This window comes from Cedecea davisae (genome assembly GCF_044095835.1).
GTDB classification, from domain to species: domain Bacteria; phylum Pseudomonadota; class Gammaproteobacteria; order Enterobacterales; family Enterobacteriaceae; genus Cedecea; species Cedecea davisae.
Genome location: NZ_CP172054.1, coordinates 4,628,967 through 4,686,637 on the forward strand (window position 1 = coordinate 4,628,967; position 57,671 = coordinate 4,686,637).

Consider the following 57,671-nt stretch of genomic DNA (forward strand, 5'->3'; position numbering starts at 1 on the left):
CTCGGGCTTGCCGCCTATCAAAAAGACCGGCGTACCTTCCCGCCCGGCACGCTGCATCAGCGCTTCCCACAGGTCGGCCCCTGCGACACGGTTTACCCGCGCTTCAGGATACTTTTTGCGGATTGAACGCACGACGCTGATACCATCGGCATATTTATATTCCGCTGCGGCAATCAGGCCGCGAACTTGCTCATCATCTTCTGCGGTAAGCACTTTTTCAGCATTAATCGCAACCAGCGTGCCCTGCCGCAGGTGGCCGTCGGCATAGAGATAGTCCAGCGCGTGCTGCATATCTCGCCACCCCAGCAGATTGAGGCCTCGAATCGAGTAAAAAGGGGCATCAATAGGGTTATTCATGAATATCCTTGTCATGCATTTTGCGTATTCGTCACGGAGCGGGGCACGCGGCGCAGGCGCTGATGAATCAGCCCCGCGCTTTCAAATAGCCAGTAAAGAAGTTTGGCCGCCACCAGGCAGGCGCCAAAAATTACCAGGAAAAACACCACTCGCGAAACAAATGAGTCCAGCCCTTCACGGGCCAGCACAATCATATTGAAAATGGCCCCGAAGCAGAATGCGTAGATTATCGCGGCTTTGTAGCGATTCACCTCCCGGTTTGCCAGCTCATAAAGCCAGTCAAACCACTTGATGATTAGCCCCACCACAACCGCGCCAAGCGGAATAAACCAGACGCCGCCCATGACCACCAGCGAACCAATAAGCGTCGGTGAAATGGCCAGCCCGGAGTGATTATTCAGCACCTGCCAGGTAAAGTAGTTCGCGGTATTCAACACCGTACCAGGCCGGTCCGGCCACAGCCAGCCGGGAATAAATACGTAGAAGTCGCGGATAATTGGAGCCAGCCCCTGAAACTCGATTTTATCGTAGTTTTGCAGCAGCAGCCCCAGGTTCTCCCACGGCGAAAAGGTATCGCGCGTCAGGTAGAGGAAGGTATAAAACGCTTCGTCTCCGCTGACGTTCAGTCCGTAACGCTTTAGCGCCAGCCAGAACATACCGACAATACCCAGCACGCCCGCCGCCGCCAGCATCCACAGCGAGATCCAGCCGCGGATAATGCCGATAAACAGGAAGATGGCAAAGGCGATGATGATATTGGCGCGCGTGCCGCCCACAATCATGTAAGTCAGCAGACCAAAGGCCACGGTGCTCACCAGGAAGAAAATCCAGGCGCGGCTATCCTGACGCAGGAAATACACCACCAGCATCGCAGGGATAAAGAAGTAGAAGAAACGTTTGAGCGCTACCCCGGAAACTTCGCTGGAGAAAATTTGACTGTAAGAGTGCAGCTTAAACAGCAGGAACCCGTTGTGGGCGAAGAAAATCCCCACGCTGATAAGCGCCACCAGCACCAGCATGAGCCAGGTAAGATGCGTCTCGACGCGGTTCATCCGGAATAATGGGCGGCGTTCTCTGCCCTCACTTTTGGCCCGCAGCCGGGTTTTATAGCTGACGTAATAAATCCCGTAGAAGCATGCTGCCGCAAGCTGCGCCTGGAGCAGGACGTCCGCAGGCACCACCGCAACGCCGAACCGGAACACCAGGGTACAGGTGAACGGAAAACCAAAGAAAAAGGTCAGCAGGTAGAGCAGCGAGAAGAATACGTTGAAGTTAAATCGTACGCGACGGAACTCCTGGTAAGTCAGCAGCCCGATGAACATGACCGACAGGAACCAGACGACAAATAAACCGCCAAATTGCGTGAGGCTCATGCATTATCTCCCGCGGCCACGTTAAGGGCCTGGTGCCAACCGTCGATAAAGCCCGGGTTAAAGAAGGCGATATTCTGCTTATCCAGCAGGCGAAGCTGACGCTGCGCTTCACGCACGGTCGCTTCATCCAGCGCATCTTCGGTGAACAGCACCGGAACATGCTGCTCAACCATATCCTGCCAGAAAGGATTTTTGCGATTCAGTACGCAAGGGATCCCGGCCTGAATAAGCAGGCATAGCGTACCAATGCCCTGCTGGCGTTCAAAAACGAAATAACCCAGGTCGCACTGCCGGAGCAGAGCCAGGTAGGCGTTGAATTCGATTTTTTCCGTCAGCACTTGCAGATTTTCCGGGCTGAATAAGGCTTTCCCGGCCTGCTGTACTTCCGAGATATACGGCTGGTTATTATCAGGATAGCCCATCGGCACCACCACGCGAACCGCATCGCCAAACTGCTGGTGAATGGCCTTAAGCGCGGCAATGTGCTGGTTACTGCGGTCGCCGGAATTGCCCACCAGCAGCGTCAACTGCTTACCGGGTTCTTTGTCCGTAGCCATTGCGTTAAGGCTCGGGTCCATGCGCGTAGGGAAATAAAGTAGTTCACCCGGCACCTGCGGATGCCGCTGATGGAAATAGTTTAAATCGCCGCGAGTCGCAAAGATCTGCCCAACGCGTCCCTGAGCAAACCGGCGCAGCTGGTAAAACAGGCGGAATTTAAAGCTACGGGAAACCTCGTAAAGGTCGGCTCCCCAGATATGCCAGTTCACCTGTTCCGGTTTCAGACCGCCGGTTAATAAAGCAATCCACAGACTGCTGTTAAACTGCCCGTGGAAGAAAAAACGCTGCTGGCGGTTGGCTCGTGCTTTTGCCAGCACTTCAGCAGCGATAGCCTGCTTAGAGGCGTAAAGCGAGACGGAAAGAGACGGAAAAGCGGACGGCAGAGAGCTATCCCCGGAGACCACCATAAATTCCTGAGCATGGGGAGTCGTGGCGGCTAAAACGTCATTGAAAAAACGCAGTACCGTCTGATTATGATGCGGGATATCAGATCCCAAAACGTGAATCAGTGTTGTCATGCTCGTCTACGATAAATAAAGAAAACGCCACAGCAGAGCGCAAAATAGACAATGTAAGTTGCCATGTAGGCCTGAGCCGCACCCAGCGCGCCATGAGCCGGTATTAACCAGCGTGAGAAGCCGGTCAATAAAGCAAACTGACTAATTTCAGTCAAAATATAAAAACGCAGCGATGCCTTCGCAATGACCAGATAGCCAAATACATAAGCCCCCACTTTTAATACATCGCCAACCAGCTGCCAGGCAAACAGATCGCGCATCGCAATAAATTTAGGCGAAAACAGCAGCCAGATGGCAAAGTCGCGCAGCAGCCACACGGTCAGGCTCGCAGCGGCCACCGCAGGCAGCACAAACTTCAGCGAGCGTGTAATCTCACGCGTGATGGCGCTTTTTTCCTTCAGCCGCGACAACGTCGGCAATAAATAAACGCTAAAGGACGCGGTGATAAATTGCAGGTAGGCATCTGAAATACTGCTTACCCCTTGCCAGATACCAACCTCGTCCCAGCTATAGTGCGCGGCCAGCAGATTTCGCATCATCACGTAAGCCACCGGCAGCGTGACGGAAGTAATCAGCGCCATAATGGTGAACTTACCCAGATGGCTTGCCAGCAGCTTATCCCAGCCGGGCTTCAGGTAATGCAGAGGAATATGCCCGCGCCTTAGCAGCATAAGCGACGCCGGGATAACGACCAGAGCAGGCACAAGGGCCAGGCCCAGCAGTGCGCCCGGATAGCCGCCCAGGCGGTAACAAAGATAATAAGCGATAACCCCGATTATACTGCCGGCGATCAGCGCAAAGGCGTTGCCTGCCGCATCCCGAAAACCTTTGATTATAGCCAGCGACAGGTTCGCCCAGGCTATGCCCATTTGCACCAGCGCCACCAGGCGTACCAGGTTCTGATAGTCAGCGTGGCCAAATAATCCAATGCTGATTGGGCGGGCGGCCAGAACAAAAATAACCGCCAGTACGGATGAGAAGCCGAGCACCATTGTCGACGACGTGCCTATGACTCGTTTAAGTTGAGCCGGATCGTCATGATGTTCAGCAACATACTTGGTTACGCCATTAAAAATGCCTGCACCCGCCAGCACGCCAAGCACGGTAACCATCTGACGAAAGTTACCGGCAAGCCCTACGCCGGAAGGCCCAAAAGCCACCGCCAGCATTTTGACCACCAGCAGGCCCGCGCCGATTTTGACTAGCGTGGACCCCGCGGTCCACACCGAAGCTTTGGCAAGAGACATATCAGGCGAAGTAGCTTTGCAACGTATTGATAACGGTACGCTGGTTCACGGCAGAAAGGTTGTAGAACAGAGGCAGGCGCAGCAGGCGCTCGCTTTCACGGGTAGTGAAACTATCTTCGCCGTGGAAGCGGCCAAACCGCTCACCGGCCGGGCAAGCGTGAAGCGGAATGTAATGGAACACCGCCATGATTTCCGCTTCTTTAAGGTAGGCAATCAGCGCGCTGCGGTCTTCAATATCACGCAGCTTGATATAAAACATATGGGCATTCTGCACGCAGTCTTTCGGTATCGACGGCAGCTCAATACGCCCGGATGTTGCCAGCGGAGCAAGCGCATCATGGTAGGTTTGCCATAGCTTCAGGCGCTGCTGATTAATTTTCTCGGCGGCCTCAAGCTGCGCCCACAGATAAGCGGCCTGCAAGTCTGCCATCAGGTAGCTTGAACCGATATCGCGCCAGGTGTATTTGTCCACCTGCCCGCGGAAGAACTGGCTGCGGTTAGTGCCCTTTTCACGAATAATTTCCGCACGCTCGATAAGCGACGGGTCATTAATCAGCGTCGCTCCGCCTTCGCCGCCCGCGGTGTAGTTTTTAGTTTCATGAAAGCTAAAGCAGCCGATATGGCCAATTGAGCCCAGCGCCCGCCCTTTATAGGTCGACATCACGCCCTGGGCGGCATCTTCCACCACAAACAGGCCGTGTTTATTGGCGATAGCCATGATGGTGTCCATTTCACAGGCAACGCCCGCGTAATGCACCGGCACGATGGCGCGGGTTTTCTCGGTGATAGCCGCTTCAATTTTAGTTTCATCAATATTCATGGTGTCAGGACGAACATCCACGAATATGATAACGGCTCCACGCAGCACAAAGGCATTTGCCGTCGAGACGAAGGTGTAGCTCGGCATAATCACTTCATCGCCTGGCTTGATATCAAGCAGGATGGCGGCCATTTCCAGCGAAGCGGTGCAGGACGGAGTCAGCAGGACTTTCTTGCTGCCAAAACGTTGCTCCATCCACTGCTGGCAGCGACGGGTAAAGCCGCCATCGCCGCAAAGCTTGCCGCTGCCCATTGCAGCCTGCATATATTCGAGTTCTGTACCAACAACCGGCGGAGCGTTAAATGGGATCATTTTTTCACCTGTATAACCAGAAAGCCGTGCTTTCTATCGTGGCGCCGCTTTTAATATAGCGGCGCAGGGCGGCGATATTGCTCACCTGGGTGGCCACCCGTAGCGTCCGGATACCGCGCTGCTGGCACCAATATTTTGCGGCGGCCATCAGCTCACCGCCTGCGCCCTGCCCGGCGAGCAGGCCAATTCTCGCTTCGTCGCCGTTAAGCTGGCGCAGCGTCACAAAGCCCCGCATCGCGCCGTTATCTTTCAGCAACAGGCATTGGTTATCAAAGGTGCCGAGTACCGCGTTTTCAATCCACTGAGCATAGAAACGCCCGCTGTCTGCCTCCTGAAACCAGGGGGCGCGAAAGCGGCTTTGCTTAAAAGCCTGAGCCGCCGCGTTACGCAGGGCTGGGATCTCATCTGGCTGAGCAATATCGACGTGAATATCTGCATTTTGCGTGCCAACACAAAGCGCTAAATCCACTTCGCCTTCAACCAGTTGAAAACCGAGCTGCTGCAAACCATCCAGCCAGTCAGTTCGATGCGTTGGGATTTTTGCCTGAACTCTGCCCCAGGCGTTTAACCGCTCTGGCGTCAGCGCCGGGGCATCCTCAGCAATTCGCACCACGCTGCTGTTGATCCCGAAGAAATGGTTTTCCCACTCCAGAGCGTTCAGGGTTGCGTGAATCAGGCTCATCGGGCTTATCGCCACACGCCTTTGGCATCGACAATCCACGGCTGCCGTACGCTTGTGGCCGGAATAGCTTTAAATTCTTTGTGATCGACCAGCATCACCAGGACATCGGCCTGTTCCAGAGCCACGTCGGCAGACACCAGCTCGCAGTGACCCGTCAATTTTGCCGGAAGCTCATGAATATTGGGTTCGACCACAAGCGTTGTTCCGCTATGCCATTCGGCCAGCAGCTCAGCAATTTCCATCGCCGGGCTTTCGCGCAGGTCATCAATATTCGGTTTGAACGCCAGCCCAAAGCAGGCGATTTTCAGTTCACTGGCACGGCGGCCGGTTTCACTCCGGCAGTCGGCAATTGCTGCTTTTACCTGATTGATAACCCAGAATGGCTTACCGTCATTCACTTCACGCGCGGTACGAATCAGACGAGCCTGTTCAGGATTTTGCGACACGATAAACCACGGGTCGACCGCAATGCAGTGCCCGCCTACGCCTGGCCCCGGCTGCAAAATATTGACCCGAGGGTGACGATTCGCCAGGCGAATCAACTCCCAGACGTTAATTCCCTGGTCGGCACAGATAAGCGACAGTTCGTTAGCGAAGGCAATGTTCACATCGCGGAAACTGTTTTCGGTCAACTTGCACAACTCGGCGGTGCGGGAATTAGTGATAACACACTCGCCTTCGAGGAAGATTTTGTACAGTTCGCTGGCGCGAGCCGAGCAAGCCGGAGTCATCCCGCCAACCACACGATCGTTTTTAATGAGTTCAACCATCACCTGCCCCGGCAAGACGCGCTCCGGGCAATAGGCTATGTTGATATCCGCCTCTTCTCCGACCTGCTGTGGGAAGCTTAAATCCGGGCGCAGAGCAGCCAGCCATTCGGCCATTTGCTCCGTAGCGCCGACCGGTGAGGTAGACTCCAGCACCACCAGAGCGCCTTTTTTCAGCACGGGTGCAATGGAGTCCGCTGCGGATTTGACATACACCATATCCGGCTGGTGCTCGCCTTTAAAAGGCGTTGGAACTGCAATCAGATAAGCATCTGCTTCAACCGGCTGGGTGGTGGCCCGCAAGAACCCCTGTTCCACCGCAGATTTCACCACCTTGTCTAAATCAGGCTCGACGATATGAATCGCCCCACGATTAATGGTGTCTACCGCGCGCTGATTAATATCAACGCCAATGACTTTGCGCTTACGGGAAGCAAACGCCGCTGCGGTAGGCAAACCGATATAACCCAGGCCAATGACGGAGATGGTGGTAAAACTCATGATGTCACCTGATTTTGTTTCAAAGCATTCAGAATTCGGCTGCAGGCTTCGCCATCCCCGTAAGGGTTGTGAGCGCGGCTCATCGCATGATATTCCTGCTCATCACGAAGCAGCCGGGTCACTTCGGCTATGATCGTCTCTTCATTGGTTCCGACCAGGCGCACAGTACCTGCGGCCACGGCTTCAGGGCGTTCGGTAGTTTCACGCATCACCAGTACAGGCTTGCCGAGAGACGGAGCCTCTTCCTGGATGCCGCCGGAGTCGGTGAGGATAAGCCAGGCGTGATTCATCAGGTAAACAAACGGCAGATACTCCTGAGGCTCAATCAGGACGACGTTGTCCACATGTCCCAGAATGCGCCGTACCGGCTCGCTGACGTTTGGATTCAGGTGAACCGGGTAAACTATCTGCACATCACTGTTTTGTTGGGCTATTTTCGCCAGCGCGTGGCAAATACGCTCAAAACCATCGCCAAAGCTTTCGCGGCGGTGCCCGGTGACCAGGATCATTTTTTTGCTGGCATCGAGGAAGGTATGCTTCGCCTCAATTTCCTTGCGCACGTCATCCTGAGTTAAGACACGGTCACGTACGGAAATAAGCGCATCGATAACCGTATTACCGGTGACCGAAATTTTCTGTTCAGCAATGTTTTCCCGCAGCAGATTCTGCCGGGAAGTTTCCGTTGGCGCAAAATGCCAGGTGGCGAGATGCCCCGTCAGAGTGCGGTTCGCCTCTTCCGGCCACGGAGAATAAATATCACCGGTGCGCAGGCCCGCCTCAACGTGCCCCACGGGAATACGCTGGTAAAACGCCGCCAGGCTGGCCGCAACGGTTGTGGTCGTATCGCCATGCACCAAAACGACGTCCGGCTTGAAAGACTCCAGAATAGGCTTCAGGCCTTCCAGAATCCGACAGGTAATTTCCGTTAAACCCTGCCCCGGCTTCATAATGTTTAAATCGTAATCAGGTTTAATCGAAAACAGATGTAATACCTGATCCAGCATCTCGCGATGCTGCGCCGTTACACATACTTTCGCGTCAAAAAACGCGTCTTTCGCCAGCGCATCCACCAGAGGAGCCATTTTTATAGCTTCAGGACGCGTGCCAAAAACAGTTAACACTTTCACGGTGATTCTCTTCTTTTGAATAAAGTGGAGGCATTCCATCGCTCCTCCATCAATAAAGGGCTTAAGCGATTTTTGGGCGGCGAGCCAATGCCACGCCAGCACCGATAAGCGCCCCGACCGCGCCCCACATGATGAGCAAGAACGCACGACGTGGACTGTCGCGTTTAACCGGCTCTTCAGGAGTGCGTAAATAACGATAGGTCTGGAAACGAGCATCGACAGTAGGGCCGACGTTCAGGGTGTTTAGCATCGCCCGATTCTGATCGTAGTCGATATCAAAATCAGGCCCTACGGCCTGCAGGCTTTCCAGCCTCGCCTGCAGCATCGGACGGCCGAGCATAAACATCTCTGAATCTGGAAGTTCGTCTGCCGGTACGTTGGTTTCGCTGCGGGTGATATTTTGCTGTTGAGCAATTTTCAGCGCTTGCTCAATGCTTTTCATTTTACGGTCGTAGATTGCCTGGGCCACCGCTTCCTGACGTTTGACCTGCGCCTTCATCTGAGTGGTTCGCGCCGCCCATGCTCCGGTCAGCTCTTCGTTGAGATGGCTGGCAGCACGTTGGCTGGCGAAGGCAACATATTGACGAAGCAGGTTGTTGGCATCCGCCGCGGTTTCGGCCGTCAGCTTCACGCTATCACTGATATTGCGGGCGGCATCCCCGGAGGTAAACTGAATATTGTCGGTAATTTCATCCAACAGCGCGGCATCCGCTTTGCTGTTGCCGACCTGACGCTGCTTGTAGTAATCGGTCTGCAGCCAGAAATCCCTTCGGGTATCGTAGGCGGAGAGCTGAACGATGAACTCTTTATACGCCTCATCCATAGCCGATGGCCTGTCCGTCGACGCCATATCAGATTTGATATCGAGGTTGCGCAAGAACTGCTGCTGGGAGTAGTACCCCCCCAGCATATTGACCGTTGGACGATCGGTTATCGCCGTCGCGCTCCACTCTTGTTTGGCTAAAAAGGTGTAGGTCAGTGCGATAATGGCAAAAATAAACGCAATTCCAACAATCCAGAATTTGCCCTGCCACAGCGTACGAAACAAGCCGCGGATATCCAGCTCATTATCCACCGCAGGGTTGCTGCCCGGCACGTTCTCTTTCATCGCTTCCCCAATTCAAGTCAGACTAAATGTTTACGTTGTTGTTTCTGCGAATGCGACGCTTATGACGTCTGATAAAGCGGGCCACTTTCCAGGCTCGTTTAATACAAAAATCGTATAGTACAAATGCAAGCAAGAACAATGCCAACATTACCCACTCAGGGATGAAATGGGCATATTCAGCGACAACACCGACTGCTGCCAGCAGCGCTGCTGCCAGAGTAATCAGGACAAAAGCCTGCCGCGAAGTGAAACCAGCGCGCATGATCAGATGGTGTATATGCTGGCGGTCGGCAGAGAACGGACTCATCCCTTTACGCAAGCGGCGATACATTATCGCTATCATGTCCATCAGCGGGATGGCAATAATCCACAGAGCGGTCACCGGGCTTATCGGATGATTTTGACCCTGAGTTGTTTCCAGCAGGATCCAGATAACCGTAAAGCCGATTAGCGTGCTACCCGCATCGCCCATAAAGACTTTATAGCGACGCCCCAGCACCCCAAGGTTCAGAAGGATATAAGGAAGGATGGCTACGATTACGGCAAAGCACCACATCGCCAGGCTGTATTGGCCGTCCAGAAGGAGGATGACGCCCATTGCCGCAAAGGAAACGGAAGAAAGCCCCCCCAGCAGGCCATCAATGCCGTCAACCATATTAAAGGCGTTGATCGCCGCCCAGACGGCAAACAGCGTCAGGAAGTAGCCGAACGGACCAAGCACCAACTCCCACGAGCCAAAGATATAGCCCAAACTGCTAAGATGAAGGTTGCCGTATGCCATCATAATGATGCCAACAATCGCCTGAATGGCTGCGCGGATTTTGACACTAATGTCAAAGCGATCGTCAAGCGCGCCCACCAACACCAGCACCCCGGCACAGGATAAATACAACCAACCGTGGGGAATGTAATATTTGGCGATCAGGAAAGAGAAGCAGATACCTGCATAAACCGAGATGCCACCAACGAGGGGAATCAACCCCTGATGGCGCTTACGGAAATTCGGCTTATCAACAAGACCAATTACCTTTGCTACCTTACGTGCAAAAAAAAGAAATACGGTAGTAAAGATTAGAATAAAGATTAGCTCAGTTCCGGTAGCGACTAAATTCACAGTGCAAGCTCTCTGCAAGATGTGTGGGCAAAGTCAGCATAGTCAAAATATGCCTTAGCCCCGAAGAGATTAAACATGATTCCTCCCTGAACAATGTGTTTGACTATGAGTCAAGCCTGTTGCAAAAGGAATTTTGTAAATAAAACTGTTCCAGATATCGGTTAACAGCAATATTAACCGTGTGCATATCGTATAGAGCAGAAAAGAAAAACGCCACGACTAAGCGTGGCGTTCCCCGAGTTTTTGTTACTTAAGAGCGCTTCATCATATCAAAGAAGTCGTCGTTGGTTTTAGTCATCGCCAACTTATTGATGAGGAACTCCATTGCATCGATCTCACCCATAGGGTGGATGATTTTGCGCAGGATCCACATTTTCTGCAGCTCTTCCTGAGTCGTCAGCAGCTCTTCTTTACGGGTACCGGAACGGTTGTAATCGATAGCCGGGAAGACGCGTTTTTCTGCGATCTTACGGGAGAGATGCAGTTCCATGTTACCGGTACCTTTAAACTCTTCGTAGATAACTTCATCCATTTTAGAGCCGGTATCGATAAGCGCGGTCGCGATGATGGTCAGGCTGCCGCCCTCTTCCACGTTACGCGCGGCGCCGAAGAAGCGTTTTGGACGGTGCAGGGCGTTAGCGTCCACACCACCGGTCAGCACTTTGCCTGAGGCCGGAACCACGGTGTTGTACGCACGAGCCAGACGGGTGATGGAGTCCAGCAGGATAATAACGTCTTTCTTATGCTCAACCAGACGCTTCGCCTTCTCGATAACCATTTCGGCTACCTGAACGTGGCGGGAAGCCGGTTCGTCAAAGGTGGAAGCAACAACTTCACCTTTTACCAGACGCTGCATCTCGGTCACTTCTTCCGGACGTTCATCGATCAGCAGAACCATCAGCACACAGTCCGGATGGTTGTAAGCAATGCTCTGAGCGATGTTTTGCAGCAGCATAGTTTTACCGGCTTTTGGCGGTGCAACGATCAGGCCGCGCTGGCCACGACCGATAGGCGATGCCAGGTCCAGTACGCGAGCAGTCAAGTCTTCGGTTGAACCGTTACCACGTTCCATGCGCAGACGAGAATTGGCATGCAGCGGGGTTAAGTTTTCAAACAGGATCTTGCTACGGGCGTTTTCCGGCTTATCGTAGTTAACTTCGTTAACTTTCAACAGCGCAAAGTAACGTTCGCCTTCTTTCGGCGGACGAATCTTACCGGAGATGGTATCCCCTGTGCGGAGGTTGAAACGGCGGATTTGGCTGGGAGAAACGTAGATGTCATCGGGACCGGCAAGGTAGGAGCTGTCTGCGGAGCGGAGGAAACCAAATCCATCCTGCAGTATCTCCAGCACGCCATCACCAAAGATATCTTCGCCACTCTTAGCGTGTTGCTTCAGGATGGAGAAAATGATGTCCTGCTTGCGCATGCGGGCTTGGTTTTCCAGCCCCATATTTTCGCCGAGAGTAATCAGCTCAGAAACCGGCGTATTCTTTAATTCGGTAAGATTCATAATGGTGGGTTCTTAAACTCGGGGTAAATCTCGAACTTAGTTTCGTGAATGGTATGGCAGGGTCATCCATGCCTGTTTAATGGCTACCACACATGTCTAATCGCTGCCTGGTCATAGGAAAAACGCAGAACTGAAACGATATAACGGAATGAGTGATAAGCCCGAAATCGGTTATGCATCCGTTGTGATTGCTGTAAAAGAGAGTTGATTTGACAGCGAACGGGAAGCATTAGGTAATACAAAGATTCAAACTAAAAGGCAAGTTCAAAGCGAAGTCAAAGTTAACTTAGCATGACTGACGCCGGGCGTCCAGCAGCTCACAAAAAAATGCAAGCCCGGCACGCACCGGCTGAGATTCCATTATGCCAGATTAGCGTCGAGGAACTCTTTTAACTGGCCTTTAGACAGCGCACCCACTTTGGTGGCGGCCACTTCACCGTTCTTGAACAGCAGCAGGGTTGGGATACCGCGAATGCCGTATTTTGGCGCTGTACCCGGGTTCTGGTCGATGTTCAGCTTAGCCACGGTGAGTTTGCCCTGATATTCATCAGCGATCTCGTCAAGAATCGGGGCAATCATTTTGCAAGGACCACACCACTCTGCCCAGAAATCAACCAGAATCAACCCGTCAGATTTAAGCACGTCCGTGTCGAAACTGCCGTCAGTCAGGTGAATAATTTTATCGCTCATGTTCTACTCCACAGGATTGTGTCTACCTTGTTGGTGTAGCATTAACCAACTTGGGGTGACTTTATTTCACCCGGTTTATTTCAACGGATGTGCTTTCGTAAAGCAATAGTAAACTGATATTCTACCACACTATGAGCAAAACACATTTGACCGAAAAGAAGTTTTCCGACTTCGCCCTGCACCCTAAGGTGATTGAAGCCCTTGAAAGTAAAGGATTTCATAACTGCACCCCAATTCAGGCACTGGCACTTCCGCTGACACTGGCGAATCGTGACGTTGCAGGGCAGGCGCAAACCGGTACAGGCAAAACGATGGCGTTTCTGACGTCTACGTTCCACTATTTACTCTCACACCCGGTTCCTGAGAACCGTCAGGTGAATCAGCCGCGCGCCTTGATTATGGCGCCAACCCGCGAGTTAGCGGTACAGATTCACTCGGATGCCGAACCTCTCGCTCAGGCCACCGGCCTGAAACTTGGCCTCGCCTACGGCGGCGACGGCTATGACAAACAGCTGAAAGTGCTGGAAAGCGGTGTAGACATTTTGATTGGCACCACCGGTCGTTTAATCGACTATGCCAAACAGAACCACATTAATTTAGGCGCCATTCAGGTTGTGGTGCTGGATGAAGCGGATCGCATGTACGATCTCGGCTTTATTAAAGATATTCGCTGGTTGTTCCGCCGCATGCCGCCGGTTACTCAGCGCCTGAACATGCTGTTCTCCGCCACCCTCTCTTACCGCGTACGTGAACTTGCCTTTGAGCAGATGAACAATGCGGAATATGTAGAAGTTGAACCGGAACAGAAAACCGGCCATCGCATCAAAGAAGAGCTGTTCTACCCTTCTAACGATGAAAAAATGCGCCTGCTGCAAACGCTTATTGAAGAAGAATGGCCGGACCGCGCTATCATCTTCGCTAACACCAAGCATCGCTGCGAAGATATCTGGGGTCATCTGGCCGCAGACGGCCACCGCGTTGGGCTGTTAACCGGCGACGTCGCCCAGAAGAAGCGCCTGCGTATTCTCGAAGAGTTTACCCGTGGCGATCTCGATATTCTGGTAGCGACCGACGTGGCTGCTCGTGGCTTACACATTCCTGCCGTCACGCACGTCTTCAACTACGATTTGCCTGACGATTGCGAAGATTACGTGCACCGCATTGGCCGTACCGGTCGTGCCGGGGCAAGCGGTCACTCGATAAGCCTCGCATGTGAAGATTACGCCCTGAATCTGTCGGCGATCGAAACCTATATCGGCCACTCGATTCCGGTCAGTAAATACAATGCCGAAGCGCTGTTAAACGAGCTTCCTCCGCCAAAACGTCTGACCCGCGCCCGCCCGGGCAACGGCCCACGTCGCGGTGGTGCTCCCCGTGGTAATCGTCGTCGCGCAGGTTAAAAAAATCTATGCTTAGCTCCACCTCACTGTATGCAGCAATTGATCTGGGTTCTAACAGTTTTCATATGTTGGTTGTGCGTGAGGTGGCGGGAAGCATACAAACTTTAACCCGCATCAAACGAAAAGTTCGCCTCGCTGCCGGTCTGAACAGCGAGTGCGTTCTCTCCCCGGAAGCGATGGAGCGCGGCTGGCAATGCCTGCGCTTATTCGCCGAACGTCTTCAGGATATTCCTCAGAGTCAAATTCGCGTGGTCGCCACCGCGACGCTTCGCCTTGCGGTCAACGCCGACGTTTTTTTGCAAAAAGCTCAGCAGATCCTCGGCTGCCCGGTGCAGGTTATACGCGGTGAAGAAGAAGCTCGCCTGATTTATCAAGGCGTGGCCCACACGACCGGCGGCGCTGACCAGCGCCTGGTAGTGGATATCGGCGGCGCGAGCACCGAACTGGTGACGGGCACAGGGGCGCAAACTACCTCGCTGTTCAGCCTTTCCATGGGCTGTGTAACCTGGCTGGAACGATTCTTTAGTGACCGCAATCTCGCCCAGGAAAACTTTGCGGCTGCCGAAGCAGCGGCCAGCGAAGTACTCAAGCCGGTCATTGACGAGCTCAAAAGCCATGGCTGGAAAATCTGCGTGGGTGCCTCAGGCACCGTTCAGGCTTTGCAGGAAATCATGATGGCGCAGGGGATGGATGAACGCATCACCCTGGCAAAACTGCAACAGTTAAAACAGCGAGCGATTCAATGTGGTCGCCTTGAAGAGCTTGAAATCGAAGGCTTAACCCTGGAACGCGCTTTGGTTTTCCCAAGCGGTTTAGCCATACTCATCGCCATTTTCGAGCAACTCGGCATCGAATGCATGACGCTCGCAGGCGGCGCGCTGCGTGAAGGTTTGGTGTACGGCATGCTGCATCTCGCGGTCGACCAGGAAATTCGCCAGAGAACGCTGCGTAACGTGCAGCGGCGTTTCATGGTAGATACCGGCCAGGCAGCCCGCGTGGAACAGCTGGCGCAAAACTTTGCTTCCCAGGTCGCAGGGCCGTGGGAACTCGATCCTCTCAGTCAGCAAATGCTCGCAAGCAGCGCCCTGCTACATGAAATTGGCTTAAGCATTGATTTCAGACATGCGCCACAGCATGCTGCCTATCTGGTGAAAAATCTGGATCTGCCGGGCTACACGCCTGCCCAGAAAAAACTGCTGGCAACGTTGTTGCTCAACCAGACCAATCCCGTCGATCTTTCATCTTTGCACCAGCAGAACGCGGTGCCGCCGCGCGTGGCCGAACGCCTTTGTCGCCTGTTACGCCTGGCTATTATTTTCGCCAGCCGCCGTCGCGACGACATTTTGCCGGTTATCGACCTGCGGGCAGAGGGTGAAATGCTGCATCTCGGGCTACCTGAACACTGGCTGGCCTGCCACCCGCTCGGCGCCGAATTGCTCGAGCAGGAAAAACTCTGGCAGAGCTACGTTCACTGGCCACTTAACGTTAACTAACTCAGCTTTTACGCGCTTTTGCCAACATTTCGCGGATATTGGCGACATTACTCTGTCCCTTCTGCATCCGCTCCTCAGCAGAAACGACTTTACGCTCGGTTTCCCAGCTTAAATCATCCTGCGGCAGCTCCAGCAGGAAGCGGCTCGGCTCGGGGCGCACCAGTTCACCGTACTGACGGCGTTCCCTGCAAAGCGTGAAGGTCAGCTCTTTTTGAGCGCGCGTAATGCCCACGTAAGCCAGCCGCCGCTCTTCATCCACATTATCTTCATCAATGCTGCTCTGATGCGGCAGGATCCCTTCTTCCATACCAACCAGATAGACATACGGGAATTCCAGTCCCTTGGAGGCATGCAGCGTCATCAGTTGGACCTGATCGGCCTCATCTTCGCTTTCACCGCGCTCCATCATGTCGCGCAGGGTAAAACGAGTCACCACCTGGACCAGAGTCATCGGCTCGTCCAGATCGCTTCCTTCCAGCATTTCCGTCATCCAGCTGAACAGCTGATTAACGTTTTTCATGCGCATTTCGGCGGCCTTCGGGCTGGGCGATGTTTCATACAGCCAGCTTTCGTAGTCAATACCGTGGATAAGGTCACGTACCGCGGCAACCGGCTCCCGTTCGGCAAGCGTAGCCACTTCGCGCAGCCAGTGGGTAAAGCGCTGTAAAGACTCCAGCCCGCGCCCGCTGAGGGTTTGGCTCAGCCCCATATCAAAACTGGCGGTCAGCAGGCTCTTATTACGCTGCGTCGCCCACTCGCCAAGCTTTTGCAGCGTTGCCGGGCCAATTTCGCGTTTCGGCGTGTTAACGATGCGCAAGAAGGCGCTATCGTCATCCGGGTTGGTGAGCACGCGCAGGTAGGCCAGCAGATCTTTAATCTCAGGACGAGAGAAAAATGAGGTTCCGCCGGAAATACGATACGGAATGCGGTTTTGCATCAACATCTTTTCAAACACCCGCGACTGGTGGTTACCGCGGTACAAAATGGCGTAATCTTTGTAGTCAGTTTTATTGATAAAGTGATGAGCGATAAGCTCCCCCGTTACCCGCTCAGCCTCATGCTCTTCATGATTCGCCGTCACTACTTTTAACTCTGCGCCGTGTTCAAGCTCTGAGAAAAGCCGCTTTTCGAAAACGTGCGGATTATTGGCTATCAGGATATTTGCCGCATTCAGAATGCGGCGAGAGGAGCGGTAGTTTTGCTCAAGCTTAATCACCTGCAGCGTCGGGAAATCCTTACTCAGTAAAACCAGGTTTTGTGGGTTCGCACCACGCCACGAGTAAATCGACTGATCGTCATCGCCTACCACAGTAAATCGCGCCCGGGCGCCTACCAGCAGCTTCACCAGCTCGTACTGGCTGGTGTTGGTATCCTGATATTCATCCACCAGCAGATAACGGATGCGATTTTGCCAGCGCTCCCGAACCTCTTCATTACGTTGCAGAAGCAGGGTTGGCAGCAGAATCAAATCATCAAAGTCCAGCACGTTGCAGGACTTCAGGTGCGTGTCATAAAGCCCGTAGCAGTGGGCAAAAATACGATCCCGCTCGCCTTTAGCCTGGGCTGCGGCCTGAGCCGGGGTCAGCAGGCTGTTTTTCCAGTTAGAGATAGTCGAAATCAGCTGCTGGAGCAGAACTTTGTCATTCTCCAGCAGCCCCTCGGTTAACTCTTTTAGCAGTGCCGTCTGGTCTGTATCGTCAAACAGCGAGAAATTAGACTTCATTCCCAATGCCGCGTACTCGCGCTTGATAATTTCCAGCCCCAGAGTGTGGAAGGTGGAGATCATCAGCCCTCTGGCTTCTTTACGCCCAAGCGTTTGAGAAACACGCTCCTTCATTTCGCGGGCGGCCTTATTGGTAAAAGTCACCGCCGCAATATGGCGAGCCTGGTAGCCGCTCTCGCGGATCAGGTGGGCTATTTTATTGGTGATAACGCGAGTCTTACCCGAGCCAGCGCCGGCCAATACCAGGCAGGGTCCGGTGACAAATTCGACGGCTTGTTGTTGGCCAGGGTTTAAACGCATAAGGTCACTCAATGAAAGTCGGGAGGGGAGAAAAACAGCGTGGTAGTATAGCGAGCGTAATCAACATGACTCAAGGCACTATCATGGCAAAAACCGCAGCAGCACTGCATATCCTTGTAAAGGAAGAAAAACTGGCTTTAGACCTTCTCGAACAGCTGAAAAACGGCGGCGACTTCGAAAAACTGGCCAAGAAACACTCCACCTGCCCATCGGGTAAAAAAGGCGGCCACCTGGGTGAATTCCGCCAGGGCCAGATGGTTCCTGCTTTCGATAAAGTGGTTTTCTCCTGCCCGCTGCTGGAGCCTTACGGCCCGCTGCACACTCAGTTCGGCTACCACATCATCAAAGTGCTGTACCGCAACTAAGTTAAAGGCCGGGTTTCCCGGCCTTTGCATTATTTTGTCGGGTGTAACGTCTGCTGAGCCTCATGCTTCAACAAATGAGTACCGACCGCCATCTGGAACACTTTAAAGATAATCCCGTTCACAAAAGTGGTCAGCGTGAGGGTAATAAACGCCGTCATGATCCAGTCAATTACCGGCATCCCGCTGTGCAGCAGATACGGGCGATAAACAAGCATACCTGCAAATACAACCCAGTGGCTAAGGCAGTAGAAACACTGGAAGAGATGGCCCAGCATGGCATTCTTTTTTGCCGTCCAGCCGCGTAAACCGGCAAACAGCTCTGTTTGCGTAATCGTCATCGAAATACTGGCGGCGGCCAGCGCTATCATCAGGCAAACCGGCAGGTCAGTGGTTAAAGTAGAAATCATTCATCGTGCCCCTTTTCATTGAAATAGCTGATAAATTCGCTGCCTATATCCCGTAACGTCAGGCTTTTAAAGCGCGCCAGCACCAGCTCTTCGGCCGCGGCGAAGGTATCGGACATCACCCGATTAACCCCCTGCTCAACCAGACATTCCGGGTTTTCATTACGGTTGCCCAGGGCAAAGAGCCCCGGCGAACCCAGCGCCAGATAAATATCCAGCAGCGTGACTTCACTTGCCGGGCGGCAGAGCTTCCAGCCGCCGTGATGCCCTTTGGTCGAGCAGACGATTTTTCTCTCGCGCAGGCCAGCCAGAACTTTACGAATAAATGCCGGGTTGCCGTCGATAAAAGCGGCCATCTGCTCCGATGTTAACGGTTTTTCCATCTGCTCGAGGTGGAGCAGGATGTGCAGCGTTGCTGAGAAGGAGTTATTTGTTTTCATGTAACTTACAATATTACATAAAAAGAGAGGCGGCAAGATGACGGGCACAAAAAAAGCGCCTGAGCGCCTTTTCCTTTTCACTGAGCTATTAGCCCGCAACAGCAATGCGTTTCATATCAGTCATATAACCACGCAGTTTCTTGCCCACTTTTTCGATTTCGTGGTTACGAATCGCTTCGTTTACATCGCGCAGTTGGGCGTTATCTACCGCAGCAGCCGGGATCTCTTTACCCAGATCGCCCGCCTGTAGAGTCGTCATAAACTCTTTCAGCAGCGGAACGGCGGCATAGGAGAACAGGTAGTTGCCGTATTCAGCGGTATCAGAGATAACCACGTTCATTTCGTACAGGCGCTTACGAGCGATGGTGTTGGCGATCAGCGGCAGTTCGTGCAGTGATTCGTAGTAAGCGGACTCTTCGATGATGCCCGCGTCTACCATGGTTTCGAAGGCCAGCTCAACGCCCGCTTTCACCATGGCGATCATCAGAACGCCTTTATCGAAGTATTCCTGCTCGGAGATTTTACCTTCAAACTGCGGAGCGGTTTCGAACGCGGTTTTGCCGGTCTCTTCGCGCCAGGTCAGCAGATTTTTATCGTCGTTTGCCCAGTCAGCCATCATGCCGGAGGAGAATTCACCGGAGATGATGTCATCCATATGTTTCTGGAACAGCGGCGCCATGATGGTTTTCAGCTGCTCAGACAGCGCGTAAGCGCGGATTTTAGCCGGGTTGGACAGACGGTCCATCATCAGCGTAATACCGCCCTGTTTCAGCGCTTCGGTAATGGTTTCCCAGCCAAACTGAATCAGTTTTTCGGCATAGGCCGCATCGGTCCCTTCAGCCACCAGCTTGTCGAAGCACAGCAGAGAACCGGCCTGCAGCATACCGCACAGGATAGTCTGCTCGCCCATCAGGTCAGATTTAACTTCAGCCACGAAGGAAGACTCCAGCACGCCAGCACGGTGGCCGCCGGTTGCAGCAGCCCAGGCTTTAGCGATAGCCATGCCTTCGCCTTTCGGGTCGTTTTCCGGGTGAACGGCGATAAGCGTCGGCACGCCGAAACCACGTTTATATTCTTCACGAACTTCAGTACCCGGGCACTTCGGCGCCACCATAACAACGGTGATGTCTTTACGGATGGTTTCGCCCACTTCAACCACGTTGAAGCCGTGGGAATAGCCCAGCGCAGCGCCATCTTTCATCATCGGCTGCACGGCCTGAACGACGGAGGAGTGCTGCTTGTCAGGCGTCAGGTTAACAACCAGGTCGGCCTGCGGGATCAGCTCTTCGTAAGTTCCTACTTTAAAGCCGTTTTCGGTCGCTTTACGCCATGAAGCACGTTTTTCCGCAATCGCTTCTGCACGCAGAGCATAGGAAACATCCAGCCCGGAGTCACGCATGTTCAGGCCCTGGTTAAGACCCTGAGCGCCACAGCCGACGATGACCACTTTTTTACCTTTGAGGTAGCTTGCTTCATCGGCGAATTCATCGCGCCCCATGAAGCGACATTTACCCAACTGCGCTAACTGCTGACGCAGGTTCAAAGTGTTGAAATAATTAGCCATCGTAGAACTCCGTATGTGTCGTGTTGTGCTTATTGTAAGGGCTCTGCAGCCGTGTCGTGCTGCATAGAATGAACCCACTATATGACAGGAAATGCGTTGCTTAAATTGATATATTAACAACGTCGCGTTGCAATTATTGCAATGCCAAACCGAGGGCAAGCAACCATGGATTTACGCGATCTGAAAACCTTTCTGCATCTGGCCGAAAGCCGTCATTTCGGGCGTAGCGCCCGCGCGATGCACGTCAGCCCCTCTACACTTTCGCGCCAAATCCAGCGCCTGGAAGACGACCTTGGTCAGCCGCTATTTTTACGTGATAACCGCACCGTTACGCTGACCGAGGCCGGGGAGCAGCTGCGCCAGTTTGCCCAGCATACGCTGCTTCAATATCAGCAGATGCGGCATACGCTAGGCCAGCAGGGGCCTTCCCTGAGCGGCGAGCTGCATCTGTTTTGCTCGGTTACCGCCGCCTACAGCCACTTACCGCCGATCCTTGACCGCTTCCGCGCCGAACATCCTTCCGTTGAAATCAAGCTCACCACTGGCGATGCTGCCGATGCGGTAGAAAAAGTCGACTCCAACGAAGCCGACCTCGCTATTGCCGGAAAGCCGGAATCTCTGCCGCCGGGCGTCGCGTTTTCGATGCTGGAAAATTTATCCGTCGCGCTCATTGCCCCCGCGCTTCCCTGCCCGGTTCGCGCTCAGGTTAGCCAGCCGGAACCCGACTGGGCAAAAATTCCTTTTATCCTGCCCGAACAGGGGCCGGTTCGCCGCCGTATTGAGCTGTGGTTCCGTCGCCAGAAAGTCAGCAATCCGCTGATTTACGCCACGGTTGCCGGGCACGAAGCGATGGTTTCGATGGTGGCACTGGGCTGCGGTGTCGCGCTAATCCCCGAGATAGTGCTGGAAAACAGCCCCGAGCCGGTTCGCAACCGCGTGCTGATTCTGGAGCGTAGCGATGAGAACACGCCGTTCGAGCTTGGCGTTTGTGTACAAAAAAAGCGGCTCAATGAGCCGCTTGTTAGTGCGTTCTGGAAGCTACTGCCCGGCAGCCATTAACCGGCCAGGAAGAAACGGAACGCCGGGTTATTGGTTTCGTCGTGGCATTCGTAGCCCAGCTCGTTAAGACGGGTTTCGAAATCCAGCTCGTTCTCACCCAGTTCGAACGCCGCCAGCACCCGACCATAGTCGGTGCCGTGGCTACGGTAATGGAACAGGGAAATGTTCCAGTGCGTACCCAACGTGCTGAGGAACTTCAGCAGCGCGCCCGGAGATTCCGGGAACTCAAAGCTGTAGAGCCTTTCGCGCAGCGGCTTGGAAGGCCGCCCTCCGACCATGTAGCGAACATGAAGCTTCGCCATCTCATCGTCAGAGAGATCGACCACCCCATAGCCGCCTTCGCTCAGCTGGCCGATAATTTCCTTACGCTCGTCCACACCCCGGGTCAGGCGTACGCCGACAAAAATGCAGGCATTGTCGGAGCTGGCATAGCGATAGTTAAACTCGGTTACCGAACGTCCGCCCAGCAGCTGGCAGAATTTCAGGAAGCTGCCCTTCTGCTCGGGAATGGTTACCGCCAGCAGCGCTTCACGCTGTTCACCCAGCTCACAGCGTTCGGAAACATAACGCAATCCGTGGAAGTTAACGTTAGCCCCGGACAACACATGCGCCAGGCGTTCCCCGCGGATGTTGTGCTGCTGGATGTACTTTTTCATTCCGGCCAGCGCCAGCGCCCCGGAAGGCTCAGCAACGGCACGCACATCCTCAAACAGGTCCTTCATCGCCGCACAGATGGCATCGCTATCCACGGTGATGATATCGTCCAGATATTCCTGGCAAACGCGGAATGTTTCATCCCCGATGCGTTTAACCGCGACGCCTTCCGCAAACAGCCCAACCCGAGCCAGATCGACAGGTTGACCGGCATCGAGCGCCGCCTTCAGGCAGGCTGAGTCTTCCGCTTCCACCGCGATCACTTTGATCTGCGGCATCAGTTGCTTGATCAGAACCGCCACGCCCGCCGCCAGCCCACCGCCGCCAACCGGCACAAATACTCGATCGATGTGGGCATCCTGTTGCAACAGCTCCAGCGCCAGCGTCCCCTGCCCGGCAATGACGGCCGGGTGGTCAAACGGCGGAACATAGGTCAGCCCCTGCAATTGCGAGAGCTCGATGGCCTTAGCTTTTGCTTCGTCAAAATTCGCGCCGTGCAGCAACACTTCTCCGCCGAACGCCCGCACGGCGTCCACTTTGATATCCGCCGTTGCCACCGGCATAACGATCAGCGACTTGATGCCAAGCCGCGTGGAAGAAAGCGCCACGCCCTGAGCGTGATTCCCTGCGGAAGCGGTGATCACACCGCAGGCTTTCTGCTCGCTGTTCAGCCCGGCAATCATCGAATATGCCCCGCGCAGCTTGAAGCTGTGCACAGGCTGGCGGTCTTCGCGCTTCACCAGGATAACGTTATCCAGGCGCGAAGAAAGCTTGTCCATTTTCTGCAGCGGTGTGACCTGTGCGACTTCATAAACCGGCGCGCGCAGCACCGCTCGCAGATACTCCGCCCCGCAGGGGGCGTCGGGTAGCGGTTGTGACTCAGCCATGGTTAGCCTCCAAGCTTACTTTTATCGCGTACTGCGCCTTTGTCCGCGCTGGTAGCCAGGCTTGCGTAAGCGCGCAGTGCGAAGGAAACCTGACGTTCACGGTTGCGCGGCGTCCAGGCTTCGCTGCCGCGAGCTTCCTGCGCTTCACGGCGAGCCGCCAGCTCCTGCTCGCTAAGCTGCAAATCAATGCCACGGTTTGGAATATCGATGGCAATCATGTCGCCGTCTTCAATCAGGGCAATGTTGCCGCCGCTGGCCGCTTCCGGTGAAACGTGACCAATCGACAGGCCGGAGGTGCCGCCGGAGAAACGGCCGTCGGTGACCAGGGCGCAGGCTTTACCGAGGCCCATAGATTTCAGGAAGGTGGTTGGGTAGAGCATTTCCTGCATACCCGGCCCGCCTTTCGGCCCTTCGTAGCGAATAACGACCACATCGCCTGCGATCACTTTTCCGCCGAGGATAGCTTCTACCGCGTCATCCTGGCTCTCGTAGACTTTCGCCGGGCCACGGAATACCAGGCTGCCTTCATCAACGCCGGCCGTTTTAACAATACAGCCGTTTTCAGCGAAGTTGCCGTACAGAACGGCCAGACCACCATCTTTGCTGTAGGCATTTTCCAGCGAGCGGATACAGCCTTCAGCGCGATCGTCATCCAACGTGTCCCAGCGGCAGCTCTGGGAGAAGGCCTGGGTGGTGCGAATACCCGCAGGGCCCGCACGGAACATGGTTTTCACCGCCTCGTCTTTGGTCAACATCACATCGTATTGATCGAGGGTCTGCGGCAGGGAAAGGCCCAGCACGTTTTTCACCTCACGGTTCAGCAACCCGGCGCGATCCAGCTCGCCGAGGATGCCGAGAACGCCACCCGCACGGTGCACGTCTTCCATATGGTATTTCTGGGTACTTGGCGCCACTTTACACAGCTGAGGGACTTTGCGGGACAGCTGGTCAATATCGGTCATGGTGAAGTCAATTTCGGCTTCCTGAGCAGCGGCCAGCAGGTGCAGCACGGTATTGGTTGAGCCGCCCATTGCGATATCAAGCGTCATGGCGTTTTCGAACGCTTCTTTGCTGGCGATGTTACGCGGCAGCGCGCTGGCATCGTCCTGTTCGTAATAGCGTTTGGTCAGTTCGACAATACGCTTCCCGGCATTGAGGAACAGTTCTTTGCGGTCGGCATGGGTCGCCAGCAGCGAGCCGTTGCCTGGCTGCGACAGGCCCAGCGCTTCGGTCAGGCAGTTCATCGAGTTGGCGGTGAACATCCCGGAACAGGAGCCGCAGGTCGGGCAGGCGGAGCGCTCAATTTGCTCACTTTGCTCGTCGCTAACGTTCGGGTTCGCGCCCTGAATCATCGCATCAACCAGATCCAGTTTGATTATCTGGTCCGAGAGCTTGGTTTTCCCGGCTTCCATCGGGCCACCGGAAACGAAGATAACCGGAATATTCAGGCGCAGAGACGCCATTAACATCCCCGGGGTGATTTTGTCGCAGTTCGAAATACACACCATGGCATCGGCGCAGTGGGCGTTGACCATGTACTCAACCGAGTCGGCAATCAGCTCGCGAGACGGCAGTGAATAAAGCATGCCGCCATGTCCCATCGCAATGCCATCATCTACCGCAATGGTGTTGAACTCTTTGGCTACGCCGCCGGACGCTTCGATTTGTTCAGCAACCAGCTTACCCAGGTCGCGCAGGTGAACGTGGCCCGGAACGAATTGGGTAAAGGAGTTCACTACCGCGATAATAGGTTTGCCGAAATCGGCGTCGGTCATCCCCGTTGCGCGCCACAGAGCGCGGGCACCCGCCATATTACGGCCATGGGTTGTGGTGGCAGAACGATACTTAGGCATGCTTTATTTACTCCAGTCTGTCGGGTCGCAGGCGGTCTTTCGCCGCCCGCCTGATTATATTTTTTGTGTAAAGCTTATTGGTTTACCGGGTCCAGCCAGCCCCATTTATCTTCGGTTTCGCCGGTGAACAGGCCAAAGAATGCCTGCTGAATACGTTTGGTGACCGGGCCACAACGGCCTTCGCCAACCTGAATACGGTCTACGCTGCGCACCGGGGTGATTTCCGCCGCGGTGCCGGACATAAATACTTCATCCGCCAGGTACAACGATTCACGGGACAATACCTGCTCGCGAACTTCGATCCCCAAATCTTTTGCCAGTTTGATAATGGCATCGCGGGTGATGCCCGGCAGTGCGGAAGAGGTGAACGGCGGTGTATAGATAACGCCATCTTTCACTTCAAACAGGTTTTCACCTGCGCCTTCTGACAGGAAGCCGTTCACATCGAGCGCGATCCCTTCCTGATAGCCGTGGCGGCGGGCTTCGCTCCCAACCAGCAGGGAAGACAGGTAATTACCACCCGCTTTAGCCGCGGTTGGGATCGTGTTAGGCGCTGCACGGTTCCAGGAAGAAACCATCGCGTCAATGCCCTGGTCCAGCGCTTCTGCACCCAGGTAAGCGCCCCACGGGAAGGCCGCGATAATGACGTCGGTGGTGTAGCCGTCAGGCGGGTTAACGCCCATGCCCACGTCACCCACAAAGACCAACGGGCGAATGTAAGCGCTGGTGAGGTTGTTTTTACGGATAACCGCGCGGCAGGCTTCCATCAGTTCATCGACGCTCTGCGATACCGGGAAGCGATAGATTTTTGCTGAGTCACGCAAGCGCTGCATGTGTTCACGATGGCGGAACACCACTGGTCCTTTGTGCGAGTCATAGCAGCGGATGCCTTCAAATACCGAAGTCCCGTAGTGCAGCGCGTGGGACATGACGTGTACTTTTGCTTCGCCCCACGGAGTCATCTCGCCGTTGAACCAGATGTAATCAGCTTTCTTGGTCGTCATTGTTCTCTTCCTTTACGCTCAGGCGCGAATTTGTTGTGATGTTGGTTGCTGGATTTCAACGCAGGCAACGTCAACCAGCTTGCTTAATTGAGTAAACAGTAATTCGACAGGTCGCAGGCTCGCAACGGTCAATTCAATATTAATATTGTCGGTATTTCCCGCCGCGGCCATATTCATGGCGCAGATCTGGAAGCCACGGTGGCGCACTACGCGTAAAACGCGCTCTAAAGTTTCCGGGCGAAAGCGTGCCTGTACTGCGAGCTGATGTTGCATCATGATAATTTCTCCAGCATTTGCGAGTTACTGGCACCGGGCGGCACCAACGGCCAGACATTTTCGTACTCATCAATTGAGACGTGAAGCATGTACGGGCCGTCGCTGTTCAGCATGGTGTCTAACGCGGCTTCTACCTGGTCTTTACGGGTGATGTGCTGTCCAGGAATGCCAAAGGCGCTGGCCAGCGTGAGGAAATCAGGGTTGTCGGTAAGGGTTGTTTCGCTGTAACGCTCGTCGAAAAACAGCTGCTGCCACTGTCTTACCATCCCCAGACGCTGGTTATCCAGCAGCAGGATTTTTACCGGCAGTCGCTTGCGCTTAATCGTACCCAGCTCCTGGACATTCATCATGAATGAACCGTCGCCAGAGACGCAGATAACCGTATCTTCCGGTCTGGCAACCTGCGCACCTACAGCGGCAGGCAGGCCAAATCCCATGGTGCCCAGACCGCTTGAGGTAATGAAATTTTCCGGACGAGTGAAGGTCATATGCTGCGCGGTCCACATCTGATGCTGGCCCACGTCGGTGGTCACAATGGATTCTTTCGGCTTGCGTTCGGAAAGCTGCTTCAGCAGAAGAGGGGCATAAATTGCCTCACCCGGATGGTCATAGCGCCACTGATGTTCTTCATTCAGCGCGGCGATATGCTGCTGCCATTCAGCAATATGCACAGGCTGCTGTAAAGCGGGAAGCAGCTGGTTCAACGGCCCCTGCAAAGCAACGTGCGCCTGGCGCAGTTTGCTCAGCTCGGCAGGGTCGATATCCATATGAATAACTTTGGCATGTGGGGCAAAGGTATTCAGCTTGCCGGTTACGCGGTCATCAAAGCGAGCGCCCACGGCAATCAGTAAATCACACTCCTGAACCGCCAGGTTCGCTGCTTTTGTCCCGTGCATGCCGAGCATGCCGGTGTAAAAAGGATGCCCGGCAGGCACCGCGCCCAGCCCTTTTAAAGTGGCGGTGGAGGGAATATTTGTGACGGCGATAAACTCACGTAATGCAGGCACAGCCTGAGCCATCCCAACGCCACCACCGACGTAAAGCATCGGCTTTTTGGCGTGCGAAATCATCTCGCGGGCCTGTTGCAGTGCAGCAAAAGGCAAATCAGGCTCATCATCAACGGTAGACAAACACGGTTCAGGCTCGCCGGAGGCCAGTTGGATATCCTTAGGAATATCAACCAACACCGGGCCAGGACGGCCAGAATTTGCTATCTCAAACGCCTCGGCAAGCACACGCGGCAGCTCATCGAGAGATTCAACCAGGAAGCTGTGCTTGGTACAGGCCAGAGACAGGCCCAGAACGTCAACTTCCTGAAAAGCATCGGTGCCCATCAGCGGAGCGGCTACCTGCCCGGTAATGGCCACAACCGGAACGGAATCTAACAGAGCATCGGCCAGGCCGGTTATCAGGTTGGTGGCGCCGGGGCCGGAGGTCGCAATACAGACTCCGGTTTTGCCGGTTGCACGCGCATAACCAATGGCCGCCATCGCAGCACCTTGCTCATGGCGACACAGTAGATGTTCCACACCGCCGTCGTACAATGCATCGTACACCGGCATAATTGCGCCGCCCGGATAACCGAAAACTGTCTCAACACCCTGCGCTCGCAACGCATGTACTACCCACTGTGCACCATTCATAGTTAGTTCCCCGTCTCATTACCGGAGAAACAGCATTTTATTCTGCAACACATGCTCTGTTCCTCGCTTCACATTCTTCAGTCAACAAAAAACCCCCGGACCTTTCGGTGCGGGGGTTCTTTTCGATTCAGGCTTGATTTTTAAGCCTTTCTTTCTCCAAGTGCAGCCCCGCACGGTGGGATAATAATCACCACCACGCTAATCACGACCAGGCTAATCACTCGTAGAAGGGCTGTCATTTTCTGTATGTTCTAACGTCTAGTTCGAAGTAATGCCTACAGAGTTATCACAGAGTTGACGCAAAGCACAATATTTTTTTATGACGAAAAGAATCAAGCTAAAAATAATTAGCATAAAAACTATTTAATTTCAGTTAATAAGGGCAAAGTGAAAATAATTCATAAAACAGGTTCACTCAGCCATTTCCCCGATGAAACCCAGAAAAAAGTTATCGTTCTGGGATCTGCCTCGCAGCGAAGTTTGCAAAAAAGAGTGCGGATGAAAAAGTCCACGAAGCGTTTCCTGGAAAAAGAAAAGGGCAATATTTAATCACCATATCCTCCCGCAACATGGAGTTTTACGCGGAGGAATAATGTCACTGTCTGTTGTCTTCACCAGAGCAGCACTGGGCATTCATGCGCCACAGGTCACTGTTGAAGTACATATCAGTGCCGGGCTTCCCGGGCTAACGCTTGTTGGTCTGCCGGAAACCACTGTCAGAGAGGCAAGGGATCGGGTCAGGAGCGCGCTGATTAACAGCGGTTATACCTTTCCCGCACGTAAGATAACCATAAACCTCGCGCCAGCAGACCTTCCCAAGGAGGGTGGGCGCTACGATCTCCCCATAGCATTAGCGCTGCTGGCCGCTTCTGAGCAGCTCAGCGGCGAAAGACTGCCACAGCTTGAGTTTATCGGCGAACTTGCGCTCACGGGTGAATTACGCGCGGTTTCAGGGGCAATATCTTCTGCAACGGAGGCATTAAAAGCCGGAAGGAGAATTGTTGTTGCCGCAGAAAATGAGGATGAGGTGGGCCTGATAAGCCAGCCAGGCTGTTTCGTTGCCAGCCATCTAAGCGAGGTTTGCGCCTGGCTTGAAGGAAAAGGAGAGCTTCGTAAGCCTGCAAGCCCTTCGTCCTGGCAGGCAGACTACGCCGAGGATATGAATGAAATTATCGGGCAGAGCCTGGGGAAACGGGCGCTCGAGATTACAGCCTCCGGCGGGCACAACCTCCTGCTTATTGGCCCTCCGGGTACCGGCAAAACGATGCTGGCAAGCAGGCTAAACACCCTTCTTCCCCCGTTAAACGACGCTGAGGCGCTTCAGAGTGCGGCTATTCTCAGCCTGGTGCAGTCCTCGCTTCTTAAGCGACACTGGCGACAACGTCCGTTCAGGGCTCCGCACCACAGCGCCTCCCTTACCTCCGTCGTCGGAGGTGGATCTCTTCCACAGCCCGGGGAGATCTCCCTTGCGCATAACGGCGTGCTATTTTTGGATGAGCTTCCCGAATTTGAACGCCGGGTGCTGGACTCGCTCAGGGAACCTATTGAGTCGGGTGAAATTCATATTTCACGCACCCGGGCAAAAATTACCTACCCGGCAAGATTCCAGCTCATTGCCGCCATGAATCCTGGCCCCACCGGGCATTTTGAAGGTAAGCATAATCGCTCTAGCCCACAGCAGACATTACGCTACATGAACCGTCTCTCGGGCCCTTTCCTGGATCGTTTTGATTTATCCGTAGATATTCCCCTCCTTCCTGCAGGAATGCTAAGCCAGTCTGGGCATAACGGCGAAGGCAGCGCTGTAATAAGGAAGAGAGTCGCCGGGGTAAGAGAGTGCCAGGTTGCCCGCCAGAATAAGCTCAATGCGCTGCTAAGCAATCATGAAATACGCGAATACTGCAGGCTTCAGCCGGATGATTCCGTTTGGCTGGAGGATACGCTGGTGAAGTTGGGTTTGTCGGTAAGAGCCTGGCAGCGGCTGCTGAAAGTCGCGCGTACGATTGCCGATATGCAGCATGCTGAGGAGATAGAGCGGGAGCATCTTCGGGAAGCACTCAGCTATCGGGCTATAGATCGCCTGCTGCTGCATCTACAAAGACTGGCTGAATAAAAAATGGGGCTTTCGCCCCATTTTTCTTAGTCATCGCTGTCCGTGTAGTCTTCAACGGTGTCCATCTGCGGTTTACCGCCGGACAGAGTATGAAAACGTTTTGGACGCTTAATACGTGCCATATACTTGCTCCAGACACGTTCTGCCTCTGTGGAAGGCTCGCGTACACCGCGGCATACAGCAACAAACTGAACTTCTTCTTCAGTTCCGGGTTCACGTTTGCCGAGATCCAGCTCATTAAACGCAAAACCATGGCGTTCTAACAGCTGCGCCTCTTTGATGGTGAAATCACCATGGCGAGCAAACCCACGCGGATAATGTTTATTGTCGAAAAACCGATTAGACGTCGTAAAGCTTTCCGCCATCCTACACGCTCCTGATTTTCTTGGTCGAGCTATTTATGGCGCGGAGTATTAGTTACGCTTGACAGAGTGTAAAACAAAACATTTAAATCATAACGACAAATTATTTTTGGGAGTAAGGCGTGGATACCGAATTACTAAAAACCTTCCTGGAAGTGAGTAGAACCCGACATTTTGGACGTGCTGCAGAAGCACTTTATTTGACGCAGTCAGCGGTCAGCTTTCGTATTCGACAGCTCGAAAATCAGCTGGGTGTAAACCTTTTTACCCGTCATCGCAATAACATACGGCTGACAACTGCCGGAGAACGGCTGCTGCCCTACGCGGAAAACCTGATGAATACCTGGTTGGCCGCGAAAAAAGAGGTATCACATACTTCTCAGCATAATCAGTTAACCCTGGGGGCAAGCGCTTCGCTCTGGGAATGTATGCTTTCCGAATGGTTAATCTCACTTTATCAACAGCATAGTGGCCTGCAGTTTGAAGCACGAATTGCACAACGACAGTCGCTGGTAAAACAGCTTCATGAGCGCCAGCTGGATCTGTTGCTAACAACAGAAACACCAAAAATGGATGAGTTCGCCAGCCAGCTGCTCGGCCATTTCAGCCTGGCGCTTTATTCCTCCTCCGCGGAAAGTCATAAAGCTTCTCTCAACTATCTACGTATTGAGTGGGGAGCCGATTTTCATCAGTATGAAGGGGAGTTGATTGGCAGCGATGATATTCCTGTTTTAACCACCAGTTCGGCAAAAATGGCCTGTAAGCTGATGCCGGAACTCAACGGTTGCACCTACCTGCCGGTTGAATGGGCAAAAGAGCAAGCAGAGATCTGGCCGGTAGCGGAGAGTACGATTTTATCCAGACCTTTGTATGCCGTCTGGCTACAAAATACTGATAAACAAAGCATAATCAAAGAGTTATTAAAGACACAATTAATGGCGCAGTAATGCGCTTTTAATCGCAGAGGAAGAGAATGAGGGAAATTTTGGACAAAAAAAATCCTTTGCCGGAGCAAAGGATTATATATGGCAGGGGCGGAGAGACTCGAACTCGCGACACCCGGTTTTGGAGACCGGTGCTCTACCAACTGAGCTACGCCCCTAAATTTCTTGCTATTAAGCCTGCTAAGTTAGCAGGCTTAATTTTAATAAGTGGCGGAACGGACGGGACTCGAACCCGCGACCCCCTGCGTGACAGGCAGGTATTCTAACCGACTGAACTACCGCTCCACCGAATTTCTTTACAACCACCGGTTTGTTGCCCCGGTTTACTGCTAATTTGATGCCTGGCAGTTCCCTACTCTCGCATGGGGAGACCCCACACTACCATCGGCGCTACGGCGTTTCACTTCTGAGTTCGGCATGGGGTCAGGTGGGACCACCGCGCTACGGCCGCCAGGCAAATTCTGTTTACTGACCGTCACTTCGTGACCATCAGTCTAATCCTGAACTTCGCTGAAAATCGATTTGTCTCGCAAAACACCTTTGGTGTTGTAAGGTTAAGCCTCACGGGTCATTAGTACTGGTTAGCTCAACGTATCGCTACGCTTACACACCCAGCCTATCAACGTCGTAGTCTTCAACGTCCCTTCAGGGGAATCAAGTTCCCAGGGAGAATTCATCTCGGGGCAAGTTTCGCGCTTAGATGCTTTCAGCGCTTATCTCTTCCGCATTTAGCTACCGGGCAATGCCATTGGCATGACAACCCGAACACCAGTGATGCGTCCACTCCGGTCCTCTCGTACTAGGAGCAGCCCCCCTCAATTCTCCAGCGCCCACGGCAGATAGGGACCGAACTGTCTCACGACGTTCTAAACCCAGCTCGCGTACCACTTTAAATGGCGAACAGCCATACCCTTGGGACCTACTTCAGCCCCAGGATGTGATGAGCCGACATCGAGGTGCCAAACACCGCCGTCGATATGAACTCTTGGGCGGTATCAGCCTGTTATCCCCGGAGTACCTTTTATCCGTTGAGCGATGGCCCTTCCATTCAGAACCACCGGATCACTAAGACCTGCTTTCGCACCTGCTCGAGCCGTCACTCTCGCAGTCAAGCTAGCTTATGCCTTTGCACTAACCTCACGATGTCCGACCGTGATTAGCTAACCTTCGTGCTCCTCCGTTACGCTTTAGGAGGAGACCGCCCCAGTCAAACTACCCACCAGACACTGTCCGCAACCCGGATCACGGGTCTACGTTAGAACATCAAACATTAAAGGGTGGTATTTCAAGGTTGGCTCCACGCAGACTGGCGTCCACGCTTCAAAGCCTCCCACCTATCCTACACATCAAGGCTCAATGTTCAGTGTCAAGCTATAGTAAAGGTTCACGGGGTCTTTCCGTCTTGCCGCGGGTACACTGCATCTTCACAGCGATTTCAATTTCACTGAGTCTCGGGTGGAGACAGCCTGGCCATCATTACGCCATTCGTGCAGGTCGGAACTTACCCGACAAGGAATTTCGCTACCTTAGGACCGTTATAGTTACGGCCGCCGTTTACCGGGGCTTCGATCAAGAGCTTCTCCTTGCGGATAACCCCATCAATTAACCTTCCGGCACCGGGCAGGCGTCACACCGTATACGTCCACTTTCGTGTTTGCACAGTGCTGTGTTTTTAATAAACAGTTGCAGCCAGCTGGTATCTTCGACTGCCTTCAGCTCCACCCGCAAGGGGTTTCACCTACCGACAGCGTGCCTTCTCCCGAAGTTACGGCACCATTTTGCCTAGTTCCTTCACCCGAGTTCTCTCAAGCGCCTTGGTATTCTCTACCTGACCACCTGTGTCGGTTTGGGGTACGATTTAATGTTACCTGATGCTTAGAGGCTTTTCCTGGAAGCAGGGCATTTGTTACTTCAGCACCGTAGTGCCTCGTCATCACACCTCAGCGTTAACAAGAGTCCGGATTTACCTAAACTCTCCGCCTACATGCTTAAACCGGGACAACCGTCGCCCGGCTAACATAGCCTTCTCCGTCCCCCCTTCGCAGTAACACCAAGTACAGGAATATTAACCTGTTTCCCATCGACTACGCCTTTCGGCCTCGCCTTAGGGGTCGACTCACCCTGCCCCGATTAACGTTGGACAGGAACCCTTGGTCTTCCGGCGAGCGGGCTTTTCACCCGCTTTATCGTTACTTATGTCAGCATTCGCACTTCTGATACCTCCAGCAGACCTCACAGTCCACCTTCGACGGCTTACAGAACGCTCCCCTACCCAACAACACCTAAGTGTCGCTGCCGCAGCTTCGGTGCATGGTTTAGCCCCGTTACATCTTCCGCGCAGGCCGACTCGACCAGTGAGCTATTACGCTTTCTTTAAATGATGGCTGCTTCTAAGCCAACATCCTGGCTGTCTGTGCCTTCCCACATCGTTTCCCACTTAACCATGACTTTGGGACCTTAGCTGGCGGTCTGGGTTGTTTCCCTCTTCACGACGGACGTTAGCACCCGCCGTGTGTCTCCCGTGATAACATTCTTCGGTATTCGTAGTTTGCATCGGGTTGGTAAGCCGGGATGGCCCCCTAGCCGAAACAGTGCTCTACCCCCGAAGATGAGTTCACGAGGCGCTACCTAAATAGCTTTCGGGGAGAACCAGCTATCTCCCGGTTTGATTGGCCTTTCACCCCCAGCCACAAGTCATCCGCTAATTTTTCAACATTAGTCGGTTCGGTCCTCCAGTTAGTGTTACCCAACCTTCAACCTGCCCATGGCTAGATCACCGGGTTTCGGGTCTATACCCTGCAACTTAACGCCCAGTTAAGACTCGGTTTCCCTGCGGCTCCCCTATACGGTTAACCTTGCTACAGAATATAAGTCGCTGACCCATTATACAAAAGGTACGCAGTCACCCCATAAATGAGGCTCCCACTGCTTGTACGTACACGGTTTCAGGTTCTGTTTCACTCCCCTCGCCGGGGTTCTTTTCGCCTTTCCCTCACGGTACTGGTTCACTATCGGTCAGTCAGGAGTATTTAGCCTTGGAGGATGGTCCCCCCATATTCAGACAGGATACCACGTGTCCCGCCCTACTCTTCGAACTCACAGTATGTGCATTTTAGTGTACGGGAGTATCACCCTGTACCCTGCGACTTTCCAGACGCTTCCACTAACACACAAACTGATTCAGGTTCTGGGCTGCTCCCCGTTCGCTCGCCGCTACTGGGGGAATCTCGGTTGATTTCTTTTCCTCGGGGTACTTAGATGTTTCAGTTCCCCCGGTTCGCTTCGTTAAGCTATGTATTCACTTAACGATAGTGTGACGAATCACACTGGGTTTCCCCATTCGGAAATCGCCGGCTATAACGGTTCATATCACCTTACCGACGCTTATCGCAGATTAGCACGTCCTTCATCGCCTCTGACTGCCAGGGCATCCACCGTGTACGCTTAGTCGCTTAACCTCACAACCCGAAGATGTTTCGCTTCGAATTATGAAAATTTGAGAGACTCGAACATGTCTTAACCTCATTCTTTATTACGGAAGAATGAGACGACATGTCGTTTCAATTTTCAGCTTGTTCCGGATTGTTAAAGAGCAAATATCTCAAACATGACTCTTTCAAGTCAGTTTTGAGATAGTTCGGCACGCAACTTTCACTTACATACCAGCAAGTGGCGTCCCCTAGGGGATTCGAACCCCTGTTACCGCCGTGAAAGGGCGGTGTCCTGGGCCTCTAGACGAAGGGGACACTGAAGTCTCAATCGCAAGACGCCTTGCTTCTCTACATCTATCAGACAATCTGTGTGAGCACTACGCGGGTTTGTATCTTTTAGGTAAGGAGGTGATCCAACCGCAGGTTCCCCTACGGTTACCTTGTTACGACTTCACCCCAGTCATGAATCACAAAGTGGTAAGCGCCCTCCCGAAGGTTAAGCTACCTACTTCTTTTGCAACCCACTCCCATGGTGTGACGGGCGGTGTGTACAAGGCCCGGGAACGTATTCACCGTAGCATTCTGATCTACGATTACTAGCGATTCCGACTTCATGGAGTCGAGTTGCAGACTCCAATCCGGACTACGACGCACTTTATGAGGTCCGCTTGCTCTCGCGAGGTCGCTTCTCTTTGTATGCGCCATTGTAGCACGTGTGTAGCCCTACTCGTAAGGGCCATGATGACTTGACGTCATCCCCACCTTCCTCCAGTTTATCACTGGCAGTCTCCTTTGAGTTCCCGGCCGAACCGCTGGCAACAAAGGATAAGGGTTGCGCTCGTTGCGGGACTTAACCCAACATTTCACAACACGAGCTGACGACAGCCATGCAGCACCTGTCTCAGAGTTCCCGAAGGCACCAATCCATCTCTGGAAAGTTCTCTGGATGTCAAGAGTAGGTAAGGTTCTTCGCGTTGCATCGAATTAAACCACATGCTCCACCGCTTGTGCGGGCCCCCGTCAATTCATTTGAGTTTTAACCTTGCGGCCGTACTCCCCAGGCGGTCGACTTAACGCGTTAGCTCCGGAAGCCACGCCTCAAGGGCACAACCTCCAAGTCGACATCGTTTACGGCGTGGACTACCAGGGTATCTAATCCTGTTTGCTCCCCACGCTTTCGCACCTGAGCGTCAGTCTTTGTCCAGGGGGCCGCCTTCGCCACCGGTATTCCTCCAGATCTCTACGCATTTCACCGCTACACCTGGAATTCTACCCCCCTCTACAAGACTCAAGCTTGCCAGTTTCGAATGCAGTTCCCAGGTTGAGCCCGGGGATTTCACATCCGACTTAACAAACCGCCTGCGTGCGCTTTACGCCCAGTAATTCCGATTAACGCTTGCACCCTCCGTATTACCGCGGCTGCTGGCACGGAGTTAGCCGGTGCTTCTTCTGCGAGTAACGTCAATCACTAAGGTTATTAACCTTAATGCCTTCCTCCTCGCTGAAAGTGCTTTACAACCCGAAGGCCTTCTTCACACACGCGGCATGGCTGCATCAGGCTTGCGCCCATTGTGCAATATTCCCCACTGCTGCCTCCCGTAGGAGTCTGGACCGTGTCTCAGTTCCAGTGTGGCTGGTCATCCTCTCAGACCAGCTAGGGATCGTCGCCTAGGTGAGCCATTACCCCACCTACTAGCTAATCCCATCTGGGTTCATCCGATGGCAAGAGGCCCGAAGGTCCCCCTCTTTGGTCTTGCGACGTTATGCGGTATTAGCTACCGTTTCCAGTAGTTATCCCCCTCCATCAGGCAGATCCCCAGACATTACTCACCCGTCCGCCGCTCGTCAGCGGAGTAGCAAGCTACTCCCTGTTACCGCTCGACTTGCATGTGTTAGGCCTGCCGCCAGCGTTCAATCTGAGCCATGATCAAACTCTTCAATTTAAAAGTGTTTGATGCTCAAAGAATTAAAACTGTTTATAAAATCAGTAGTCACTCTTCAAGACTTGATATTTTTTTGCATCCGAAGATGCTTGAGATATCAATCCTGCGAGTGCCCACACAGATTGTCTGATAAATTGTTAAAGAGCAGTGAGTTACGCGCTTTCGCTTGCTAACTCGAGGTGGCGTATATTACGCTTTCCTCTTTCAGAGTCAAGCGTTTATTTTCGCTTTCGTCTGACTGACTACCGGGTTGTTAAGCCGCTTTCGAAGCCGCTTTGCCGTGTCAGTGGAGGCGCATTATAGGGAGTTCTCAGAGCCTGACAACCCCTAATTTGAAAAAAATGTTTAAGCGTCGCTTTTTTGCTCAGAATCGCCCTGAAGTGCCAGTTTTTCGAGCTTTTCGAAGCCATAACGTTGTAAAACGGGCATTAATTGCGCAGTCTCGGGCGTAAACGCCATACAATAAGCAATATTCTGATCCGCTGAAGAAGCATCGGGTGCTTCATGCTCCAACAACCAAACGGTGCGCCTTGCAATTGCGGCCCCGGAATCAATCATCCTTGTACCTTCCGGCAATACTGCCAGCAGCTCTTCCTGTAATAGAGGGAAGTGGGTGCAGCCCAGCACGACGGTATCCGGCGGCTCGGCCATACGCAGCCACGGGCGCAAGATCCTGCGCAACTCGTCCAGCGATACCGGCTCACCGTGCAGCTTCGCCTCGGCTAAGTCCACCAGCTCCGCTGAACCCAGCATTTCAATTTTGCACTCTGTGGCAAACCGAGAAATTAGCTCATGAGTATAAGGACGCTTTACCGTGCCGCGTGTTGCAAGCAGCCCCACCACGCCGTTCGTCGTCAGGCGGGCGGCCGGTTTGATGGCAGGCACAACGCCAACTACCGGGAAGCCAAACTTTTCACGTAACGCAGGGAGAGATACGGTGCTTGCGGTATTACAGGCGATAACGGCAAGAGCCAGAGGATATTGTTGCTGTACGGCAGTGACTATCGATACGACTCGCTCGACGATGAACTCTTCGCTTTTTTCGCCGTAAGGAAACGCCACATTGTCGAAAGCGTAGATGTAATGGAGATTCGGCAAAAGCTGCCGAATCTCATTGTAGACGGACAGCCCACCGACGCCGGAGTCAAAAACCAGCACGGTGGGATGTGCATCAGAAGGTGTAGCTGCCAGACAAGTAGTATTCCCGTCCTGCAGTATGGTAGCCATAAACCGTCTCGTAATCTTTATCGAACAGGTTAGCTATTCTACCACGAACGGTCAGTTGTGACGTGACTGGATATGACAAGGCAACGTCCCACAGGCTCACACCGCCCATTTTCACCGTTTGACCGGTGTTGTAGTCGGTGTCGTAACGTGACCCCAGGTAATGATACGTTACGCTCCAGTCCAAATCGTAAAGCTGCCAGTCAAGCTGGTACTTCACCTGTTGCTTAGCGCGGCGGGCCAGCGGTGCATCGGTCAGGCCGTTACGGGCATCAACATAGTCATAGCTGATACTATGCTGTACAGGCCCGGTATCGAAGGAAGCCGTACCTTCAATCCCTTTAATATTGGCCTTGCCGACGTTGTAATAGCTCAGCGTGTTATTGTTGAAGTCGATCAGGTTATCAATAAGGTTGCGATAACCAGAAACGCGCCAGTTCACACCCGAGGTCAGACCTTCAAATGCCCCTTCCCACTGGCGGCTTTCTTCTGGATTCAGATTTCTGTTCCCGTAGAAACCAAACAGCTGCCCCTGGTTTGGCGCCTTAAAGGCGGTGCCGTAGGATGCAATAAAGCGATAGCCCTCTACGAATTCCCATGCGGCGCTGCTCTGCCAGGTCCCGTGATTGCCAAACTCAGAGTTATCATCATTGCGTGCAGCGCCTTCGAAGGTGAAATCACCCAGTTTTTGCAGCGCGGTCAGATAGACACCGGTATTACGCTGGTCGTAGCCGTTGGTAACGTAGTTGGTGCCCGGCTCGGTACTCTGCTTCTGCCAGTCAACGCCCGCACCTACGTTCCCGGCCCCGACATCAACGGAGTTAGTCCACTGCAGGTTGTACTGCTTAATTTCGTCGAGAGTGGCGCTGGAGTCGTAGCGGCCAAGGCGCGGGTCGAAGTTGTAATCTTTGCTGTGGCCGTAGCTGGAGATCAGCTGTGAATGGAATATATCGTTATTAAAGCGCAGCCCGGTATCCCAGGTCTGGCTGTAGAGCTGTCGGGTATCCACCAGCTGATTTGGCGTGAAGCTGCTGTAGAAACCGTCATAAGCCGTGCGGTTATCGTAGCCGTAGCCGCGCACAAAGCCGCTCCACTGCTCAGAGAAATTATGCTCAAGCGCTCCGTACAGGGATTTGCTCATAAAGCCGTCGCGGTCAGGCTGGCGCAGGCCGCCGGTATTGCCATCCGCAACTACATCAAAGCCTTTGGTATACTCATAGTTACCCGCCAGGGTCACTCGCGTATTTTCTCCAAGCTTTTGCTGGGTGCTGGCATCATAGTTCTGGTAGCCATTCGATCCCATTCCCGCAGTCAGCGTCGTGCCGTCTTTATCCCGCGTGGTAATAATGTTGATAACCCCGCCGATCGCATCAGAGCCATAGACTGCTGAACGAGGCCCGCGAATGTACTCCACGCGCTGGACCAGAGAAACAGGGATTTGGCTGAGGTCGGAAGAGCCGGTCACGCCGGCCTGATTGAGGCGGATACCGTCGATAAGCACCAGCACGTGGCTGGAGTTAGTCCCGCGAACAAACACGGAGGAAAACTGGCCAAGTCCGCCGCTCTGCGCAATATCAACGCCAGGCAGGCGACGCATCACGTCGGTCAGTGATTTTGACTGCCAGCGGTCGATGTCTTCGCGCGTCACCACGGAGTTCGGCGCCAGCACGCTGTTCACCGGCTGCTGAAAACGGTTAGCCGTTACCATCAGGGTATTATCGTTGTTGCTGTCCTGCGCCCAAACTGAAAAAGCCGTTGCGGACAGAGCCGTCAACAGCGAAACCTTCTTTATCATCATTTATATAAGCATCCGCTTTCGAATAGGATGCCGCAGATATGGCAGATAGCACGCGATAGCCATATCACTTGCGACGTCATTCCGGCAGGTCTTCGGGCTTGGGGGCTTTATTGAGATGAGGACTTCCCGCTTATATATAGAAAGCAGTGTCTGCGTTATGCATTCATCTCGCCGTTCCTTACCGCTGCGCGTCAGCCCCAGAATTGCACTGGGTTCCCTTTTAACTCTCAGGAGGCCGGAAAAGCCATGCTACCGTTAGGCTTATAAAGATGTCCAGACTTCCCGCAGAACTTCTTATACCGATCGGGCTGGACATCGTGAGTTGAATCCCTACAATCGCCGCGTAGTTTATATTCACGTATTCATTGACCGACTGGATAGCTTGCCATGACCCCTGAACACCTCCCGACAGAACAGTACGACGCGCAATTGGCGGAAAAAGTCACTCGCCTGCAAGGCATGATGGCACCCTTTGCCGCGCCTGCCCCGGAGGTATTCCGTTCACCGGTAAGCCACTACCGCATGCGGGCCGAGTTTCGTATCTGGCATGAAGGCGACGACCTTTACCACATCATGTTCGACCAGCAGACCAAAAGCCGCATTCGCGTAAACAGCTTTCCGGCCGCAAGCGAGCTCATTAATGCCCTGATGCCCGCCATGCTCGACGGTGTGCGCGATATCCCGGCTCTGCGCCACAAACTGTTCCAGATTGACTATCTCACCACCCTGAGCAATCAGGCGGTCGTTTCTCTGCTTTACCACCGTAAGCTGGACGACGAGTGGCAGCTGCATGCTCAGACGCTACGCGACAGCCTCCGTGCACGCGGTTTTAACGTGCACTTGATTGGTCGGGCAACCAAAACCAAGATTGAGCTGGACCAGGACTTCATCGATGAACGCCTGCCCGTCGCGGGCAAAGAGATGATTTATCGTCAGGTTGAAAACAGCTTTACCCAACCAAACGCGGCGATGAATATTCAAATGCTGGAATGGGCGCTGAACGCCACCCAACACTCCAGCGGTGACCTACTCGAGCTGTATTGCGGCAACGGCAACTTCTCTTTAGCGCTGGCGCGTAACTTTAATCGCGTGCTGGCGACGGAAATCGCTAAGCCATCGGTGGCGGCAGCACAGTACAATATTGCGGCCAATAACATCGACAACGTGCAGATTATCCGCATGGCGGCCGAAGAGTTTACCCAGGCGATGAACGGCGTCAGGGAATTTAATCGCCTGCAGGGCATCGACCTGAAGAGCTATCAGTGTGAAACCATCTTTGTCGATCCGCCGCGCAGCGGCCTCGATGCGGACACGGTGAAAATGGTGCAGGCATACCCAAATATTCTCTACATCTCCTGCAATCCGCAAACGCTTTGTGAGAACCTCGAAACGCTGTCTCAAACCCACGAGGTGGCAAGGCTTGCGCTGTTCGATCAGTTCCCCTACACGCACCATATGGAGTGCGGCGTGCTGCTCACTAGCAAATAAAAAAAGGACGCCACGGCGTCCTTCTCTCTTTTGTTTTTCTGATTACTCAGAAGTTTCCGGCTTGCGGGTTCTCAGCTTAAACATGATCCAGAACAGCACCACCACCGAAAGAATCGAAGGCAGGAAGTTTGAGCCAATAGCCGGGTACTCCACGCGAACAACCGAGCTATAAAGCAGCACGCCCAGCACAAAACAGGCGGCTGCAAGGCTTGGCAGGCCTACCGGCATCGTGCGGTTAAGATAGCGGTGATGCAGGCAATAAACCGTCAGCACCAGCGCAATTATCGGGAAAATCGAGAACGGCACTACCGAGCTAAACAGCGCGGCAAAAGATCCGTTAATCGACAGGCCAGCGACAAACGCCAGCACCAGCGTACCTCTATCTTGTAACTGTTTCATTGCTCGTCCTTCACTCTTCGGAAAATTGAGCAAGCGCCATTTTTTCTTGTTCCCGGCGATACCAGTAGTAAGCCCCTTTCGAGATCATACGCAGCTGGAGCACCAGTCGCTCTTCGAGCTGGCGACGCTGATCGATATCAACGTCCAGCGCTTCGGCGCCCGCACTAAAAACAATCGTGACCATCGCTTCTGCCTGCGCTTCGGTGAAGCTGCGGGGCATGCGGTTTTCGAGTTCTAAATAATCGGCAAGTTCCGCAATGAAGTGCTGAATTTCACGCGCTACCGCGGCACGAAAGGCCGCCGAGGTTCCCGAACGCTCGCGCAGCAGCAGCCTGAAGGCGTTGGGATTATTGCCGATGAATTCCATAAAGGTTGAGACCGACGTGCGGATAACGCTGCCGCCTTTTGCGATGCGCTGACGTGCCTGCCGCATCAGCTGGCGCAGCATCAGGCCACTCTCATCTACCATGGTAAGACCGAGTTCATCAACATCGCGAAAATGGCGATAAAATGATGTTGGAGCGATGCCGGCTTCGCGGGCAACCTCTCGCAGGCTCAGGCTGGCAAAGCTTCTTTCGGCGCTTAGCTGGCTAAACGCGGCTTCTACCAAAGAACGCCGTGTTCTCTCTTTTTGTTGCGCTCTTACACCCATCATATTGCCTGAATCCTTCAAACAGAGCTGGAACTATATCAGAGAATCAAGCTACCGCTTTTATAGTGTATTGTGAATGATTGTTTACGCGATATTAACGCGCTGTAACGGTAAAAAGCACAACGGTAATTGGGTAATTCCCCGGTTGATGTTACCATCGTGTTGCCTTTATGTATAAAAACAGGTAAGTCATACCATGCCACAAACCTACGATTATGACGCAATAGTGATTGGTTCCGGTCCCGGGGGCGAAGGTGCCGCCATGGGTCTGGTGAAACAGGGAGCCAGGGTAGCGGTGATTGAGCGCTACCATAATGTCGGCGGCGGTTGCACCCACTGGGGCACCATTCCTTCGAAAGCCCTCCGACACGCCGTCAGCCGCATCATTGAATTCAATCAAAACCCGTTATACAGCGACCATACTCACCTTCTCCGTTCCTCTTTTGCCGATATCCTCAACCACGCTGATAGCGTGATTAACCAGCAAACCCGCATGCGCCAGGGCTTTTACGAGCGCAACCGCTGCGAGATGTTGCAGGGCGATGCGCATTTTGTTGATGAGCACACCATCGCATTGCAATGCCACGATGGTTCGGTAGAAACCTATACCGCCGAGAAGTTTGTTATTGCCTGCGGCTCGCGTCCATACCGTCCGCCGGAAGTCGATTTCACCCACCCGCGAATCTACGACAGCGACTCCATTCTCAGCCTGCATCATGAACCGCGCCATGTGATCATTTATGGCGCGGGGGTCATCGGCTGCGAATATGCTTCTATCTTCCGCGGAATGAACGTAAAAGTTGACTTGATCAACACCCGTGACCGCCTGCTCGCCTTCCTCGATCAGGAGATGTCAGACTCTCTCTCCTACCACTTCTGGAACAGCGGCGTGGTGATTCGCCACAACGAAGAGTTCGAGAAGATTGAAGGCGTGGACGATGGCGTAATTGTCTCCCTGAAATCCGGCAAAAAAGTGAAGGCAGATTGCCTGCTGTACGCCAACGGACGTACCGGGAACACGGATTCGCTGGCGCTGGAAAATATCGGTCTCGAAGCCGACAGCCGCGGGCTTATCAAGGTCAACAGCATGTACCAGACCGCGCTGCCGCACATTTACGCGGTGGGCGACGTTATTGGCTACCCAAGTCTGGCCTCTGCGGCCTACGACCAGGGGCGCATTGCGGCTCAGGCGTTGGTCAAAGGCGAGGCGACCGGCCATCTGGTAGAAGATATCCCAACCGGGATTTACACCATTCCTGAAATCAGCTCGGTGGGTAAAACCGAACAGCAGCTGACCTCAATGAAAGTGCCTTACGAAGTGGGCCGCGCGCAGTTCAAGCATTTAGCGCGAGCGCAAATTGTCGGCATGAACGTGGGGACGCTGAAGATCCTGTTCCACCGTGAAACAAAAGAGATTCTGGGGATCCACTGCTTTGGCGAGCGCGCGGCCGAAATCATTCACATCGGCCAGGCGATAATGGAGCAGAAAGGTGGCGGTAACACGATCGAATACTTCGTTAACACCACCTTCAACTACCCGACAATGGCGGAAGCCTACCGGGTAGCGGCGCTAAACGGCTTAAACCGCCTGTTTTAACGCCGAATCGAAATGGCCATCCATCTGCGTGCGGATGGCCTCTGCCAGCTGCTCATAGCGGCCGCGCAGCGGTGAACCCGGACGATAAACCAGGCCAACGGTACGCCGTGGTTCTGGTTTATAACATGGCAGATAGACTACGCCGTCGCGCTGGCGTTCCTGCGGTACGGCAAGCGCCGGCAGCAGTGTGATACCGCTCCCCGCGGCAACCATGTTGCGCAGCGTTTCCAGACTGGTGGCCCGGAAATGGGTATCTTCATCCGCTCCAGCTTCAAAACAGAAGCCCATAGCCTGGTCGCGCAGGCAGTGGCCGTCTTCCAGCATCAGCAGTTTTTCACCGGCCAGGTCAGACATCGGCACGCGGTCGCGGTTCGCCCACGGGTGATCCTGATAAACCGCCAGTACCATCGGCTCGTCAAACAGCGGCACTTCAATAAAGGCTTCACTCTCTTTCACCAGCGCCAGAATCGCACAGTCGAGCTTGCCGCTATCGAGCTGCGCCAGCAGCTGATGGGTCTGCGCTTCGTGCAGATACATTTCCAGCTTCGGGAAAGTCTGGTGCAGCATCGGAATAATTTGCGGCAGCAGATAAGGCCCGACGGTCGGGATCAGGCCGATATGCAGCGGACCTGACATCGCTTCGCCCTGCTGGCTCGCCATCTCCTTCAGCACTTTAACTTCACGCAGAACGGTACGCGCCTGATCAACCAGCAATAAACCTGCCTGGGTGAATAACACTTTGCGGCTGGTACGCTCCAGCAGCATTACGCCAAGCTCATCTTCCAGCTTGCGGATCTGGCCGCTCAGCGTGGGCTGACTAACGTGACAAGAATCCGCCGCGCGGCGAAAGTGGCGGTGCTCGGCCAGCGCCACCAGGTATTCAAGATCTCGAATATTCATTATCCATCCTCCTGCGCCACGATAGTTCATGGCGATAGATAGCATAGCAACGAACGATTATCCCTATCAAGCGATGTTGATGAATAATAGCCAGCAACAGCAGGTGCTTCACTCTACCTTACCCGGAAACGAAGCACCTGTTGCAGAGACTCTCTGTTCTCTGAACCTGACGAATTATTAAAGCCAACGTGAACTTTTAGCGGACATTATGTCCGCTTTTTTTGTTCAAAATCTGAAGGGAGATTTGAAAGGAACTTACACCAGACGCTGTTTAGCCTCGGCAATCGCCAGAGCAACCTGAGTCGGCGAAACGCCGCCTTTTGCAGCTCGCTTATCCAGGCAGGACTGTAGCGACAGAATCGGATAAACATCGTCGCTAATCACCGGGCTGAATTTCTGTAAATCAGCCAGCGTCAGAGCCTCCAGCGCTTTCCCCTGCTTAATGGCCTCAACCACCGCTTCACCCACGATATGGTGAGCTTCACGGAACGGCACGCCTTTAGCAACCAGGTAATCAGCCAGCTCCGTCGCATTGGCATAGCCTTGCTCTGCGGCTTCTTTGCAACGCGGGCGCTTCACCTGAATGCCGTCCAGCACCAGTACCGACATATGCAGGCAGTCGAGCCAGGTATCGAGCGCGTCGAAAAGGCCTTCTTTGTCTTCCTGCATATCTTTGTTATACGCCAGCGGCAGACCTTTCAGGGTCATCATCATGCCGGTCAATGCGCCCTGCACGCGGCCACATTTGCCGCGGATAAGCTCCAGAGCATCCGGGTTTTTCTTCTGCGGCATCAGCGAAGAGCCGGAAGTCACGCGGTCAGACAACTCAACAAAACCGGCTTCACCGGTGTTGAAGAAAATAAGATCTTCTGCAAAGCGGGACAGGTGAACCATGCCGATAGAAGCATCAGACAGCAGCTCCAGAACATGATCGCGGTCGGAAACGCTATCGAGGCTATTGCGGGTCGCAGAAGCAAAACCTAACCAACCGGCCAGCTGCTCGCGGTCAATCTCATAGGCCGTTCCCGCCAGCGCGCCGCTGCCCAGCGGGCTAACGTCGAGCCGGGTCAGAGTACTTTGCAGGCGGCTTTCATCACGCGCCAGCATCTCAACGTATGCCAGGCACCAGTGGGCAAATGTCACCGGCTGCGCGCGTTGCAGGTGCGTATAGCCCGGCATTACCGCATCCTGGTTTGCGTCGGCAGTTTCCACCAGTGCCTGCTGCAGATGGCGAGTTGCCGCCAGCAGTTCGCTAATTTGCATTTTGCACCACAGCTTCAGGTCGGTCGCGACCTGGTCGTTGCGGCTGCGGCCGGTGTGGAGTTTTTTACCCAGCGCGCCCACCTTGTCGATAAGCTTGCCTTCCACCCAGCTATGAATATCTTCCGCATCGCTCTCGAGAATAACCTGCGGATTGGACTGCACTTCTTCCAGCAGCACGTTCAGCGCCTGCTCAAGCTGAACTTGCTCAGCCGCAGTCAGCACGCCCACGGTGACCAACGCTTTGGACCAGGCGACGGAACCTACGATGTCTTGCTCAGCCAGGCGGTAGTCAAAGCGTAAAGAGTCATTGAACTGCTTAAACCGCTGGTCTGCTGCCTGAGTAAAACGCCCACCCCAAAGTGCCATAGTCATGCTCCATTACATTATTGATGTTCATTTGCCCCTCACCCTCTCCCCATACAGGAAAAGAGTGAGGGTAAAAAATTACTTCTTAAGTTCGTTCAGCGCACGGATACGTGAAGAGAGCGAGAACAGGCGGATAAAGCCGCCAGCGTGGCTGTGATCGTATACTTCATCTTCGCCAAAGGTAGCGAACTCTTCGCTGTAGAGGCTGTTCTGAGATTTTTTCTGAACCGCAGTCACCTGGCCTTTGTACAGCTGAAGCACAACTTCGCCATTCACCTCTTCCGCCAGCGACTCGGCAGAAGCCTGCAGAGATTTACGCAGCGGCGCAAACCAGCGGCCATCGTACACCACGTAGGACATTTCCAGACCCAGCTGCTCACGCCATTTGAAGGAATCACGATCCAGCACCAGTTGCTCAACGCCGCGCAGAGCGGCCATCATGATAGTGCCCCCTGGAGTTTCATAGCAGCCGCGGGATTTAATCCCCACCAGGCGGTTTTCTACAATATCGATACGGCCAATGCCGTGTTTAGAACCGATAGCATTCAGCGCTTCCAGGCACTTGAACGGGCTCATGGCTTCGCCGTTAACGGCAACAACTTTGCCCTGCTTAACGGTAACGCTCACCTGCTCGGCCTGGTCCGGGGCTTCCTGCGGGTCAACGGTCCACACCCAGCAATCTTTGTTCGGGGCATTCCACGGGCTTTCCAGCACGCCGCCTTCGGTGGAGATATGCCACGCATTCTCATCACGGCTGTAGATTTTTTCCAGCGACGCGGTGGTCGGAATATCGCGCTCTTTCAGGTAGTCGAGCAGCGCTTCACGGGAACGCAGGTTCCACTCACGCCACGGTGCCACCACTTTCAGGTGCGGAGCCAGCGCCGCCCATGTTGACTCAAAACGTACCTGGTCATTACCTTTACCGGTCGCGCCGTGGCACAGCGCATCAGCACCGACTTTGTTTGCCACATCCACCAGCACCCTGGCGATCAGCGGGCGAGCCATAGAAGTACCCAGCAGGTAGCTTCCCTCATACAGCGCACCGGTCTGCAATACCGGATAAACATAGTCGCTGATGAACTCTTCACGCGCATCCACCACGTAGCACTCGGAAGCGCCGGAGCGCAGCGCCTTCTGCTCAACGCCTTTCAGATCTTCACGATCCTGGCCGATGTCCACTACGCAGGCGACAACGTCGCAGCCGCCGTAGTTTTCTTTAAGCCATGGAATGATGGCTGAAGTGTCGAGGCCGCCAGAGTATGCGAGAACGATTTTTTTGATGCCGTGATTTTGCATTGTCTTATCCTTGTTAAATCTATTCTTTGTCTATGCCAGAATCCGGGTGCCGATAGCCACGCCGTTGAATAAAGAGGGTAGCTGATCCGCGTGACGCCAGGAGGCGATATCAACCGGGCGTCCCAGGGTGCGGGCCGCATCCAGTGCCGCGTTTACTTTCACTATCATGCCGTCGGTAATAATGCCCTGCTGAATCAGCTGCTCGGCTTTGGCGGCGGTCATCTCGGCGATGCGCTGGCCTTTGCCGTCAAGAATGCCGCTTACATCAGACAGCAGGATCAGGTCTGCGCCCAACGTGGCCGCCAGCGCCGTCGCGGCCTGGTCGGCGTTAACGTTCATCAGCTCGCCTTCTGCGGTCACGCCGATAGAGCTAACAATCGGCAGGAAGCCGCCTTCCAGCAGCGTGTTGATAAGTTTTGGCGAACCCGGCTTAGCCAGCCCTACGTGCCCTAATGCTTCATCAAGCTGAGTCACCGTTACGCTATCGCCGTCACCCAGGCTAAGCCCAACACCGTTAATGCCGTGCTTCTTCGCCCACGCCAGCAGCGTCTTGTTGGCCGTACCGGCCAGAGCGCCGGTGATAATGTCTATCTGGTCAGCCGGGGTAACGCGCAGGCCGTTTTTCTTCTCTACAGGCAGCGCCAGCTTTTTCATCAGCTCGTCTACCAGGCAGCCACCGCCGTGGACGATAACCAGCGGGCGTTGATGCGCCTGACGGTAATTCACCAGCGCGGTAAACAGGCGCTCCAGCGCCTCTTCGCTATCCAGCAGCACGCCGCCTAATTTGATAATTAAAGGATTCATCATTTCACCCGACCGACGGTTAAATAAGAGACTGCGTTTCGGCGAAGCCAAAACGAATATTCAGGCACTGTACTGCCTGGGCCGCGGCACCTTTCAGGAGGTTATCCTCGGTTGCGACCACAATCAGATGCTCATCCTGCACGGCAAAGCCGATATCGCAGAACGGCAGGCCAACGACATTTTTCAGCGCCGGAACGCCCTTTTCGTAAAGGCGTACCAGCGGTTTATCGCCGTAGGCTTGAGTAAAAGCATCGACAATCTGCTGCTGGCTTACACCGGGCTTCAGGCGGCAGGTAATCGTCGCCAGAATGCCGCGCGGGAAGTTGCCCAGATGCGGAGTAAAGATAACCTGCGCCCCGAGATGGGCAGCAATTTCCGGCTGGTGCCGGTGATTAAAGATGCCGTACGGCTGCAAGCTAACTTCACAGAAGCTGTTAGCTATTGCCGCTTTACGGCCCGCGCCGCTGACGCCGCTGGTCGCATTGATAACCGGCCACTGGCTCAACTCCAACAGGCCTGCATCGATAAGCGGTTTTAACGCCAGCTGTGACGCCGTTGGGTAGCAGCCCGGCACCGCAATCAGCTTGCTCTGCTTAATCTTTTTGTTTTCCCACTCGGCCAGGCCATATGCCGCCTGTTCCAGCAGCTCAGGATGCTGATGAGTGAAACCGTAATAGCGCTGATAAAACTCGGCGTCGTTAACACGAAACGCGCCGGAGAGGTCGATAACCACGCAGCCCGCCGCGAGGAACTGCGGCGCAAGGTCGTGGCTGACTTCGTGAGCGGTGGCGAGAAACACCACGTCCACCCCTTTGCTAAACTCGCTGATGTCGGACATCGGCTGCAGCGGCAGATCAACGATGCCCTTTAATTGCGGGTGCAAATCAGATAACAATTTTCCTGCATCTGCACTTTGCGCTGAAACCGTCAAAGCGGTTATGTTCATATCAGGATGGCGATTCAAGTAGCTCACAAGCTCTGCGCCTGCATAACCGCTGGCACCCACAATCAGCGTATTCAACATCGGGGTCGTTCACCTTGTCTGGTCGGTCAATTCAGGGTGCAGCCAGAAGCTTTCACCCACGTCCGCAAGCGTGGTTTTATTCACCGGAACGCTTAACTGTTCCTTTACGCTCAACGTTATTGTATTTTTATTCATAATTACTGCATGAATATTGATACTATCCTAACCTAAGGCCTGTCAACAGTGAAGATGAAATTACCGCCTTTTATCGAGATTTACCGCGCTCTGATCGCGACTCCCTCCATCAGCGCCACCGATAGCGCGCTGGATCAGAGCAATGAGTCTTTAATCAATTTACTGGCAGGTTGGTTCCGCGACCTCGGTTTTAGCGTCGAAATCCAGCCCGTTCCCGGCACGCGCAATAAATTTAATATGCTGGCGAGTACCGGGCAGGGTGCCGGTGGCCTGCTGCTGGCGGGGCATACGGATACCGTTCCGTTTGATGACGGCCGCTGGACGCGCGACCCGTTTAGCCTGACCGAACACGACAATAAGCTTTACGGCCTGGGCACCGCGGACATGAAGGGCTTCTTCGCCTTTATTCTGGATGCGCTGCGCGACGTGGATGTGACAACCCTGAAAAAGCCGCTCTACGTGCTGGCAACCGCCGATGAAGAAACCACCATGGCGGGCGCACGCTACTTCTCTGAAACCACCGCCCTGCGCCCGGACTGCGCAATTATTGGCGAGCCAACCTCCTTGCAGCCGGTTCGCGCGCACAAAGGCCATATATCTAATGCCATCCGCATTCTTGGCCAGTCCGGCCACTCCAGCGACCCGGCTCGCGGCGTAAACGCCATCGAACTGATGCATGACGCCATCGGCCACATCCTGACGCTGAGGAATACGCTGAAGGACCGTTATCACCACGATGCGTTCACCGTGCCATATCCGACCCTCAACCTCGGCCATATCAGCGGCGGAGACGCGGCCAACCGTATTTGTGCCTGCTGTGACCTGCATATGGACATTCGCCCGCTGCCGGGAATGACATTAAACGACCTTAACGGTCTGCTGAGCGAAGCATTAGAGCCGGTAAGCCAGCGCTGGCCGGGCCGCCTGACGATTTCCGAACTGCATCCGCCGATCCCGGGTTACGAATGCCCTCAGGATCATCATTTAGTTCAGGTCGTCGAAAAACTGCTGGGCGCGCAGACCGAAGTGGTGAATTACTGCACCGAAGCGCCGTTTATCCAGACCGTCTGCCCGACGCTTGTCCTCGGCCCCGGCTCCATTAACCAGGCGCATCAGCCGGATGAATACATCGAAACGCGCTTTATTGAGCCGACCAGAAAATTAATTACCCAGGTGGTTCATCATTTTTGCTGGCATTGATAAATAGCGGGAAAGGGGGTTTTTACCCCCTTTTTATCTGGTTTTACCGCTATTCTTATAAGAAATGCTTATGAGCGAAGTTGGTAATTAAATTTCATAAATTCGCGTCATTTCTTCGTTTGCTGAAACGATTTCGTAGCAATTGACGAATGGGTAGCGACGTGGCTTTATAAAAGGCGGTGTTGAACCTTCACGGGTGAAATTAAGTTACATATTAGATTGGGCTGGAGTCATATGAACGAACGCTATTCTGCTTTGCGAAGTAATGTCAGCATGCTCGGTAAACTGCTCGGAGATACTATCAAAGATGCGCTGGGAGAGAATATTCTCGACCGCGTTGAAACTATCCGTAAGTTATCCAAGTCCTCCCGCGCCGGTAACGAAGCGAATCGTCAGGAGCTGCTGAGCACGCTGCAGAACCTCTCAAATGATGAACTGCTGCCCGTCGCCCGCGCCTTTAGCCAGTTTCTTAATCTCGCCAACACCGCAGAGCAGTACCACAGCATCTCCGCGACGGGTGAAGCAGCAAGCAACCCGGAAGTTATCGCTAAGACGCTGCAAAAATTAAAGAACCAGCCCGATATCAGCGAAGCCGCTATCCGCGAAGCCGTTGAGTCTCTCTCTCTTGAGCTGGTTCTGACAGCCCACCCGACGGAAATTACCCGCCGTACCCTGATTCACAAGCTGGTTGAGGTTAATAGCTGCCTCAAGCAGCTCGACCACAGCGACCTCGCGGACTACGAACGCAACCAAATCATGCGCCGCCTGCGCCAGCTGGTTGCCCAGGCCTGGCATACCGATGAGATTCGTAAGCATCGCCCTTCACCGGTGGACGAAGCCAAATGGGGCTTTGCGGTGGTGGAAAACAGCCTCTGGGAAGGGGTGCCAAACTACCTTCGTGAACTAAACGAACAGCTCGAAGAGAACCTGAACTACAAGCTGCCGGTGGATTTCGTGCCGGTGCGCTTCACATCCTGGATGGGCGGTGACCGCGACGGTAACCCGAACGTCACCTCAGAAATCACGCGCCATGTGCTGCTGCTTAGCCGCTGGAAAGCAACCGATCTGTTCCTGCGCGATATCGCCGTACTGGTTTCCGAACTTTCGATGGTGGAATGCACCGACGAACTGAGCGAGCTGGCAGGGCCGGACGCCGGGCAGGAACCTTACCGCCACATCATGAAAGGCCTGCGTCAGCAGCTGCTGGCCACCCAGGCCTGGCTCGAAGCGCGCCTGAAAGGCCAGCGCCTGCCGAAGCCGGAAGGTCTGCTGATCCAGAACGAGCAGCTGTGGGACCCGCTCTACGCCTGCTACCAATCCCTGCAGGCCTGCGGCATGGGCATTATCGCCAACGGCCAACTGCTGGATACGCTGCGCCGCGTGAAATGCTTCGGCGTGCCGCTGGTGCGTATTGATATCCGCCAGGAAAGCACCCGCCACAGCGAGGCGCTGGGTGAAATGACCCGCTATCTCGGCATCGGCGACTACGAAAGCTGGTCTGAAGCCGATAAACAAGCATTCCTGATCCGCGAACTGAACTCCAAGCGCCCGCTTCTGCCGCGCCAGTGGGAGCCAAGCGAAGATACCCGTGAAGTGCTGGACACCTGTAAAGTGGTGGCAGAAGCCCCTCGCGGCTCCATCGCAGCGTATGTGATTTCGATGGCCAAAACGCCGTCCGACGTGCTGGCCGTCCACCTGCTGTTGAAAGAAGCTGGCTGCACCTTCGCCCTGCCGGTTGCCCCGCTGTTTGAAACCCTCGACGACCTGAACAACGCCGACGATGTAATGACCCAGTTGCTGAACATCGACTGGTATCGCGGCTTTATCCAGGGCAAACAGATGGTCATGATTGGCTATTCTGACTCGGCAAAAGACGCGGGTGTAATGGCCGCATCCTGGGCGCAGTACGAAGCGCAGGATGCCCTGATTAAAACCTGCGAGAAGGCCGGCATTGCCCTGACGCTGTTCCACGGTCGTGGCGGCTCCATCGGCCGTGGCGGCGCTCCGGCTCATGCCGCGCTGCTTTCCCAGCCGCCGGGAAGCCTGAAAGGCGGCCTGCGTGTAACCGAACAAGGCGAGATGATCCGCTTTAAATACGGCCTGCCGGAAATCACCATCAGCAGCCTGTCGCTGTATACCAGCGCAATACTTGAAGCGAACCTGCTGCCGCCGCCGGAGCCGAAGAAAGAGTGGATCCATATTATGGAGTCGCTCTCAGCAACGTCGTGCGAAATGTATCGCGGCTATATCCGCGAAAACAAAGACTTCGTTCCATACTTCCGCTCCGCTACGCCGGAGCTGGAATTAGGTAAACTCCCGCTGGGTTCACGCCCGGCCAAACGCCGTCCAAACGGCGGCGTAGAATCGCTGCGTGCGATCCCGTGGATCTTCGCCTGGACGCAAAACCGCCTGATGCTTCCGGCCTGGCTGGGCGCGGGCGCCGCGCTGCAAAAAGTCGTGGAAGACGGTAAGCAGGATGAGCTTGAAGCCATGTGCCGCGACTGGCCGTTCTTCTCCACTCGCCTGGGCATGCTGGAAATGGTCTTCGCAAAAGCCGACCTGTGGCTGGCGGAATATTACGATCAGCGTCTGGTGAAGCCCGAGCTGTGGGCCCTGGGCAAGCAGCTTCGCGACCAGCTGGAAGCCGATATCAAAGTGGTGCTGGATATCGCCAACGACTCGCATCTGATGGCCGATTTACCGTGGATTGCCGAGTCGATTACCCTGCGTAATATCTACACCGACCCGCTTAACGTTCTGCAAGCCGAGCTGTTGCATCGTTCGCGCCAGTCTGAAGAGAAAGGTGAAGAACCTGATGCGCGCGTTGAGCAGGCGCTGATGGTGACCATCGCTGGCGTAGCCGCCGGGATGCGTAATACCGGTTAATTGTTTTTGCGCCACACCCAAACCCCGCTTCGGCGGGGTTTTTTATTGCAGGCTAATTAAAAGGCTCATCATTATTTCAATTTACCTTAACTTCTTATTCTTCTTAAATAAAACGGCAATAAACACTCAAAAATATCGCCACCGTAAATCGCAGTGGAACGAGCCTTAAATTCCGCTGTCATTGTTCCGACACATTTTCTATATTGTGCGCAAAAGTCACCCATTCATGGGTGGCTTTTTTCGTGATTACAAGCCACCGTAGCGTCCATAACTAAGGCTTACTTAAGGTTTTCTCATTACGGTTAATGATTATTTTATAGCACAGGCAAGAGTATGCACTTCACACAGAATCATTCTGAACGAAAGTTCAGTTTAAAAGCCCTTGGATGGGTTTTGCTCTATTTTTGGTACTTCTCTTCGGTTCTTCAGGTTGCCATTTTAGCCACGGGATACAGCGGTACAACCGGCTTACGTGATTCCCTGCTGTTCAGCTCACTGTGGTTTATTCCGGTATTTCTTTTCCCACAGCGCACCAAGATTATTGCCGCCGTTATCGGTGTCGTCTTATGGGCGGCCTCAATTGCCGCGCTGGGCTACTATGTGGTTTACGGGCAGGAGTTTTCGCAAAGCGTTCTGTTTGTAATGTTTGAAACCAACGCCAATGAAGCCAGCGAATACCTCAGCCAGTATTTCAGCCTGAAATTGCTGCTCATCACGCTTGCCTACACCCTGGTGGCAATACTGCTGTGGACTCGCCTGCGCCCGGTCTATATTCCAAACCCATGGCGCTGGCTGGTTTCCTTCGCGATCCTGTTCGGCCTGATCCTCAACCCGGTCGGCAAAGAGTGGCTTATCAAAAAGAGCAGCCTGGCCGATGCTTTCTCCAGCATCTCCTACCGCCTGGAGCCAGCGGCACCGTGGCAGTTCATCGTGGCTTATACCGAATATCGCCAGCAGCTGGACAGCCTGAACAGCATGCTCAGCACCAACAATGCGCTGCCGCCGCTGGCAAACATGAAAGACGCTTCCGGCAACGAGCCGCGCACGCTGGTTCTGGTCATTGGCGAGTCCACGCAGCGCGGCCGTATGAGCCTGTACGGCTATCACCGCCAGACCACGCCTGAGCTGGATGAGTTACATAAAACCGACCCGCAGATGACCGTCTTCAATGACGTAGTGACTTCGCGTCCTTACACCATTGAAATTCTTCAGCAGGCGCTGACGTTCGCGGACGAAAAAAATCCGGATCTCTACCTGACCAAACCGTCGCTGATGAACATGATGAAGCAGGCCGGGTATAAAACCTTCTGGATAACCAACCAGCAGACGATGACCGAGCGCAACACCATGCTGGCGGTGTTCTCGAAGCAGACCGACAAGCAATATTACATGAACCAGCAGCGCACCCAGAGCGCACGCGAATATGACACCAACGTGCTGGCACCGTTTAAAGAAGTATTAGCCGACCCGGCGCCGAAGAAATTCATCGTCGTGCATTTGCTGGGAACCCATATCCGCTACGATTTCCGCTACCCGGAAAACTGGAACAAATTTGACGGTAAAACCGACGATTTACCGGCAGGGTTAAGCAAAGATCAGCAGGAAGCGTATAACAGCTACGACAACGCCAACCTGTTTAATGACCATGTGGTTGCTACCCTGATAAAAGACTTTAAGGCCAGCGATCCTAACGGCTTTATGCTTTATTTCTCCGACCACGGGGAAGAGGTTTACGACACCACGCCTCACCAGACCCAGGGGCGCAATGAAAGCAACCCAACGCGCCATATGTACACCGTGCCGTTTATCGTCTGGACATCGCCGACCTGGCAGCAGGCGCATCCGCGCGATTTCTCAACTGACGTGAACCGCAAATACAGCAGCTCACAGCTTATTCATACCTGGTCTGATTTGGCTGGTTTATCCTACGACGGCTATGATGAGACCCGCTCAATAACCAGCCCGCAGTTTGTTGAAGCAACCCGCTGGATTGGCAACCCGTATGAAAAGGGTGCGTTGAAAGATTACGACACGCTGCCTTACGGCAATGAGGTTGGCAATCAGTAATGATTTCGCCGATATAAACACAAAGCCCCGCTCATTAGCGGGGCTTTTGATTTTGGAACTGCACTCAAAGCGCAGGGCGAACGCCGAGCGTGTGGCAAATAGCGTAACTCATTTCCGCGCGGTTCAGGGTGTAGAAGTGGAAGTCTTTCACGCCCTCGCGGCTCAGGATCTTCACCATATCCATTGCGATATTCGCGCCGACCAGCTGGCGAGTTTCCGCGTCATTATCCAGCCCTTCAAACATCTGCGCCATCCACGCCGGAATTCTCACGTTGGTCATGTCGGCAAATTTCTTCGCCTGCCTGAAGTTAGACACCGGCAGGATGCCAGGAATAATTTCGACGTCAATCCCGGCAGCCACGCTGCGGTCGCGAAAACGCAGGTAGCTTTCAACATCAAAGAAGAACTGGGTAATCGCCCGGTTAGCACCGGCTTCGATTTTGCGCTTCAGATTCAACAAGTCTGACTGGGCGCTTTTGGCTTCCGGGTGCACTTCAGGATAGGCGGCAACGGAGATATCAAAGTCGCCCACGTCCTTCAGCAAGGCCACAAGATCGGTGGCATAGAGCTCCGGTTTGCCGCTGCCGGGGGGCAGGTCGCCGCGCAGGGCAACAATATGGCGAATGCCGTTGTCCCAGTAGTCCTTCGCAATGGTTTGCAGCTCATCGCGAGTAGCATCCACGCAGGTCAGATGCGGTGCCGCTTCCAGGCCGGTACGTTCTTTAATGCCTTTAATGATGCTGTGGGTGCGGTCTCGCTCGCCGGAGTTCGCGCCGTAGGTAACGGAAACAAATTTGGGCTTCAGGCTGCTAAGACGGTCAATTGAGCGCCACAGAGTCTGCTCCATTTCACTGGTACGCGGCGGGAAAAACTCAAAAGAAACGTTAATCTGCCCGGCCACTTCGGCCAGACTCTGGTTCAGCGCTTCCCGCTGGTTGGCGTGAAAAAAGCTCATACCCTTACCTCTTCAATCGCATCGTTATCGTGTGTTTTTATGCCTACTGCCACCCAGACGTTTAGACGTCCAGATAGAAAGATGACCGAAAAGAACAAAGGCGTCAACAGAAATATCATTACTGGGAGTGGAGGAATTCTCACTCAAGATGAATTTTTTTCAGGACGGGGAGAAGGTGTGAAGCGAAAATGGAGGATAACTGGCCCTCTCCCGGAAGAAGAGGGCCAAAATAGCTACAGCAGTTGCGCCAGTCGGTTTAAATCAGACTGAATAGCGCCTGCCGTCACATCACGGCCTGCGCCAGGCCCGCGGATAACCAGCGGATTATCGCGATACCAGCGGCTTTCGATGGCGAATACGTTATCGCACGGCAGCAGAGCGGCCAAAGGATGCTCGGGGCGCACAGCCTCAACGCCAACGCGCGCTTTGCCGTTCGCATCGAACCGCGCCACATAGCGCAGCACCAGCCCCATTTCCTGAGCCGCTTCCAGGCGCTGCACCATCTGGTCGTTCAGCTCGTCGCCGTTTTCAAAGAAATGATCGATGGAGCCACCTTCACACCCCGCAGGCACTAAAGACTCCACGCGCACCTGATCCGGCTCAATGTCGTAACCCGCTTCGCGGGCAAGGATCACCAGCTTACGCATCACATCTTTACCGGACAGATCAACTCGCGGGTCCGGCTCGGTCAGCCCCTGCTGCCAGGCCTGATCCACCAGTTCGGTAAACGGAACCGTGCCGTCGAATTGCAGGAACAGCCAGGAGAGCGTGCCGGAGAAAATACCGCTGATGGCAAGAATCGCGTCACCGCTGTCGCGCAGGTCACGCACCGTGTGGTTAACCGGCAGGCCTGCACCTACCGTCGCGTTGTACAGCCAGTGACGCCCCGTTTTCTCAAACGCATCACGAATCTGGCGATACTTATGGCCATTCCCTGCCCCGGCCAGCTTATTGGCGCTGATCACATGGAAACCGTGGCTGGCGAAATCAAGATACTGATCCGCAAGCTGCTCGCTGGCGGTCACGTCCAGCACCACTAAATCGTCATAAGGGTGGGCGCGCATCCACAGGAACA

The 57,671-nt window shown here is 54.1% G+C and carries 46 protein-coding genes, 3 tRNA genes, 3 rRNA genes and 1 riboswitch (2 of these 53 cut by a window edge); of the genes, 11 read left to right on the forward strand and 41 right to left on the reverse strand.

Annotated elements, in window-relative coordinates; translation table 11 throughout:
• The 12 genes from wecG to trxA form a co-directional block, all read right to left on the reverse strand.
• Nucleotides 1-357, reverse strand: partial view of a lipopolysaccharide N-acetylmannosaminouronosyltransferase gene (gene wecG / locus ACG1VR_RS22150; RefSeq protein ID WP_395489802.1) — the start only. 384 nt of this gene lie to the left of the window's left edge; only the first 357 of its 741 coding nucleotides appear in the window; it begins with the start codon at nucleotides 355-357; the stop codon falls past the left edge of the window.
• 11 nt (nucleotides 358-368) lie between these two features.
• On the reverse strand, nucleotides 369-1,730 hold the full coding sequence (gene wzyE, locus ACG1VR_RS22155; RefSeq protein WP_395489803.1) for an ECA oligosaccharide polymerase: 1,362 nt from the start codon (nucleotides 1,728-1,730) through the stop codon (nucleotides 369-371).
• On the reverse strand, nucleotides 1,727-2,806 hold the full coding sequence (locus tag ACG1VR_RS22160) for a TDP-N-acetylfucosamine:lipid II N-acetylfucosaminyltransferase (RefSeq protein ID WP_395489804.1): 1,080 nt from the start codon (nucleotides 2,804-2,806) through the stop codon (nucleotides 1,727-1,729). Before ACG1VR_RS22160 ends, wzyE begins: the two co-directional genes overlap by 4 nt.
• Nucleotides 2,803-4,053 (reverse strand): lipid III flippase WzxE, encoded by a 1,251-nt coding sequence (gene wzxE, locus ACG1VR_RS22165; protein ID WP_016538977.1) that lies wholly within the window; start codon nucleotides 4,051-4,053, stop codon nucleotides 2,803-2,805. Before wzxE ends, ACG1VR_RS22160 begins: the two co-directional genes overlap by 4 nt.
• A gap of 1 nt (nucleotide 4,054) precedes the next feature.
• Nucleotides 4,055-5,185, reverse strand: coding sequence for a dTDP-4-amino-4,6-dideoxygalactose transaminase (rffA, locus tag ACG1VR_RS22170; protein ID WP_172568631.1), 1,131 nt, complete (start codon nucleotides 5,183-5,185; stop codon nucleotides 4,055-4,057).
• A 4-nt stretch (nucleotides 5,186-5,189) separates the two neighbouring features.
• Complete coding sequence (rffC, locus tag ACG1VR_RS22175) at nucleotides 5,190-5,867, reverse strand: dTDP-4-amino-4,6-dideoxy-D-galactose acyltransferase (RefSeq protein ID WP_395489805.1); 678 nt, start codon at nucleotides 5,865-5,867, stop codon at nucleotides 5,190-5,192.
• 5 nt (nucleotides 5,868-5,872) lie between these two features.
• Nucleotides 5,873-7,135 (reverse strand): UDP-N-acetyl-D-mannosamine dehydrogenase, encoded by a 1,263-nt coding sequence (gene wecC, locus ACG1VR_RS22180; RefSeq protein WP_395489806.1) that lies wholly within the window; start codon nucleotides 7,133-7,135, stop codon nucleotides 5,873-5,875.
• Nucleotides 7,132-8,262 (reverse strand): non-hydrolyzing UDP-N-acetylglucosamine 2-epimerase, encoded by a 1,131-nt coding sequence (wecB, locus tag ACG1VR_RS22185; RefSeq protein WP_395489807.1) that lies wholly within the window; start codon nucleotides 8,260-8,262, stop codon nucleotides 7,132-7,134. The genes wecC and wecB overlap by 4 nt, the downstream gene beginning before the upstream one ends.
• 61 nt (nucleotides 8,263-8,323) lie before the next feature.
• Nucleotides 8,324-9,370: an ECA polysaccharide chain length modulation protein gene (gene wzzE, locus ACG1VR_RS22190; RefSeq protein ID WP_016538972.1), complete on the reverse strand. Its 1,047-nt coding sequence runs from the start codon at nucleotides 9,368-9,370 to the stop codon at nucleotides 8,324-8,326.
• Nucleotides 9,371-9,392: 22 nt separating this feature from the next.
• Complete coding sequence (gene wecA, locus ACG1VR_RS22195; RefSeq protein ID WP_395489808.1) at nucleotides 9,393-10,484, reverse strand: UDP-N-acetylglucosamine--undecaprenyl-phosphate N-acetylglucosaminephosphotransferase; 1,092 nt, start codon at nucleotides 10,482-10,484, stop codon at nucleotides 9,393-9,395.
• A gap of 250 nt (nucleotides 10,485-10,734) precedes the next feature.
• Nucleotides 10,735-11,994: a transcription termination factor Rho gene (rho, locus tag ACG1VR_RS22200; RefSeq protein WP_008455558.1), complete on the reverse strand. Its 1,260-nt coding sequence runs from the start codon at nucleotides 11,992-11,994 to the stop codon at nucleotides 10,735-10,737.
• A gap of 360 nt (nucleotides 11,995-12,354) precedes the next feature.
• On the reverse strand, nucleotides 12,355-12,684 hold the full coding sequence (gene trxA / locus ACG1VR_RS22205) for a thioredoxin TrxA (protein WP_016538969.1): 330 nt from the start codon (nucleotides 12,682-12,684) through the stop codon (nucleotides 12,355-12,357).
• A 131-nt stretch (nucleotides 12,685-12,815) separates the two neighbouring features.
• On the opposite strand from trxA, the gene rhlB reads away from it, so the two are divergent.
• On the forward strand, nucleotides 12,816-14,084 hold the full coding sequence (gene rhlB / locus ACG1VR_RS22210; RefSeq protein WP_016538968.1) for an ATP-dependent RNA helicase RhlB: 1,269 nt from the start codon (nucleotides 12,816-12,818) through the stop codon (nucleotides 14,082-14,084).
• An 8-nt stretch (nucleotides 14,085-14,092) separates the two neighbouring features.
• On the forward strand, nucleotides 14,093-15,577 hold the full coding sequence (gene gppA / locus ACG1VR_RS22215) for a guanosine-5'-triphosphate,3'-diphosphate diphosphatase (RefSeq protein WP_039899040.1): 1,485 nt from the start codon (nucleotides 14,093-14,095) through the stop codon (nucleotides 15,575-15,577).
• Between the two features lies 1 nt (nucleotide 15,578).
• Here gppA and rep read toward each other — a convergent pair whose 3' ends face one another.
• Complete coding sequence (rep, locus tag ACG1VR_RS22220) at nucleotides 15,579-17,600, reverse strand: DNA helicase Rep (RefSeq protein ID WP_395489809.1); 2,022 nt, start codon at nucleotides 17,598-17,600, stop codon at nucleotides 15,579-15,581.
• A gap of 83 nt (nucleotides 17,601-17,683) precedes the next feature.
• Here rep and ppiC point away from each other — a divergent pair, with 83 nt between their 5' ends.
• On the forward strand, nucleotides 17,684-17,965 hold the full coding sequence (gene ppiC / locus ACG1VR_RS22225; protein ID WP_008455569.1) for a peptidylprolyl isomerase PpiC: 282 nt from the start codon (nucleotides 17,684-17,686) through the stop codon (nucleotides 17,963-17,965).
• A gap of 29 nt (nucleotides 17,966-17,994) precedes the next feature.
• Here the strand turns inward: ppiC and ACG1VR_RS22230 are convergent, their stop codons facing one another.
• The 3 genes from ACG1VR_RS22230 to ilvC all read right to left on the reverse strand — a co-directional run bounded on the left by ACG1VR_RS22230 (nucleotide 17,995) and on the right by ilvC (nucleotide 20,373).
• On the reverse strand, nucleotides 17,995-18,372 hold the full coding sequence (locus tag ACG1VR_RS22230; RefSeq protein ID WP_279051934.1) for a DUF1360 domain-containing protein: 378 nt from the start codon (nucleotides 18,370-18,372) through the stop codon (nucleotides 17,995-17,997).
• A complete protein-coding gene (locus ACG1VR_RS22235; RefSeq protein WP_395489810.1) occupies nucleotides 18,369-18,809 on the reverse strand; it encodes an Rrf2 family transcriptional regulator in 441 nt (146 codons plus the stop codon). The genes ACG1VR_RS22230 and ACG1VR_RS22235 overlap by 4 nt, the downstream gene beginning before the upstream one ends.
• A gap of 88 nt (nucleotides 18,810-18,897) precedes the next feature.
• Entirely contained in the window at nucleotides 18,898-20,373 is a 1,476-nt protein-coding gene (gene ilvC, locus ACG1VR_RS22240) for a ketol-acid reductoisomerase (protein WP_016538962.1), read from the reverse strand.
• 165 nt (nucleotides 20,374-20,538) lie between these two features.
• Between ilvC and ilvY the strand changes: the two genes are divergently transcribed.
• Nucleotides 20,539-21,432: an HTH-type transcriptional activator IlvY gene (ilvY, locus tag ACG1VR_RS22245; RefSeq protein WP_039899035.1), complete on the forward strand. Its 894-nt coding sequence runs from the start codon at nucleotides 20,539-20,541 to the stop codon at nucleotides 21,430-21,432.
• On the opposite strand, the gene ilvA is transcribed toward ilvY, so the two are convergent.
• From ilvA to ilvL, 6 genes are all read right to left on the reverse strand, one after another.
• Nucleotides 21,429-22,973, reverse strand: a complete 1,545-nt coding sequence (ilvA, locus tag ACG1VR_RS22250; protein WP_395489811.1) for a threonine ammonia-lyase, biosynthetic — start codon at nucleotides 22,971-22,973, stop codon at nucleotides 21,429-21,431. The two genes, ilvY and ilvA, sit on opposite strands and share 4 nt — an antisense overlap.
• Nucleotides 22,974-22,975: 2 nt before the next feature.
• On the reverse strand, nucleotides 22,976-24,826 hold the full coding sequence (ilvD, locus tag ACG1VR_RS22255) for a dihydroxy-acid dehydratase (RefSeq protein WP_395489812.1): 1,851 nt from the start codon (nucleotides 24,824-24,826) through the stop codon (nucleotides 22,976-22,978).
• Between the two features lie 74 nt (nucleotides 24,827-24,900).
• The gene (locus ACG1VR_RS22260) at nucleotides 24,901-25,830 is read right to left on the reverse strand and encodes a branched-chain amino acid transaminase (protein ID WP_172568639.1); all 930 of its coding nucleotides are present in this window, start codon (nucleotides 25,828-25,830) and stop codon (nucleotides 24,901-24,903) included.
• Nucleotides 25,831-25,848: 18 nt separating this feature from the next.
• The gene (ilvM, locus tag ACG1VR_RS22265) at nucleotides 25,849-26,106 is read right to left on the reverse strand and encodes an acetolactate synthase 2 small subunit (RefSeq protein ID WP_016538957.1); all 258 of its coding nucleotides are present in this window, start codon (nucleotides 26,104-26,106) and stop codon (nucleotides 25,849-25,851) included.
• Nucleotides 26,103-27,749: an acetolactate synthase 2 catalytic subunit gene (gene ilvG, locus ACG1VR_RS22270; RefSeq protein ID WP_395489813.1), complete on the reverse strand. Its 1,647-nt coding sequence runs from the start codon at nucleotides 27,747-27,749 to the stop codon at nucleotides 26,103-26,105. The genes ilvM and ilvG overlap by 4 nt, the downstream gene beginning before the upstream one ends.
• A 140-nt stretch (nucleotides 27,750-27,889) precedes the next feature.
• Complete coding sequence (ilvL, locus tag ACG1VR_RS22275; RefSeq protein ID WP_071530467.1) at nucleotides 27,890-27,988, reverse strand: ilv operon leader peptide; 99 nt, start codon at nucleotides 27,986-27,988, stop codon at nucleotides 27,890-27,892.
• A 353-nt stretch (nucleotides 27,989-28,341) separates the two neighbouring features.
• Between ilvL and ACG1VR_RS22280 the strand changes: the two genes are divergently transcribed.
• Nucleotides 28,342-29,862 carry a YifB family Mg chelatase-like AAA ATPase gene (locus ACG1VR_RS22280; protein WP_016538954.1) on the forward strand — a complete coding sequence of 507 codons (1,521 nt, stop codon included), beginning with the start codon at nucleotides 28,342-28,344 and terminating at the stop codon, nucleotides 29,860-29,862.
• Nucleotides 29,863-29,888: 26 nt separating this feature from the next.
• Here ACG1VR_RS22280 and ACG1VR_RS22285 read toward each other — a convergent pair whose 3' ends face one another.
• The gene (locus ACG1VR_RS22285) at nucleotides 29,889-30,227 is read right to left on the reverse strand and encodes a DUF413 domain-containing protein (protein WP_016538953.1); all 339 of its coding nucleotides are present in this window, start codon (nucleotides 30,225-30,227) and stop codon (nucleotides 29,889-29,891) included.
• Between the two features lie 119 nt (nucleotides 30,228-30,346).
• Here ACG1VR_RS22285 and hdfR point away from each other — a divergent pair, with 119 nt between their 5' ends.
• Nucleotides 30,347-31,171 (forward strand): HTH-type transcriptional regulator HdfR, encoded by an 825-nt coding sequence (gene hdfR / locus ACG1VR_RS22290; protein WP_395489814.1) that lies wholly within the window; start codon nucleotides 30,347-30,349, stop codon nucleotides 31,169-31,171.
• A 79-nt stretch (nucleotides 31,172-31,250) separates the two neighbouring features.
• Here hdfR and ACG1VR_RS22295 read toward each other — a convergent pair.
• From ACG1VR_RS22295 to btuB, 8 genes are all read right to left on the reverse strand, one after another.
• A tRNA-Trp gene (locus tag ACG1VR_RS22295) sits at nucleotides 31,251-31,326 on the reverse strand.
• 50 nt (nucleotides 31,327-31,376) lie between these two features.
• Nucleotides 31,377-31,453, reverse strand: a tRNA-Asp gene (locus ACG1VR_RS22300).
• Nucleotides 31,454-31,507: 54 nt separating this feature from the next.
• Nucleotides 31,508-31,623, reverse strand: a 5S ribosomal RNA gene (rrf, locus tag ACG1VR_RS22305).
• Between the two features lie 95 nt (nucleotides 31,624-31,718).
• Nucleotides 31,719-34,626: ribosomal RNA gene (locus tag ACG1VR_RS22310) — 23S ribosomal RNA — on the reverse strand.
• A gap of 212 nt (nucleotides 34,627-34,838) precedes the next feature.
• Nucleotides 34,839-34,914 (reverse strand) — tRNA-Glu (locus ACG1VR_RS22315).
• 86 nt (nucleotides 34,915-35,000) lie between these two features.
• Nucleotides 35,001-36,542, reverse strand: a 16S ribosomal RNA gene (locus tag ACG1VR_RS22320).
• The 16S, 23S and 5S rRNA genes sit together here with 3 tRNA genes alongside, the layout of an rRNA operon.
• Before the next feature lie 345 nt (nucleotides 36,543-36,887).
• On the reverse strand, nucleotides 36,888-37,769 hold the full coding sequence (gene murI, locus ACG1VR_RS22325) for a glutamate racemase (protein WP_395489815.1): 882 nt from the start codon (nucleotides 37,767-37,769) through the stop codon (nucleotides 36,888-36,890).
• Entirely contained in the window at nucleotides 37,714-39,561 is a 1,848-nt protein-coding gene (btuB, locus tag ACG1VR_RS22330; protein ID WP_395491135.1) for a TonB-dependent vitamin B12 receptor BtuB, read from the reverse strand. Before btuB ends, murI begins: the two co-directional genes overlap by 56 nt.
• 68 nt (nucleotides 39,562-39,629) lie before the next feature.
• Nucleotides 39,630-39,819: riboswitch (cobalamin riboswitch) on the reverse strand.
• Between the two features lie 132 nt (nucleotides 39,820-39,951).
• Here btuB and trmA point away from each other — a divergent pair.
• The gene (trmA, locus tag ACG1VR_RS22335) at nucleotides 39,952-41,052 is read left to right on the forward strand and encodes a tRNA (uridine(54)-C5)-methyltransferase TrmA (protein ID WP_395489816.1); all 1,101 of its coding nucleotides are present in this window, start codon (nucleotides 39,952-39,954) and stop codon (nucleotides 41,050-41,052) included.
• Between the two features lie 42 nt (nucleotides 41,053-41,094).
• Here trmA and ACG1VR_RS22340 read toward each other — a convergent pair whose 3' ends face one another.
• Entirely contained in the window at nucleotides 41,095-41,451 is a 357-nt protein-coding gene (locus tag ACG1VR_RS22340) for a YijD family membrane protein (RefSeq protein WP_016538949.1), read from the reverse strand.
• Between the two features lie 10 nt (nucleotides 41,452-41,461).
• Nucleotides 41,462-42,103 (reverse strand): HTH-type transcriptional repressor FabR, encoded by a 642-nt coding sequence (gene fabR, locus ACG1VR_RS22345; RefSeq protein WP_039899028.1) that lies wholly within the window; start codon nucleotides 42,101-42,103, stop codon nucleotides 41,462-41,464.
• Nucleotides 42,104-42,299: 196 nt separating this feature from the next.
• Between fabR and sthA the strand changes: the two genes are divergently transcribed.
• Nucleotides 42,300-43,700, forward strand: coding sequence for a Si-specific NAD(P)(+) transhydrogenase (gene sthA / locus ACG1VR_RS22350; protein ID WP_016538947.1), 1,401 nt, complete (start codon nucleotides 42,300-42,302; stop codon nucleotides 43,698-43,700).
• Here the strand turns inward: sthA and oxyR are convergent.
• From oxyR to ACG1VR_RS22380, 6 genes are all read right to left on the reverse strand, one after another.
• A complete protein-coding gene (oxyR, locus tag ACG1VR_RS22355) occupies nucleotides 43,683-44,600 on the reverse strand; it encodes a DNA-binding transcriptional regulator OxyR (protein ID WP_039899026.1) in 918 nt (305 codons plus the stop codon). The two genes, sthA and oxyR, sit on opposite strands and share 18 nt — an antisense overlap.
• Nucleotides 44,601-44,855: 255 nt before the next feature.
• Nucleotides 44,856-46,229, reverse strand: a complete 1,374-nt coding sequence (gene argH, locus ACG1VR_RS22360; protein ID WP_039899024.1) for an argininosuccinate lyase — start codon at nucleotides 46,227-46,229, stop codon at nucleotides 44,856-44,858.
• A gap of 78 nt (nucleotides 46,230-46,307) precedes the next feature.
• Nucleotides 46,308-47,525, reverse strand: coding sequence for an argininosuccinate synthase (locus ACG1VR_RS22365; RefSeq protein WP_172568644.1), 1,218 nt, complete (start codon nucleotides 47,523-47,525; stop codon nucleotides 46,308-46,310).
• Nucleotides 47,526-47,555: 30 nt separating this feature from the next.
• Nucleotides 47,556-48,332 carry an acetylglutamate kinase gene (gene argB / locus ACG1VR_RS22370; protein WP_016538943.1) on the reverse strand — a complete coding sequence of 259 codons (777 nt, stop codon included), beginning with the start codon at nucleotides 48,330-48,332 and terminating at the stop codon, nucleotides 47,556-47,558.
• Between the two features lie 16 nt (nucleotides 48,333-48,348).
• On the reverse strand, nucleotides 48,349-49,353 hold the full coding sequence (argC, locus tag ACG1VR_RS22375) for an N-acetyl-gamma-glutamyl-phosphate reductase (protein ID WP_395489817.1): 1,005 nt from the start codon (nucleotides 49,351-49,353) through the stop codon (nucleotides 48,349-48,351).
• A 9-nt stretch (nucleotides 49,354-49,362) separates the two neighbouring features.
• On the reverse strand, nucleotides 49,363-49,488 hold the full coding sequence (locus ACG1VR_RS22380; RefSeq protein WP_016538941.1) for a hypothetical protein: 126 nt from the start codon (nucleotides 49,486-49,488) through the stop codon (nucleotides 49,363-49,365).
• A 48-nt stretch (nucleotides 49,489-49,536) separates the two neighbouring features.
• Between ACG1VR_RS22380 and argE the strand changes: the two genes are divergently transcribed.
• The 3 genes from argE (at nucleotide 49,537) to ACG1VR_RS22395 (ending at nucleotide 55,641) form a co-directional block, all read left to right on the forward strand.
• The gene (gene argE / locus ACG1VR_RS22385; RefSeq protein WP_039899019.1) at nucleotides 49,537-50,688 is read left to right on the forward strand and encodes an acetylornithine deacetylase; all 1,152 of its coding nucleotides are present in this window, start codon (nucleotides 49,537-49,539) and stop codon (nucleotides 50,686-50,688) included.
• A gap of 234 nt (nucleotides 50,689-50,922) precedes the next feature.
• A complete protein-coding gene (gene ppc, locus ACG1VR_RS22390; RefSeq protein WP_039899018.1) occupies nucleotides 50,923-53,574 on the forward strand; it encodes a phosphoenolpyruvate carboxylase in 2,652 nt (883 codons plus the stop codon).
• A 333-nt stretch (nucleotides 53,575-53,907) separates the two neighbouring features.
• Entirely contained in the window at nucleotides 53,908-55,641 is a 1,734-nt protein-coding gene (locus ACG1VR_RS22395) for a phosphoethanolamine transferase CptA (protein ID WP_395489818.1), read from the forward strand.
• 64 nt (nucleotides 55,642-55,705) lie between these two features.
• On the opposite strand, the gene metF is transcribed toward ACG1VR_RS22395, so the two are convergent.
• Together metF and ACG1VR_RS22405 are read right to left on the reverse strand one after the other, a co-directional pair.
• Nucleotides 55,706-56,596 (reverse strand): methylenetetrahydrofolate reductase, encoded by an 891-nt coding sequence (gene metF, locus ACG1VR_RS22400; RefSeq protein ID WP_016538937.1) that lies wholly within the window; start codon nucleotides 56,594-56,596, stop codon nucleotides 55,706-55,708.
• Between the two features lie 233 nt (nucleotides 56,597-56,829).
• On the reverse strand, nucleotides 56,830-57,671 hold the 3' end of the coding sequence (locus ACG1VR_RS22405; protein ID WP_016538936.1) for a bifunctional aspartate kinase/homoserine dehydrogenase II. 1,591 nt of this gene lie beyond the right edge of the window; only the last 842 of its 2,433 coding nucleotides appear in the window; its start codon lies beyond the right edge, outside the window; its stop codon occupies nucleotides 56,830-56,832.

Coding starts and splice junctions, on each gene's coding strand:
- wzyE (WP_395489803.1), bottom strand. CDS start 1,730: ATGAGCCTCACGCAATTTGGCGGTTTATTTGTCGTCTGGTTCCTGTCG.
- ACG1VR_RS22160 (WP_395489804.1), bottom strand. CDS start 2,806: ATGACAACACTGATTCACGTTTTGGGATCTGATATCCCGCATCATAAT.
- wzxE (WP_016538977.1), bottom strand. CDS start 4,053: ATGTCTCTTGCCAAAGCTTCGGTGTGGACCGCGGGGTCCACGCTAGTC.
- rffA (WP_172568631.1), bottom strand. CDS start 5,185: ATGATCCCATTTAACGCTCCGCCGGTTGTTGGTACAGAACTCGAATAT.
- rffC (WP_395489805.1), bottom strand. CDS start 5,867: ATGAGCCTGATTCACGCAACCCTGAACGCTCTGGAGTGGGAAAACCAT.
- wecC (WP_395489806.1), bottom strand. CDS start 7,135: ATGAGTTTTACCACCATCTCCGTCATTGGCCTGGGTTATATCGGTTTG.
- wzzE (WP_016538972.1), bottom strand. CDS start 9,370: ATGAAAGAGAACGTGCCGGGCAGCAACCCTGCGGTGGATAATGAGCTG.
- rho (WP_008455558.1), bottom strand. CDS start 11,994: ATGAATCTTACCGAATTAAAGAATACGCCGGTTTCTGAGCTGATTACT.
- trxA (WP_016538969.1), bottom strand. CDS start 12,684: ATGAGCGATAAAATTATTCACCTGACTGACGGCAGTTTCGACACGGAC.
- rhlB (WP_016538968.1), top strand. CDS start 12,816: ATGAGCAAAACACATTTGACCGAAAAGAAGTTTTCCGACTTCGCCCTG.
- gppA (WP_039899040.1), top strand. CDS start 14,093: ATGCTTAGCTCCACCTCACTGTATGCAGCAATTGATCTGGGTTCTAAC.
- rep (WP_395489809.1), bottom strand. CDS start 17,600: ATGCGTTTAAACCCTGGCCAACAACAAGCCGTCGAATTTGTCACCGGA.
- ppiC (WP_008455569.1), top strand. CDS start 17,684: ATGGCAAAAACCGCAGCAGCACTGCATATCCTTGTAAAGGAAGAAAAA.
- ACG1VR_RS22230 (WP_279051934.1), bottom strand. CDS start 18,372: ATGATTTCTACTTTAACCACTGACCTGCCGGTTTGCCTGATGATAGCG.
- ACG1VR_RS22235 (WP_395489810.1), bottom strand. CDS start 18,809: ATGAAAACAAATAACTCCTTCTCAGCAACGCTGCACATCCTGCTCCAC.
- ilvC (WP_016538962.1), bottom strand. CDS start 20,373: ATGGCTAATTATTTCAACACTTTGAACCTGCGTCAGCAGTTAGCGCAG.
- ilvY (WP_039899035.1), top strand. CDS start 20,539: ATGGATTTACGCGATCTGAAAACCTTTCTGCATCTGGCCGAAAGCCGT.
- ilvA (WP_395489811.1), bottom strand. CDS start 22,973: ATGGCTGAGTCACAACCGCTACCCGACGCCCCCTGCGGGGCGGAGTAT.
- ilvD (WP_395489812.1), bottom strand. CDS start 24,826: ATGCCTAAGTATCGTTCTGCCACCACAACCCATGGCCGTAATATGGCG.
- ACG1VR_RS22260 (WP_172568639.1), bottom strand. CDS start 25,830: ATGACGACCAAGAAAGCTGATTACATCTGGTTCAACGGCGAGATGACT.
- ilvM (WP_016538957.1), bottom strand. CDS start 26,106: ATGATGCAACATCAGCTCGCAGTACAGGCACGCTTTCGCCCGGAAACT.
- ilvG (WP_395489813.1), bottom strand. CDS start 27,749: ATGAATGGTGCACAGTGGGTAGTACATGCGTTGCGAGCGCAGGGTGTT.
- ilvL (WP_071530467.1), bottom strand. CDS start 27,988: ATGACAGCCCTTCTACGAGTGATTAGCCTGGTCGTGATTAGCGTGGTG.
- ACG1VR_RS22280 (WP_016538954.1), top strand. CDS start 28,342: ATGTCACTGTCTGTTGTCTTCACCAGAGCAGCACTGGGCATTCATGCG.
- ACG1VR_RS22285 (WP_016538953.1), bottom strand. CDS start 30,227: ATGGCGGAAAGCTTTACGACGTCTAATCGGTTTTTCGACAATAAACAT.
- murI (WP_395489815.1), bottom strand. CDS start 37,769: ATGGCTACCATACTGCAGGACGGGAATACTACTTGTCTGGCAGCTACA.
- btuB (WP_395491135.1), bottom strand. CDS start 39,561: ATGATAAAGAAGGTTTCGCTGTTGACGGCTCTGTCCGCAACGGCTTTT.
- trmA (WP_395489816.1), top strand. CDS start 39,952: ATGACCCCTGAACACCTCCCGACAGAACAGTACGACGCGCAATTGGCG.
- ACG1VR_RS22340 (WP_016538949.1), bottom strand. CDS start 41,451: ATGAAACAGTTACAAGATAGAGGTACGCTGGTGCTGGCGTTTGTCGCT.
- fabR (WP_039899028.1), bottom strand. CDS start 42,103: ATGGGTGTAAGAGCGCAACAAAAAGAGAGAACACGGCGTTCTTTGGTA.
- sthA (WP_016538947.1), top strand. CDS start 42,300: ATGCCACAAACCTACGATTATGACGCAATAGTGATTGGTTCCGGTCCC.
- oxyR (WP_039899026.1), bottom strand. CDS start 44,600: ATGAATATTCGAGATCTTGAATACCTGGTGGCGCTGGCCGAGCACCGC.
- argH (WP_039899024.1), bottom strand. CDS start 46,229: ATGGCACTTTGGGGTGGGCGTTTTACTCAGGCAGCAGACCAGCGGTTT.
- ACG1VR_RS22365 (WP_172568644.1), bottom strand. CDS start 47,525: ATGCAAAATCACGGCATCAAAAAAATCGTTCTCGCATACTCTGGCGGC.
- argB (WP_016538943.1), bottom strand. CDS start 48,332: ATGATGAATCCTTTAATTATCAAATTAGGCGGCGTGCTGCTGGATAGC.
- argC (WP_395489817.1), bottom strand. CDS start 49,353: ATGTTGAATACGCTGATTGTGGGTGCCAGCGGTTATGCAGGCGCAGAG.
- ACG1VR_RS22380 (WP_016538941.1), bottom strand. CDS start 49,488: ATGAATAAAAATACAATAACGTTGAGCGTAAAGGAACAGTTAAGCGTT.
- ppc (WP_039899018.1), top strand. CDS start 50,923: ATGAACGAACGCTATTCTGCTTTGCGAAGTAATGTCAGCATGCTCGGT.
- ACG1VR_RS22395 (WP_395489818.1), top strand. CDS start 53,908: ATGCACTTCACACAGAATCATTCTGAACGAAAGTTCAGTTTAAAAGCC.
- metF (WP_016538937.1), bottom strand. CDS start 56,596: ATGAGCTTTTTTCACGCCAACCAGCGGGAAGCGCTGAACCAGAGTCTG.